We start from the raw sequence: 57344 nt of genomic DNA, 5'->3' as shown, positions 1-57344 counted from the left end.
AGCCGAACTTGAAACCGTGCCCTGAGAAACCGGCCAGCACGGTGATGGGTCCCTGTCGATCGATCACGAAGTTGTGATCAGGAGTGACGGTGTACAGGCACGTCGTGGGCGCTGGCTTCGAGGAATCGACCCCGGGGAGCCACGTTTCGGCATAGTCCTGCAGTCGTTGGACAGCTACCGGGTCGATACGCCGGTCTCGGACGTAGGCGTCTTTCACCACCGGGCCGACAGCATGAAAGCCCACCTTGACACCGTCGTCGCTACCGAGTCCATAGACCCCACCTTCGTCGGCAAACTCCCCACCCGGGTGGTGAATGAAGCTCGGCCATCCGAGCGGGTCAGGCGTCGGAAAGTGGACTGGCTGCTCTTGGGTGACCCGCAGGCTTGGCAGCCCATTCACAAGCGGATCGAGCGTCTGCGTTGCCCAACCGCCCACCGCGACAACCACCGCGTCGACGATCAGTGCCTCCTCATCGAGGGTAACTATTTGCACGCGTCCAATGTCGGTAACCGAGATCTGGGTTACCTGAACTCCGTGTCGGATCGACGCGCCGTGCAGCTCGGCTCCGCGCTGTAGCGCCACAACCGCACGGTCTGCGTGCAGGCGCCCAGCGTCGGCGTGGAATAGCGCCGCGGAGTCAATGCGCAGGCCGGGCCAACGTTCGGCCGCTTCGGCCGAGCCGATGAGTCGTACTTCAGCGCCAGCAGCCAGCAGGGCGTCGCGCAGCGGTTCGATGGCGGAGCCTGGCCCGTGGTCGAGGGCGCCGGTCAACGTCAAGACCGAGCTGTTGGTCTGCTCTTCGAGAGCACGCCACAGCGGCAGCGCCCGCTGGGCCAGCCCGATGTAGACGGCGTCGGGGTAGGCCAGCCGAAAGATTCGCGAACTCCCGTGGGAGCTACCCAAGTCGTGACCCGGTTGGTACTGCTCGAGCAGTGTCACGTCTGCGCCGCGGGCCGCGAGGTGCCAGGCGGCAGATGAGCCCATGACGCCACCGCCAACGACTGCTACCCGCAGAGTCATGAGCGATTGCCTTTCGATGGTTGGTTGGTGGGGGCGGCACGATCACCCCGCCCCCACCGTGCGCAGGAGCTTGCTGTCAGGAATTGGTGAGCGGCAATCCGGGTGGGTTCACCTGTGAGGTGGCGACTGCCTCGTTGGAAAGGCCCCAGGCGGCAAGCCATTTCGTGTACTGACCGTTCTTGATCAGATAGTTGATCGCATCGGCGATGGGCTGAGCCAGCCCACTGCCCTTCTTGGTAGTGGCAGCGATCAAACCTTGCAACGTCGCCCCGGCACCGGAGTACTTACCTGCACTACGAGTGGGGTTAGGGGTGTTGGCCGTCTGGGTGACGTGATAGGCGATCGAAGGATTGGGCGTGAAGTAGGCATCGATCTTTCCCGAGTCCAGCGCTAGGTAGGTCGTGTTCTGGTCCGGGTAGTACTTGACGTTCAGGGTCTTGCCTGCTGCCTTGAGCTGGCTTTGCCACTGCAGAAGAATCTTCTCCTGATTGGTACCCGAGCCAACGGCGACCGTCTTGCCCGCGAGGTTCTCGAAGTTGCCGTCGAAGTTCCACGAGCTGGACTTAAGCACTTCGAAGCCGAGGTTGTCCTGACGGTATGAGGCGAAGTCATATTTCGTCTTGCGCTGCTCGGTGTCGGTGATGTTGGAGAACCCGGCGTCAGTCTTGCCAGAATCGATGCCTACGAAGAGATTGTCCCAGGTCGCGTTGTCGAGCACTGGCTTCAATCCGAACACCGCTGAGACGAGGCGGCCGAGATCTGCCTCTGAACCGGTCAACGTCTTCTGGTCAGAACCTATGAAGCCAAGGGGCGGCGCGCCTGAAGGCAACAACCCGAGGCCGACGACGAACTGGCCGCTGCTGACGACAGCTGGCGGCAGCTCTGCCCTGATCGAGGCAACCGCGTCGACTTGCAAGTCGATCGGGGTTGCGGCGCCGTTGGAGAGCGCGCCCACTGCCACGGTCGTTCCCGTAGCTCCCCCTGCGGTAGCCGAGGACTTCGGGGTCGAGGCATTACCGCTGGCGCAGGCGCTCACGCCGGCACCAAGTGCGACGAGCGCGGTAGCGGTCGCGACGATCTGGACGAGTTTCGATCTTGGCCTGGACATACTTCTCCTTGGTGAGATTGCGGTGGCTATCGCCCTGCGCTGAGCGTCAGTGCGTTGAGTACGGCTGTGCGTTGAGTACGGCTGTGCGTTGAGTACGGCTGTGCGTTGAGTACGGCTGTGCGCTAAAGAACCTTGCTGAGGAATTCCCTGGTGCGGGCATGTTGGGGGTGGTCTAGTACTTCGTGCGGAGGACCCTGCTCGACAATGCGACCGGCATCGACAAACACCACCTGATCGGCCACCTCGCGGGCGAAGCCAATCTCGTGGGTGACGACGACCAAGGTGGTCCCGGTTGTCGCCAAGTCCTTGATGACGGCAAGGACCTCTCCGACGCGCTCAGGATCAAGCGCGGAAGTTGGCTCGTCGAACAGGATGACTCCCGGTCGGAGTGCGAGGGCGCGAGCGATCGCGACTCGCTGTTGCTGGCCACCGGACAACTGACGCGGAAAGGCTTCGGCCTTGTCCGCCAGCCCGACTCGGCCCAGCAATCCGCGAGCAGTCTCGAGAGCCTCGCCCTTCTGAGCGCGCTTGTTCGCAATCAGCGCGGCAGAGACGTTGTCCAACGCGCTGAGATGGGGGAACAGATTGAAGTTCTGGAAAACGAAGCCAATTCGCCCGCGCTGGCTGAGGATCGCACGTTCGCTGAGCTCCTTCAGCCGGGTGCCGTGCCTTCGCACTCCGATCAACTCGCCATTGATGCTGACGTACCCGATGTCCAGCTTCTCCAGGTGGTTGATAGCCCTGAGCAAGGTTGATTTCCCGGAGCCGGAAGGGCCCAGGATCACGGTGACTTTGCCCGCCGGAATCGTCAGGTCGATTCCATCCAGGACCCGATGGGTTCCATACCATTTGTGGGCATCGTGAATCTCCACCACCGATGGCTCGACGAAGGCCTCGACGGTGCTCGTCATCGTGCGGCGCCAATCTGGATACGGGCGCGGACATCGCTGATACTGCGTCGGATTCGCTGTATGGGCGTTGGAGGCATGGTTCGCAGCGCCCCCCGGGAGTAGTACCGCTCGACGTAGAACTGAGCGATCGAGACCAAACTCGTCAGGATCACGTACCAGACCGTCGCGACGAGCAGTAGCGGAACGATGTCGCCGGGGTAGGTGCTTCCCATGCTCTGCACTTCACCGAACAGATCGAGTAGCGACACATAGAAGACCAACGAGCTGCTTTTGATCAGCCCGATCAGTTGATTGACATAGGACGGGACGATGGCACGCAGCGCTTGAGGCAACACGATGCGGCCGAACTGGTAACCCTTCGGTAGCCCGAGAGCCGCAGCGGCCTCGTGCTGGCCTTGGTCCACCGACAGTATTCCGGCTCGAACAACCTCCGCCGCGTAGGCCGCCTCGCTGAGGCTCAAACCGATGACGGCGATCACCATGTCGCTCGCGAGGCTCGATTCGCGAAAGTTACCAAAGGCGGGACCAAAAGGTACGCCAACGCTCATCGTCTTGTACAGAGCCCCAAAGTTGTACAGGATCAACAGCACCACGATCAGCGGGATCGAGCGGAACAACCAGATATAGATCCAGCTGACTGCCCGGAGAATCGGGCTCTTTGACAATCGACCCAATGCAAGCAGGATCCCTCCGATCAAACCGAAGAGAGCGCTCCACGCAGTCACCTTCAGCGTGATCACCAGACCACGCAGAATGACCGGCCGAGCAAACCAGTACTGGAAGCGATCCCACTGATAGAACGGGTTCGTGATCAGGCCGTGTACGACTTGGGCAAGAACGACCAGCACGACGACGGTTGCAATCCACCGACCGGGATGTCGCAGCGGGATCACCCGTTGCGCCGACAGGGGCCGCAACGACGGACCCTCTGTCGGCGCAGCGGGATTGCCGTCCGCGCCGGAGAACTCGGTCGCGGCGGTGGCTTGACCACTCAGCCCAACCATCGGTTGCTGCCAGTGGCCGATGGTCGATTGCGTTGGCAACACCGGTGTCTCTGTCGTTGGCGCAGCTGGCTCGGTCACGGAAACTCCTACAATCAAAGGACATGCGGGCGCGCAAAGGCGGCCGGGACAAGACGAGAGGAACATCAATACGTCCGCGACGCGGCGTTCGATATCAGCGGCTCCGCAGCCGCCATGGACGATGGCTCCGAGCGTTTGATGAGCGGCGCAACTGGCTCGCCTATCAGGCCAGGACCAGAAGGCGGCGAAGACTATCTAGGAGCGACAGAGCGCGCTTGATACCCGCGCGAGATCCACGTGCCGACGTTCGATGAAGCAGCCGCTGCTACGCAAGTGCCGGGAGCCGGCGGCGAGCTTGTCGCTTGTCACGAGGTTCTCCTTGATCGTCGATCACGCTTGCCGAAGCACGATTGCTTCGACCTGGTCGTCACCCGGGGCACCCCACCGCGACGCGAGGGTTGCCAGCCAGCAAGCCGGGGCTATCCGCTGGCGTTCATGACCGTGGAACGAAACTATCATCCCTCATGGCCAAGGGAAAGACTCTATTGTCTACCTCACAGATAGGATTACTTCTATATGGTGAATGCGTTAGGTGGTTGCGCAAGGCGATGCCGGTAGCTGACTTTCATCGCCTGCAAGCCAGTTCGGCGAGGTTCGCGGGTCAGGAGACGGCCCGAGAGCGCCATCGACCAATTCGTAGGTCCACGAGGGTCCGTTCGCCGCGAGTGAGGCGAGTGCTTCCAAGAGCCGGTCGATGTCGGCGGTAGTAGTGCCCAGCCCGACGCTCGCGCGCACCGCACCGCGATCGGCCCCGAACCGTGTTAGTAACGGGTGCGCGCAGAATCGCCCATCCCGCACTCCGATGCCATGTTCGGCTGATAGATATTGAGCAATCAGCTCCGGTGAGAATCCGGGCAGGGTGAAGGTCACCATCCCGACCCGCTCTGCCTCGTCGCCCCAGAGGCGCAGACTACAAGCTCCCACCTCGGCCAGGCCATCGTCGAGCCGTCGGAGCAAAGCCGCTTCATGCTGTATCAGCGCAGCTTCAGACAAATCGCGTATCGCGCGGCATGCCGCGGCCAGCGCAACCGCACCGATCACGTTTGGCGTGCCCGCCTCATGCCGAGCCGGCGAGTCCGTCCAATCGGTGCTGTCGATCGTCACATGCCGCACCGCTCCCCCGCCGGCAAGATACGGCGCCGCCGCGTCGAGCCAATCCCTGCGCCCGATCAGCGCCCCTGACCCGAAGGGCGCGTAGAGCTTGTGCCCGGAGAAAGCGATGTAATCAACACCGACATCGGCGATGTCCACGCGACGATGCGGCACCAGTTGCGCGCCGTCGACGGCAATGCGTGCCCCGTGGCGGTGGGCTACGTCAGCCAACAGAGCGAGCGGGAGTAGCTCACCCGTGACATTCGAGGCGCCCGTCACGGCAAGCAACGCAGCAGGGGTCCGGGCAAGCTCTGCCTCCAAAGCCGTGACGGTCTCCGCAAGCGTGTTGCGCGCAAGCACCACCCGCCCGTCGCGAACCTGCCAGGGCAAGAGATTGGCATGGTGCTCGATATCTAGGTACACGACCGGACCAGGGGCCGCAGTCGCAAGCAGGTTCACTGCGTCCGTCGTGTTGCGGGTGAAGATCACAACATCTGCCTCGCGCGCGCCGACGAAATGGGCGACCGTCGTACGGGCGGATTCATAAGCTGCCGTACAAACCTGGGACGGATAACCGGCGCCGCGATGGACGCTTGAATACCAGGGCAGCAGTTCGTTCACCTGGTCAGCAACGACTTGCAAGGCAGGTGCGCTGGCCGCGTAGTCCAGATTTGCATAGCGCACCTGCCGACCGTCGACGAGCGGAACGACCTGCTCCGCGCCTACCAGCGTGCTAAGTGCTGCGTTGGCTGGAGCCAACTGATCTGTAACAGGATCCCCAAGAACTGTGGACATACGTGATAACTCCAGGCTCCTTCGGGTGGCGCTCATGACATCTGAACGGACTCTCGGATCTAGCTACGCTGATGCGACCGGGTCGTGACCGTTGCCTCGCTGGTCATCGGTGGCCTTTCACCGGCGCTCGTGTGGAATCTTCTCGCCCGCCTCGACGGCAACCGGCAGCTGATTCTCGGCCGGCGGAAGTGGGCAGGTGGCCAGATCGGTATAAGCGCAAGGGAGATTCGTTGCGCGGTTGAAGTCCAACCGCACCCGCCCGTCGGCGTCAGGAGGGTCAATGGCCAGCGCCCGGTTCGCGGCGTACGTCGTGACGCCTGACGTGGCATCGGTAAAGAGGACCAGCAGGCTCCCAGCTCCCTTTCCGTTGAACGCGGTGAGGCTCAGCGGCTGTCCCTCGAGCTCGAATTCGATCCGGCCCGGGGCGTCATAGACGTGTTGCAGGCCTTCGACGGCAGCTCCGACGGTCGTAGGGCGAGGCTCGTCGAACGGCAAGTAGCGGCCGGTAACTGCCCACCTCGGGTCTGGAGCGTAGGCAGGCGTATCGACGAAGCGGACGAGCAATGGGTTGCTCGGGTGCCGGGGCCGGATGATGTCGTGGCCGCCGCGCTTGGCGACCTCGATGACCACATCGCCGGAAACCGGGTACAAGCTGTCCCGCTCGGCGATCGGCCCGAAATTGTGTTCCCCGCGCAGCGTGGCGCCATTGAATTCGAGGGTTTCCCCTTCCGCCAACACGACACGGACACCGTCCTGGCCAGTCGACCACTCGCCTGGCGCATCATCAAATCGCTTCGGTTCGCTGACGAGCCAGCGCAGGCTGGTGATCGCCAAAAATCCGTGCGGGTCGGCGAGGACCTTCTGATGCGCGCTGTGCCATTCTCGCCAACTCTGCTCGAAGTTGGCATCATCGGTTTGATTTTCAGCCAGATCTTGGACGGTCATGTCATCTCCCTGTTGTTGTACGGGGTTGAACGGGGTTGTACGGGGTCGCGGCGGGCTGATTGCCTAATCTAGTCAGAGGCTGGGCGCCGGGTTGAGTTCCGACTTCGGGATACCCGAGCTCGTGAGCACCCGCCACTTGTCGAGGGTCTTCGGGTAGTCACCGTTGGCGAGGCCGAGAAAGCTCGCTGCGCTGCCTGCAGAGCGCCATGCCTTTTCTGGGAAAGGGCAATGGGCGCTCAGGAGAACCTAGGTGGTATCCAGGGCTAGCGGGGAAAGAAGGTCAGAGGCCCGGACACAGTGCGCTACTCACGCGGCGGAGATCCACGTGTCGACGAGCGACTCGCAGTCTGAAGCACCCGTACGGTGTTTCTTGATCCTTGCCGGGGCCGACGTTCATGTCTGTTCCGCCTAGATAATCTTCGGCCGGTCAGGGCCTCGCGCTTACACCGACGATTGTCGGTGTCTGGTCGTCACCTGGAGCACCCCACCGCGTGGAGGGTTGCCGGTCAGCAAGCCAGGGCTTGACGCTGACGCTCATAACCAGGTTGAACTGTAACCGTTCAACCTGGTCCCACACAATCCCTATGAATGTGATAGAGATTGCTCTCGTTAGCCGAACAATGGCCGCACGCCCTCAGCGAAGCTGTACGCCTCTTCCAGATGGGGATAGCCCGACAGGATGAATTCATCGATACCAGCCTGTTGATATTCCGCTATGCGCTCCGCAACCTGTTCATGGCTGCCAACTAGCGCCGTTCCAGCACCGCCTCGAACAAGACCAATCCCGGCCCATAGGTTAGGTCCTACCACCAGACGCTCCCGCGAACCGCCATGCAGCTCGAGCATCCGGGTTTGACCAACGGATTCCAGGGACCGAAGACGGCGTTGCCCTTCGGCGATCTCAGCGTCGCCGAGTCCGGCGATCAGCGCGTCGGCGTCACGCCAGGCCTGTTCAGGGGTGTCACGGCTAATGACGTGTATTCGCAAACCGAACCGCAGCGTGCGCCCGTGTTTGCCGGCGCGATCTACCACCTGCGCCACTTTCTCCGCCACCATCGCTGGTGGTTCTCCCCAGGTGAGATAGGTATCAGCGTGGCGGGCCGCCAGATCCAGCGCAGGGCCGGACGATCCGCCGAGATAGACCTTCGGTACCGGCTTTGGCGGCTCACGTAGCTGAGCGTCGTCCAGATCGTAATAGCCGCCGTGGTGGTCGAACCTCGAACCAGCCCAAGACTGCCTGACAACGTCCAGAAACTCCTCGGCGCGGGCGTAGCGGGCATCATGCTTGAGTGCATCGCCGAAGCTTCGTTGTTCGGCGTCACTGCTGCCGGCGACCACGTTGAGCAGCAGTCGGCCCGCAGACAGACGCTGGAAGGTGGCAGCCATCTGTGCCGCGAGCGCCGGTTCGATCAGCCCGGGCCGAAACGCGACCAGAAATTTCAACCGTGTGGTCTGTGAGATGAGCGCGGCCGTGACCACCCAGGCGTCCTCGCAATGCGCCCCGGTCGGCGTCAACACGGCTTCGTAGCCGAGGTCATCGGCGGCGCGAACAAGCTGGCTCAGGTAGTCAAGCGTTGCTGGACGCTCACCAGCGCCGCTGGCCTTGACGGCGCCCGTGGCGCCGATGCCCAGGCCGTGCACGGAGCCGCCCAGCCGACGGCCGTCGCCGCCGGTCGGAAGAAACCAATGGAACACCGGCGTCACCACGGCACACTCCTGTATTTCACACCGGCTCTAGCGGAATAGACGATATGAGTATTCCGTTCTGTCAGATCACCGGCTGGAAAAGCTATCTCGATCACATCTATAGGCATTGCATGAATCAGCCAGCACCAGTTACGCTCGATCCAGGTTATGAGTGTCAGCATCAAGCCCTGGCTTGCTGGCCGGCAACCCTCCTCCACCGGCGGGGTGCTCCAGGTGACGACCCGGCGGGCCCGTTCGCGGCTCGCAAGCGTGGACGTCGGCGCGGCGTGGCCGTTCGACAGGAAGAGGTGACGACAGATGCTGAGCCCGCGTCTTGGGTTGTTCTCCCGCCGTCACATCGACTTACAGCGCGTCTCTGCCGCACTATGTCCGGTCTCTCACTGACCGCCGCCGATCTACCCTTCGCCGCCATACCGTCGCGAGGCCGCGCATGCCCGCCCACTCACGAAGAGAGCTGATCTCGCTATGCCCGCACCTGTCTCCACCGCCCATCTCGCCGTCGCGCTCGACGGTGCCGGCTGGCACCCCGCCGCGTGGCGGGAACCCACGGCTCGCCCAGCCGAACTGCTCAATGCCCAATACTGGGCCGACCTGGCCGCTGAGGCCGAGAGCGGCCTGCTCGACTTCATCAGCATCGAGGATTCGCTCGGTCTGCAGACGGCACGCCATACCGAGCCAGACCGGCGCACCGATCAGGTTCGAGGCCGGCTCGACGCGGTGTTGATCGCGGCTCGGATCGCGCCACTGACACGCCACATCGGCCTGGTCCCTACCGCGATCGTCACTCACACCGAGCCATTTCACCTGTCAAAGGCCATCGCCACCCTGGACTACGTGAGTTCCGGTCGGGCCGGCGTCCAGGTCAAGGTCTCGGCGCGCGTCGATGAGGCAGCGCTGTTCGGGCGGCGGGACATCCCGGCGGTCACGCGGGACGAGCTGCAACAACCCGCAGCGCAGCATCTGATCGCGGAGCTCTTCGATGAGGCGCGCGATTACGTCGAAGTCCTGCGTCGCCTCTGGGACAGCTGGGAGGACGACGCCGAGATTCGTGACACCGCGACCGGACGGTTTGTAGATCGTGAGCGCTTGCACTACATCGATTTCACCGGGGAACGGTTCAGTGTGAAGGGTCCGTCGATTACGCCCCGTCCACCACAAGGGCAACCGATCGTCACCGCCCTCGCGCACCAGCGCCGTCCTTACGAGCTCGTCGCCACGTCGGCTGACATCGGCTACGTCACGCCCCGAGACGCGGCGCACGCGGCGGAGATAGTCAGCGAGGTCCGGTCGTTGCAAGAGACGGCTGGGCGGGCGGATGAGACGGTTCACATCTTCGGCGACCTGGTGGTCTTCCTCGACAACGACACGGACAGCGCGGTGAGCCGCCGAGAGCGCCTCGACGCGTTAGCCGGCGAGGAATACCGCAGTGACGCACACATCTTCACCGGGTCGGCGTCGCGACTGGCAGACCTGCTGCTGGATTGGCAGGCCGCCGGACTTTCGGGTTTTCGCCTCCGACCCGCGGTCTTGCCTGACGATCTGCAGTCGATCACCCGCTCGCTCGTGCCCGAACTACAACGCCGAGGGGCGTTCCGCACCGCCTATGAAGCCGACAGCCTGCGAGGCCTGCTTGGCCTGCCCCGGCCCGCCAACCGCTACGCCGCCGCCTGAACCGAAGGACATGACGATGAGCAAGCCCTTGAAGCAGATACATCTGGCCGCCCACTTCCCGGGCGTGAACAACACCACCGTCTGGAGCGATCCAGCAGCCGGTAGCCACATCGAGTTCAGCTCCTTCGCCCATCTTGCGCAGACCGCCGAACGGGCCAAGTTCGACTTCTTGTTCCTCGCCGAAGGCCTACGGCTCCGAGAGCAGAATGGCAAGATCTACGATCTGGATGTCGTCGGTCGACCCGATACGTTCACGGTGCTAGCAGCACTGGCCGCCGTTACCGACAGGCTCGGATTGGCCGGCACGATCAACTCCACCTTCAACGAGCCGTACGAGGTCGCGCGGCAATTCGCCAGCCTTGATCACCTGTCCGCGGGGCGCGCCGCCTGGAACGTCGTCACCTCCTGGGACGCGTTCACTGGCGAGAACTTCCGCCGCGGCGGCTTTCTCGCCCAGGATGACAGGTACTCCCGCGCCGAGCAGTTCATGCGGACCACCTGGGAGCTGTTCGACTCCTGGCGCGGTGACGAGATCCTCGCCGACAAGCAGAGCGGCCAGTTCATCAGCACTCCCGATGTGGGCACTTTCTCCCATCAGGACAAGCACTTCAACATCGCCGGTCAATTCAGTGTGCCCCGGAGCCCGCAAGGACGGCCGGTCATTTTTCAAGCTGGCGATTCCGAGCAAGGCCGAGAATTCGCAGCGTCGTCAGCCGACGCGATCTTCAGCAGACACGGCACATTCAACGACGGCCAGGCGTTCTTCACCGACGTCAAAAGGAGGCTGGCTCGTTACGGTCGCCAGCCGGAGCAACTGCTTATCCTGCCGGCCGCAACGTTCGCCCTTGGTGACACCGACAGCGAGGCGCACGAGCTTGCCCATGAAGTCCGGCTCCAGCAGGTCAGCGGACAGACCGCGATCAACTTCCTGGAGCAGCTCTGGAACCGCGACCTCTCCGGCTATGACCCGGACGGTCCGTTGCCCGACATCGACCCCGAACTCGGCGAGCCGAAGATCGCCCGCGGCACCGCCCGGGCCCGGCAGTTCACCGACCGCCTCGCGACCGCCGCTGAGTGGCGTGGCCTAGCCGAGGCCAAAAAGCTGTCGATACGAGAGCTGATGATCGAGCTCACCGGGCGGCAGGCGTTCATCGGCTCGCCGCAGACGATCGCTGATGAGATAAACCGCTTCGTGCAAGCCGATGCCAGCGACGGCTTCATCCTCGTCCCGCACATCACGCCCGGCGGACTCGACGCCTTCGCCGACACGGTTGTGCCACTCCTGCAGGAGAAGGGGGTCTTCCGCACCGAGTACGAAGGCACGACATTGCGCGAGCACCTCGGTCTCGGTCAGCCGGAGGAGATTCTCACGACCCAAGCCAGGGCCGCGTCGTGAAATTCCTGGCCATCACGCTCATCGTCCACGCTCCGGACCCAGTCACCGGAGTGCAGAAGCCGACCTACGATCGATTTCAGGAAGTCATCGACAACGCCGTCCTCGCCGAGGCGCTCGGCTTCGACGGTTTCGGGGTGGGCGAACGACACGAACGTCCTTTCATCTCGTCCTCCCCGCCGGTGGTGCTGAGCCACGTCGCGGCACTCACCAGCACGATTCGCCTGTTCACAGCGGTAACGACGTTGAGCCTGCTCGATCCGGTCCGTGCGTATGAGGACTACGCAACCCTTGACCACCTGTCCGGCGGCCGACTGGAGTTGATCATCGGCAAAGGAAACGGCGCCGCGCAGCGCGAGCTCTTCCACGTCACACCCGAGGACCAGTGGGACCGCAACGCCGAGAGCTACGAACTCTTTCGCCAGATCTGGCGGCACGACAAGGTCACGGCCACGCCGAAGTTCCGGCCGTCGCTCGATGCGGCTGAGGTCTGGCCGCGGCCGCTCCAAACTCCGATCAGGGTCTGGCATGGCAGCGCCACCAGCCGAGAATCAGTCGACCTCGCGGCCCGTTACGGAGACCCGCTGTTCTCAGCCAACGTCACAAACCCGATCGAGCCCTACGCCGAGCTGATTCGGTACTACCGCGAGCGATGGGTCCATTACGGCAACGATCCCGCTGACGCCATCGTCGGCGCCGGTACCGCAGGCTACTACGCGGCCCGCAATTCGCAGGACGCCATCAACACCTACCGCCCCGTCTTCGAAGGACAGTTAGCCTTTCAGAAGAAGCTCGGACTGGAGCCGGTGTTCCACACCCTCGAGGACTACATCGAACGCAGTTCGGCCCTGATCGGCAGCCCTCAGCAGGTCATCGACAAGGTCCACCGTTATCACGAACAATTCGGTCACTCGGTGCTGCACCTACACGCCGACGCCGGTGGCCTGACCAGCGATCAGCACCGGGAGGCGCTGGAACTCTTCCAGTCCGATATCGCCCCGGTTTTGCGCCGCGACATTCCCGATCCGCCGTGGGCGGCAAACGTTGCGCAAGCACAGCCCGCGACACGTCGCCCCGTTCCCGCCACCGTCTGAGAAGGACATTGAAGATGACCAACACTCCGCTCACTGTCCTCGACCTCGTCCCGATCTCGTCGGGTTCCAACGCCACCGAGGCGTTGCGCAACAGCATCGACCTGGCCCAGCAGACTGAACGACTTGGCTACACGCGCTACTGGTTCGCCGAGCACCACCTCAACCCTGGCGTCGCCGGGACTTCTCCCGCTGTCGTACTTGCCTTGACTGCCGCCGCGACTTCTACCATCCGTCTTGGTGCCGGCGCCGTCCAGTTGGGACACCGCACCGCGCTCTCCACGGTGGAGGAGTTCGGCTTGTTGGACGCGCTGCATCCGGGCCGCTTCGACCTGGGCCTGGGGCGTTCGGGTGGTCGGCCGACGGAATCGGCAAAGACCCCTGCGCTCGTCGGAGCCCCTGCCGTGGTGAACGGACACGCACCTAACGGGCTGCGCATCCCCGCGAAGTTCTCTTTCCAGCACCTGCTCGGTTCCCCGCGCTTCGCGCTGCAGAAAGCCCTTCTCACCCAGCCCAATGCCAAACCGCAGAACTACACCGAACAGGTTGAGGACATCCTCGCGTTGATCGCTGGCAGCTATCGTTCCGCCGACGGGGTCGAAGCCCACGTAATACCCGGCGAGCACGCCGACCTGCAGGTATGGATCCTCGGCAGCAGCGGCGGCGAGAGCGCACAAGTAGCCGGAAGTAATGGCCTTCGGTTTGCTGCCAATTACCACGTCAGCCCCGCGACGGTCCTGGAGGCGGCCGAAGGCTACCGGGCCGCGTTCGTCGCCTCAGACGAACTCGAACAACCCTACGTCAGCGTCTCTGCCGACGTTGTCGTGGCCGAGGACGAGGCGACTGCCCGGGAGCTTTCCACCGGGTATGGCCTATGGGTGCGCAGCATCCGAACTGCGGAGGGCGCGATTCAATTTCCTACGCCTGAGCAGGCCCGAGCGCACGCCTGGACGGACGAGGACCGAGCGCTCGTCGACGATCGAGTCGAAACCCAGTTCGTCGGTTCACCCAGCCAGGTCGCCGACAAACTCGAACAACTTCGTGACGCCACGGGCGCCGACGAGCTCATCATCACCACCATCACCCACGACCACGCCGATCGGGTACGCTCCTATGCCTTGCTCGCCGAAGAATGGTCGAGACGATGACGACCACCGTCCTCGTCGGCAACCCGAAGCCGCGCTCGCGAACCTTCGAGGCCGCCAACCTTGTCGCCGAGCGCCTCACCGGCACAACGCCAGACCTACGACTCGATCTCGCGGACTTCGGCGCTCAGCTGTTGGACTGGGCCGACCCGGCGGTCAACGACGCGATCGCCGCCGTCCTGGACAGTGACCTCGTCGTGGTTGCCAGTCCGACCTACAAGGCGACGTATACCGGTCTGCTGAAACTCTTCCTCGATCGCATCGGCGGCGGCGCGCTCGCCGGAGTCACCGCCGTACCTCTGATGCTCGGCGGCCACTGGCGACACTCGCTGGCGGCCGACCTGTTGCTCAAACCCGTCCTGGTCGAACTCGGCGCAACCTGCCCCACTCGGGGCCTGTTCCTCCTCGACTCCGACTACGCCGATTCCGACGAGCTCCAACAGTGGCTCGAGCACGCCGTCCCGCAGGTCAAGCGCAGCCTCGGATGACCAGCACTGTCGACCACGGTGAACTTCGTCGCGTCTACGGCACGTTTCCCACTGGGGTAACGGCAATCGCAGCCCTCGGCGCGAACCGCAAGCCGCTTGGGCTCGCGGCGAGTTCTTTCACTTCGGTGTCACTCGATCCGCCACTGGTGTCGGTTTGCGTCGCGCACACTTCGACGACGTGGCCCGCACTGCGTGATTGTCCTCGTCTCGGCGTGAGCGTTCTCGGGTCGCATCAGGAGCGCGCCGGTCGTCAGCTCAGCGCACGAGCCGAGGATCGATTTCTCGACCTTGACTGGCACCTTGGCGATGACGGGGCCGTCCTCATCACCGGGGCAAGTGCGTGGTTCGAGTGCAGCATCGAGCAGCACATCAGAGCCGGCGACCACGACATCGTGCTACTCAGGGTGCACAGCTTGCAGGCCGATCACGACGTCGCACCGTTGGTCTTTCATGCCAGCCAGTACCGCCGTCTCGATATCGTCGATGCCTGCCCGGTAGGCCAGAAGTGACCGCCATTGCGAAGTACGCCAGCGGAATCGATGCAGGCGCGTACGGCGAGCACCGACCCAACGTGTACAAACCACGGGTGCTCGAAGGCAGAATCACTGCGGACGGCTCGAGCGGTTATCGCGCAGAACCCGGGCGGTATCACCTCTACGCAGGTTGGTTCTGCCCCTGGTCACATCGCGCGACGATCCAGATCGCCTTGAACGGCCTCGCTGACATCATCACCGTCTCCTACGTCGACGGCCTCCGCGATGCCCGGGGCTGGGCATTTCGCGAACGAACCGGACCCGACCCCGTCAACGGTTTCACCCTTCTTCGCGATGCCTACGATGCGACGCTCCCGTACTACGATGGCCCGGTATCGGTACCGATCCTCTGGGATCGAGCTACCAACCAGATCGTCACCAATGACGCACGGGCGATCGTCCGGGACGTAGCCACCGAATTTCGGGCCTGGTCCAGACCTGATGTCGATACCTACCCGGCGGCCCTGCGCGACCGCATCGACGAACTCAGCCTTTCCATAGAGACCGCGATCACCCGCGGGCTCAGTTACGCCCTCTACGACAATACGAAAGCCGACGGCGTCAGAGCGGCGCTCGCCACGTTCGACGGGAGGTTGGCCCGCCGGCGATACTTGCTCGGCGACGATCTCACAGCCGCCGATATCCAGTTGTGGGTCGACCTCGTCCGCTACGACGCGGGCGTCAACGCCCACCGCAGGGTCGGACCTCGCATTACCAGCTACGTGAATCTGTGGAACTACGCCAGAGCTCTCTACGCGATGCCAGCGTTCCGGAGCACGACGAACTTCGCAGCATTCAAAGCGCCGCTAACTCCGTTGCTCGACTGGGATGGCTAGCGAACGAGCCCGGCCTCGTTCTGCTATTACCTATCTGCCTAGGTAGGCTTTACCTAATGCCCTAGGCAAGCTACAGTGCTGGAATGCTGGACTTCCGAATCGACTCGACGAGCGGGTTGCCGCCGTATTCCCAGCTTGTACAACAGGTGAAACAGGCATTACGGCTGGGCTGGCTACAGCCAGGTGACAAGTTGCCCACGGCCCACGAGGTTGCCGCGAACGTGGCGATCAATCCCAATACCGTACAGAAGGCCTACAAAGAGCTGGAATACGAAGGCCTGGTCGCCGGGCGCCCTGGGCAGGGCACCTTCGTTGAACGCAGCCTCAGCCAGTCCACACCCGCGACGATTCAGGCGCTGACCCGTCGACTCGAACGCTGGATTGCTGCGGCGCGGGCGGCCGGCTTGGACGAAGACGGGATCATGGATGTGGTCCGAGCCGCGATGCGGGATTTTGATATCGAGGCCAGCGCATGATCGTGAGCAGCGCATGATCGAGGAGAGCGAGGTCGCGATCGCAGCAGCTCGCGCAGGTCGCCGCTACGGAGCCTTCTGGGCACTGCGCGACTGCACCGTCGCCTTGCCAGCCGGGTCGATCACGGCAGTCGTTGGCCCGAACGGTGCGGGCAAGACCACGCTGCTGAACATGTTGGTCGGGTTGCTGCCGCCCTCGGAAGGCCAGCTGTCGGTCGACGGCGTACCGCCCAGCAGCAACCCGGATTTCCTCGCGCGAGTCGGTTTCCTCGCCCAGGATTGCCCGCTGTACAAGGAATTCTCGGTCCAGGACATGCTCCGGTTCGGCCGCGCGATGAACCCGTCCTGGGACGATGCCCTGGCACGGGAGCGAATCGCCGCAGCCGAAGTGCCGCTGAACCGCCGAGCGGGCAAGTTGTCCGGCGGGCAACGGGCACAGGTGGCGTTGGCATTGGCGGTCGCCAAGCGTCCACGCATCTTGTTGCTGGACGAACCGCTCGCTGCGCTCGATCCGCTGGCGCGGCGAGACTTCCTCAAAACGCTTCTGGACAGCGCCACGGCCACCGGCATGACGGTCGTGTTGTCCTCGCACCTGATCGGTGAGCTTGCCCGCGTCTGCGACCACCTCGTCGTCATCCGAGATGGTCAACTCCGCCTGGCTGGCGAACTCGATGAGCTGCTGGGCGAACACCATTGGGTTGCCGGGTCGCCGGACGCAACCAATCGGATGCCAGCCGGTGTCGAGGTCCTGAGTCGGTCGCCGCACGAACGGCACACCACGCTGCTGGTGCGCACCCGCGAAGCTTTACTGAATCCCGCTTTGACGACAAACGCGGTCGACTTGGAAGAGCTCGTGCTCGCTTACCTGGAACGGCCACCGGCGCCGGCGATTGCGGCGGCACGTTCGGAGGACGGTCGGCGATGATCTGGACGACATGGCGCCAGCACCGCGCCGAGGCAGCCGTTGGTGGCACAATCCTCGCGGCACTCGCTGCTGCCCTGCTGGTCGTGGGTTCGGTCGCCAGAGATCGGGCTCAGGCGCTCGGTTTGCCCGGTTGCGTCGGCGGTAACTTTACCTGCGGCGATGCCCTGGATCACCTCCACCGTGATTTCCACTCGATCCCGCCTTTCGTCGCCGCCCTTATCGCCGTCCCGCTGCTCGCCGGAATGTTCTGGGCCGCACCGTTGGTGTCGCGCGAATACGAAGCCGGCACCCATCGCCTGGCGTGGACGCAATCGGTGAGCCCGCTGCGTTGGATCACGATCAAGGTAACGCTGATTTTCACTGTCGCCGGCTTCGCCGCGCTCGTCCTCGGGTTGCTCGCAACCTGGACCCTCGATCCCCTCAACTCGGCCTTCGGTGGCCGCTACAACAGCACGTGGTATGACACCCAGGGCATCGTCCCGGTCGCCTGCATGCTGTTCGCGCTCTCCGTCGGGGTAGCCGCCAGCGCGTGGATCCGCCGCACGATCCCCGCGATGGCTGTCACGCTGGTTTTATATGCCGCCGCCCGCATCCCGATCCATTGGATCCGGTGGCACTTTGCACCACTGAGCACCCACACGATCACGGTTCCGATGGCCACTCTGTTGCAGAGCCCCACCGGCTCGCCCTGGGACTTAGCGAACTCAGCGGTGCCCAGCAGCGGATGGCTGCACAGCGTTGCCCTCACCGACTCTGCCGGTCACCCGATCGCCAACAACAAAGGCAGCTTCGATCTGCTGCGGGGTTACTGCCCCAACCTGCAGATCAACTCAACCCGGGACGGTGTTCTGAATCCCGATAGCTGTGCAGCCCAACTCCACAACCTCAGCATCCAGGCGACGGCGACCTACCAACCGACCGGGCACTTCTGGCTTATCCAGACAGTCGAAAGCGCGATCTTCCTCGGTCTCGCCGCGCTGCTCGTCACGGCCACCCTTCTCGCCGTAAAGCGCCACCGTGCCGCGTGAAGTATGGGCGGGCGCCGGCTACTCGCTGTCGGAGCGGTAGCCGAGGTTGGGCGATAGCCACCGCTCGGCCTCGGCGACCGGCCAACCCTTGCGCTTGGCGTACTCCTCGACCTGATCCCGGCCGATCTGCCCGACGACGAAGTACTGCGACTGCGGATGTGAGAAGTACAGGCCGCTGACCGACGCGCCAGGCCACATCGCCATGCTCGCTGTCAGCTCGATACCAACGTTGGCCTGCACGTCCAGCAATTCCCAGATCGTCTGCTTCTCGGTGTGTTCGGGGCAGGCCGGGTAGCCCGGCGCGGGACGGATGCCGACGTACTTCTCCTTGATCAGCGATTCGTTGTCGAGGTTCTCATCGGGCTGGTAAGCCCAGAACTCGGTACGCACCCGCTCATGCAAGCGCTCTGCGAAAGCCTCGGCCAGACGGTCGGCCAACGACTCGAGCAGGATCGCACTGTAGTCGTCAAGCGCCTGCTTGAATTCGGTGATCTTCTCGGTGATGCCCAAGCCGGCCGTCACTGCGAACGCGCCGACGTAGTCGTGCAGTCCGGTCTCCTTCGGTGCGACGAAATCGGCCAGCGAACGATGCGGCACGCCCGGGCGGTGCTCGGACTGCTGACGAATCTCGTGCAGTGTCATACGAACCTGCGAGCGGGTTTCGTCCGTGTAGATCTCGATATCATCGTCATCGATCATGCTCGCCGGGAAGAGCCCGAAGACGCCGGCCGCCTTGACCCATCGTTCGGCGATCATCTTGTCGAGCATTAACTGCGCGTCGTCCCACAGCTTGCGCGCGGCGTCGCCTGATGCCGGGTTGTTGAGGATGTCCGGGAATTTGCCCTTCATTTCCCAGGCATTGAAGAACGGTTGCCAGTCGATGTAGTCGCGAAGTTCGGCAAGCGGGTAGTCGTGAAAGGTCTTCACGAACTGCGTCGCCGAGGTCAGGGCGCGCTCGTCGTCGTGATGCACGTCCGGTGCCTGCTGGGCCAGCAGCCGCGGGCGCGGTGGGCGGTAGCCCGTCCAGTCGATCGGCGTGCGGTTGGCTCGTGCCGCTGCGATCGGCAGGATCACCTTCGCCTCGTTGCGCGCGGCGTAGCGTTCGCGCAACGAGTCGTAGTCGGTCGCGAGTTCGGCGAGCAAGGCCGGGCGCTGCTCGTCTGACAGCATCGCAGCGACAACCGGGACCGAGCGCGAAGCATCCTTCACCCAGATGACTGGGCCGTGGTATTTCTTGTCGACCTTGACGGCGGTGTGTGCGCGCGAGGTAGTAGCTCCGCCGATCAGCAACGGAATTTCGAATCCTTGTCGCTCCATTTCGGATGCGACATTCACCATCTCGTCCAGCGATGGCGTGATCAGCCCGGACAATCCGATCGCATCGGCGTTGTGCTCCTTGGCGGCATCCAGGATCTTCTGGGCCGGAACCATCACCCCAAGGTCGATGACATCGTAATTGTTGCACTGCAGTACCACCCCGACGATGTTCTTGCCGATGTCGTGCACATCGCCCTTGACCGTGGCCATGATGATCAATCCGTTGCTGCGGTCGGCGTCTTCTGGAGACTTGCTCGCCTCGATGAACGGAATCAGATGGGCGACCGCCTTCTTCATGACGCGCGCGGACTTCACCACCTGCGGCAGGAACATCTTGCCCGCGCCGAAGAGGTCGCCGACAACGTTCATGCCGGCCATCAGCGGGCCTTCGATGACTTCGATGGGCTGGCCGCCCCGGGCCTCGATAAGTAGCCGCAGTTCCTCTGCGTCGACTTCGGCGTAGTCGTCGATTCCCTTTACCAACGCATGCGTGATGCGCTCGGCGACTGGCAACTCCCGCCACTCGTTGTTGGCGGTCTCAGCTTTCTTGCCCTCGCCGGCAAACTCGGTGGCGATCTCCAGCAGCCGTTCTGCGGCGTCATCACGCCGGTTGAGGATGACGTCCTCGATCCGTTCACGCAACCGTTCGTCAACCTGGTCATAAACGACAAGCGCTCCCGCGTTCACGATGCCCATGTCCATGCCGGCGGCGATCGCGTGGTACAGGAACACGGCGTGGATTGCCTCGCGAACGGCATTGTTGCCGCGGAAGGAGAACGAGACGTTAGAGACGCCACCGGAGACCAGTGCGCCGGGCAGGTTCTGCTTGATCCAGCGAGTTCCCTCGATGAAATCGACGCCGTAGTTGGCGTGTTCTTCGATGCCGGTGGCCACCGCAAAGATGTTCGGGTCGAAGATGATGTCCTCGGGTGGGAAGCCGACCTCATCGACCAGGATCCGGTACGCCCTGGCACAGATGGCCTTTCGCCGTTCGAGGTTGTCGGCCTGCCCGTCCTCGTCGAAGGCCATCACCACGACGGCAGCACCATACTTGCGGCACAACCGCGCCTGATCGCGGAACTTCTGCTCGCCCTCTTTCATCGAGATCGAGTTGACTATGGGCTTGCCCTGAACGCAGCGCAGTCCTGCTTCGATGACCTCGAACTTCGAGGAGTCGACCATGATCGGGACGCGGCTGATGTCCGGCTCGCTGGCAATCAGCTTGATGAACCGATCCATCGCGGCGACGCCGTCGATCATGCCTTCGTCCATGTTGACGTCGATGACCTGAGCGCCGTTCTCGACCTGCTGGCGGGCGACCGACAACGCGGTGTTGTAATCGCCATCACGGATGAGGTTGCGGAACTTCGCCGACCCTGTGATGTTGGTGCGCTCACCGACGTTCACGAACAGCGAATCTGCGGTGATCGTCAATGGCTCGAGCCCGGACAGCCGGCAGGCCGCCTCGCGCTCGGCCGGGACGCGGGGCACGACACCGGCCACGCTGGCCGCCATGGCGGTGATGTGTTCGGGCGTGGTGCCACAGCAGCCACCGAGCAAGTTCAGCAGCCCGCTCTCGGCGAATTCCCGCACGATGCTGGCCGTCTGGTCAGGCGCTTCGTCGTACTCGCCGAACGCGTTCGGAAGGCCCGCGTTGGGGTAGCAGGATACGAAGCAGTCCGCGATCCGGGAAACCTCAGCCAGGTAAGGGCGCATCTCGGCCGCACCAAGCGCGCAGTTGAGGCCGATCAGCAAAGGTTTGGCGTGCCGTACCGAGTTCCAGAACGCCTCGGTCACTTGACCGGAGAGGGTACGACCCGAGGCATCCGTGATGGTTCCGGAGATCATGATCGGCCAGCGACGCCCGCGCTCCTCGAAAAGCGTTTCCAGCGCGAAGATCGCTGCTTTGGCATTGAGCGTGTCGAAGATCGTCTCGATCAAGAGCAGGTCGGCGCCACCGTCGACAAGGCCGTTGGCCTGCTCGAGGTAGGCATCGACCAGCTCGGTGTAGGTGATGTTGCGGGCGCCGGGATCGTTGACGTCCGGTGAGATCGAGGCAGTCCGGTTCGTGGGCCCGAGGGCGCCCGCAACGTAGCGCGGACGGCTTGGGTCCGCTGCGGTCACCGCATCACACGCGGCGCGGGCCAACCGGGCGGATTCGTAGTTGAGCTCGTACGCCAGTGCCTCCATGCCGTAATCGGCGAGTGAAATTTTCTGCGCGTTGAAAGTATTGGTCTCGACGAGATCCGATCCGGCGTCTAGGTAGGCGTGATGGATCGCCGTGATCGTGTCAGGCTGAGTGAGCGTCAAGAGATCGTTATTGCCCTTGAGGTCGCTATCCCAATCGGCAAAGCGCTCGCCGCGGTACTCTGCCTCGCTGAGCGTGTACCGCTGGATCATCGTCCCCATCGCACCATCGAGCACCAGAATGCGCGATTTCAGCGCGTCAGATAGAGCTTGCGTGGCATCGGGGCGCAGCGATATCTCAGGCACGACTCATCCTCGAGGGAATTTCGACTAGCTACAGGACAGAAGCCTCTATCATACGGGGCCTGGATGCCACGCATTTTCAGTTGCTTTACGGGGGCTTGAGATAGCGTCGGCGGCGTGGACATCGCCGATCGGGTCGCCATCGTGACCGGGGCGGGCAGTGGCTTGGGCCGCGTCATCGCTGGTCGCCTCAGCGACGCGGGCGCATTCGTCGTCGCCGCCGACCTCGACCCCACGCTGGCGGCCGACGCCAGCGCAGCAATGGCCCCCAGCGAGCCCGCTGTCTCAGACATAAGCACCGACCAGGGACGCGAGCACGTCCTGGCCGTTGCGATGCGCCACGGTGGCCCTCATATCTTGGTCAACAACGCTGGCGGATGGGGGCCTGCCGACCGGCAATTTCCGCAGGCGACAGCGCAGCAGTGGCGAGCGGTGCTGGAACTGAACCTCATAGCCCCCATGGACCTGACACAGCGCTGCCTGGATCCGATGACACGGCTGGGCGGCGGGGTCGTCGTCAATATCGCCTCGAGCGGGGGCCGTGGGTTCGACGCTTACTCGTCCCCGGAGTACGGCGCGGCGAAGGCGGGATTGATCCGCTTCACTTCATCGGTGACGGACTTGTCGAAAACTCACCACGTGCGTGTGAACTGCGTCGTGCCGGATTGGATCGGTCTTGACCGGGCGCACGCCCAGCTGGCGACCATGTCGGCCGCTCAGCGCGCCCGGACGCCGCCGCTGATCCCGCCCGATGACATCGCCTCAACCGTGCTCGAGCTGATACGCGACGACAAAGCCTGCGGCCAGGTCATCGTGCTCGACGGCGGCAGCCCCCCACGACGGCTGACCGATTAGGACTCGCTGGGTAGGACTCGCTGGGTAGCACTCGCTGCCTGCGACTCGGCGTTCGACGCTAGCGATACTGCGGCCCGTACCCGGGATGCGCCTCCAACCGCGCCGCTTCGGTGGCCTCATATGCTTCATGCCCGCCGTACATTGCGAGTCCGTAGATGACCAACATGCCGATGGCGATATACGTCAAAGACCAGACCGGGTAGAAGGGCATCCACCAGATCGCGCTGATCGCGAGCAGAGCAGCAGCAATGATTCCTACCCAGCGACCCATTTCAGAACCCGCGACGACCGCGACCGAGCTGGCGATCAAAATGACCGCGACTATCAGGTATATCCAGCCATAGACCTTGAGACTATGGCCGAAGACGGCCCCATCAAGGCTGGTGGTCCCGAGCGGTCCGTGGCTGCTGAACGTCCAAATCACGTCGAAGAATCGCATGACTCCGGCCAGCCCTAGCATCGTCGCGGCGAAGAATCGCCAACCGCCACCTTTCACCATCGCACGTCACCTTCCTCGCAGTCGATTCCACTGATCTGAGCGTCTGGATAGAAGCAATCGTCGCCTGTCAAGGCGAGCTCGCCATCACCCGCGTTGGATGAGCCAGCAATTGGCCCAAACACCTTCGTGTTCACCTGCCCGTTGATCATTGGACAGCTGCGCGTCAACTTTGTGGGCACTGCCCGGCCCTAAGCTCGGCTACCGCGGCGGTCACGCCGGTTTAACGGGCGACGGGGAGATTTCGTGACTTCAGCAGTTGGCAGGCGTACGGGCACATTCATTTCGCTTATCGCACTTGTCAGCGCCGTATGCGTGGCGATGCCGCGCATGGCACGGGCGGACACGCCGAGCACCGGGGTCGATCTGTCGCAATACAGCCTCGTCGGGCGCTACGACCTGCCGGAACCCACCCGCACGACTGCACCGGCAAACAGCCTGTTGGCACAGGAAGCATCTTCGGTCACCTATGACTGGGATACCGACTCGCTGTTCGTCGTCGGCGATGGCGGCACGTCTGTAGTTCAGGTGTCCAAGTCGGGACAGCTGATCGATTCGATGACCCTCGCGCCCGGTGGTAGCCCACAGGGCACGACTTTCTACGACACCGAAGCAATCACCTACGTCGGCGGTGGCAAGTTCGTCCTCGGCGAGGAGCGCGACCGTCAGGTCAACCTGTTCAGCTACGTCGCCGGTGGGATCCTCACCCGGGGCGACGTCCAGACCGTCAAACTCGGCACGACGATCGGCAATGTCGGCATCGAAGGCATCACCTATGACCCACAGACATCGACGGAAAGCTCACCGGGCTTCGTCGTTGTCAAGGAGACCACACCGGAGAGCATCTTCCAGACCAACATCGACTTTGCCGCGGGCACTGCGACAAACGGCTCGCCGACCACCGATGAGTCGACGAACCTGTTCGACCCCTCATTGGTCGGTACCACCGACTTCTCCGACGTTTTTGCCTTGTCGAACCTGCCTAATCTCACCGGCCCGGACTCGAGCCACCTACTGATCATCAGCCAGGAGTCCGGAAAGATCGTCAACGTGGACCGCACGGGCCACGTCGAGAGCTCGCTGACCATCAGTGACCCGACCAGCCCGATCTCGGTACCCGACGAGACGCAGGAAGGCGTCACGATGGACCGCGATGGCTACCTCTACACCGTGAGTGAAGCCGGCGGCGGCGACGCCTCCCACCCTCAACTGTGGGTGTACGGACCGCCGTCACTGCAGCCCAGCGTGCCGCGTATGACCGTATCGGAGGTGGCGCCCTGGGGTAGCGGTACTGCGACCTACGGCGCCGACTGGTTCGAGCTCACCAACACCGGAACGTCCGCGGTGGATCTGACCGGCTGGAAGATGGACGACAGCTCTGACGCATTCGCCAGCGCGGTCCCGTTGGCGGGGGTTACCTCGCTGCCTGCAGGCAAATCTGCAGTGTTCTTCGAAGACACCGGCGGCCTGGACGATGCGACCGTACAAGCGAACTTTGCTCAAGCATGGTACGGGTCCACGACCCTGCCGGCCGGCTTCCTGATCGGGCATTACGGTGGCTCGGGGGTCGGGCTGTCCAGCAGCGGTGACGCAGTCAACGTGTTCGACGCGGCCGGGGATCGGGTCACCGGTGTCAGCTTCGGCGCTTCCCCAGCAACCGCGCCGCTGGCCACCTTCGACAACCACGAGGGACTCAGCAGCAGTGGGACGTTCAAGGCTCCAGCGCTCGCTACGCTGAGCGCGGTCGGGGCGCATGGCTCGTTCCTGGCCGCCGACGGCGCAGAGATCGGTTCGCCGGGCGACGTGGTCACGTCGACGCCTCCGCCACCGCCCCCAACGTCAGTCATCGTCTCTGAAGTAGCACCGTGGGGCAGCGGCAATGGACCGTACGCAGCCGACTGGTTCGAAGTCACCAACACCGGAACGTCCGCCGTGGATCTCACCGGCTGGAAGATGGACGACAGTTCCGATTCCGTTGCCAGCGCGGTTGCGTTAGCCGGCGTGGCGTCACTGCCGGCGGGCAAGTCCGCGGTGTTCTTCGAGGACACCGGCGGCCTGGACGACGCAGCAGTGACCGCAAGCTTTGCCCAGGCGTGGTTCGGCTCACCCACACTGCCGGCCGGATTCTTGATCGGGCACTACGGCGGCTCGGGCGTCGGACTTTCAACCGGTGGCGACGCGGTAAACCTGTTCGACGCCACCGGTGCCCAGGTCACCGGGATCAGTTTCGGCGCTTCCCCGGCAACCGCGCCGTTCGCCTCCTTCGACAACACCGCGGGCCTCGGCTCCGCAACCCTGCCACTGCCCACGGTCTCCACACTGAGCGCGGTAGGAGTGAACGGTGCGTTCCTGGCTGCCGATGGCGCCGAGATCGGTTCGCCGGGTGCGAGCACGATCACGCCGCCGCCGCCAGCGTCGGTAGTCATTTCCGAGGTCGCCCCGTGGGGCAGCGGTAACAGCCCGTACGCCGCTGATTGGTTCGAAGTCACCAACACCGGTGCGTCCGCGCTAGATCTGACTGGCTGGAAGATGGATGACAGCTCTAACGCATTCGCCAGCGCCGTTGCATTGGCCGGGGTTACATCGCTACCTGCAGGTAAATCCGCGGTGTTCTTCGAAGACACCGGCGGCCTGGACGACGCGGCGGTCACCGCGAGCTTCGCCCAGGCCTGGTTCGGCTCACCCACACTGCCGGCCGGATTCCTGATCGGGCACTACGGCGGCTCGGGTGTCGGACTTTCAACAGGCGGTGATGCGGTAAACCTCTTCAGCGCTGCTGGCGACCGGATTACCGGAATCAGCTTCGGTGCGTCTCCAGCGACCGCACCATTCGCCTCCTTCGACAACACCGCCGGCCTCGGCTCGGCCACATCGTCGCCGGCGGTTGCTACCTTGAGCGCGGTAGGAGTCAACGGTGCGTTCCTGGCGGCCGATGGTGCTGAGATCGGGTCACCAGCCGGTGCCGCACCACCACCGCCGCCCGACAAGACCCCGCCGACCATCGTCGCGAGCGCGATCCCTGCTGCGAACGCGAACGGCTGGAACAACACGAACGTCACCGTGTCGTTCACCTGTACCGATGCGGGCTCCGGCGTCGACACGGCGGCCAGTACGCTCGCCGATGACGTGCTGAGCGCGACGGGGACGGCAACCGGTACCTGCGTCGATCACGCCGGTAACTCCGCGAATGCGAGTTACACGGCCACGATCGACACTGCCAAACCGACTGTCTCGTATTCGGGTAACGCCGGCTCCTATGGCATCCTCAGCACGGTCGCCATCACCTGCACCGCGGCGGACGAGCTCTCCGGAATCGCCACCTCGACCTGCTCGAACGTAACCGGCCCCGGTTGGACCTTCGGCGCGGGCGCACACCCGCTTTCTGCCAAGGCCACCGACAACGCCGACAATGTCGGCACCGGATCGGCGTCGTTCACGGTCACGGTCAAGCCGACCGACCTCAGCACGCTGACGACGCAGTTCGTCCGGGCGTCGGCCAAATACCAGTCCTCGAACGCTCTGACGCGGCTGCTCGTTGCTGCAACCGTCACGATCGCGACGAACGTCCTGCTCGACTTCACGCCGTCGGCAAAACCCGCAGCGAAGACGAAGTTGCTCACGGCGTATGCACAAGCGGTGCAGGGACTCGTGTCGTCCGGGTGGTTGAGCGTCGGCCAAGCGACCACGCTTACCGGTCTTTCCGGGGCCCTCTAGCCGTCACCGCCAGCGATGGCGGATTCGTCAACGGGCACGTGTTTCTTGCCGGCATGAGCTTCACGATCGAGCCGCTCGTGTAGGTGAGGGTAGTGCGCATCGAACGCGGGCCGTTCGGACCGGATCCGGGGCATCGAGGTGAAGTTGTGTCTCGGTGGCGGGCACGAGGTGGCCCATTCCAGCGAGTTGCCATGCCCCCATGGGTCATCCTGGGTAACGACCTCGCCGTATCTGTAAGAGTGATAGACGTTGTACAGGAAGGGCAACATCGAGGCTCCGAGTACGAACGAGCCGATGGTGGAAATGGTATTGAACGTGGTGAAGCCGTCACTCGGTAGGTAGTCGGCATAGCGCCGCGGCATGCCCTTGTTACCGAGCCAGTGCTGGATCAGAAATGTGGTGTGAAAACCAACAAATGTCAACCAGAAGTGCAGCCTGCCCAACCGCTCGTCCATGTAACGACCGGTGAACTTCGGGAACCAGAAGTACACGCCTGCGTAGGCAGCGAAGACGATCGTGCCGAACAGGACGTAGTGAAAGTGGGCTACGACGAAGTAGCTGTCCGTCACCTGGAAGTTCGACGGCGGCGAGGCCAGCAGCACCCCGGTGAGACCGCCGAACAGGAACGTGACCATGAAACCGATACAGAACAGCATTGCGGTCTCGAAGGTGATCGAACCGCGCCACATCGTGCCGATCCAGTTGAAGAACTTGATTCCGGTGGGCACGGCGATCAGGAACGTCAGCAGCGAGAAGAAGGGCAGCAGCACCGCACCGGTCGCGAACATGTGATGTGCCCAGACCGTCAAGGACAGCGCGCCGATCGCCAGCATCGCCATCACCATTCCCTTGTAGCCGAACAACGGCTTGCGAGAGAACACCGGGATGACTTCGGAGATGATGCCGAAGAAGGGTAACGCGACGATGTAGACCTCCGGATGCCCGAAGAACCAGAACAGGTGCTGGTAGAGGATCGCGCCGCCGTTGTCCGATGCAAAGACCTGCGCGCCGAGATGTCGATCGATCCACAAGACCAGCAGCGCCGAGGTCAGGATCGGGAAGGCCAGCAGAACCAGGATCATCGTGGTGAGGATCCCCCAGGTGAACATCGGCATTCGGAACAGCGTCATGCCCGGCGCTCGTAGGCACACGATCGTGGTCAGCATGTTTACGCCACCAAGAATCGTCCCGAGGCCCGAGATGGCGACGCCGAGGATCCAGAAGTCGGTGCCGGTTCCAGGTGAATTGATCTCGTCATTGAGGGGTAGATAGAAAGTCCAGCCGCCGTCCGCAGCACCACCAGGGGTCAGGAAGCCGGCACAGGCGAGCGTCGCACCGAACAAGTACAGCCAGTAGGAGAACGCGTTCAAGCGCGGGAATGCGACATCGGGTGCGCCGATCTGCAACGGGAGCACCAGATTCGAGAACGCAAAGACCAGAGGCGTGGCGAAGAACAACAACATGATGGTGCCGTGCATGGTGAAGAGTTGGTTGTACTGCTCCGGACTCAGGAACTGCATACCCGGGCGGGCCAGCTCGGCACGCATGATCAGCGCCAGCGCCCCGCCGAAGATGAAGAAGGCAAACGACGTCACCAGGTACATCCGCCCGATCAACTTGTGATCGGTCGTCCGCAACATCAGCAGGAACAGTGACCCCTTCGACGTACCTGTCGCCGGGAAGGGGTGCGCGCTGATGGGCACCGGTTCGAGATCGAGCGGGCTCGGCGCCGTACTCGACTCGAGAGTCCCGGTCACCGTCTGCCGCCCAGTAGATAGCAGGCCGAGTTGACGCGGTATGGGCTGGAGTGTTCAGTCACTGAACGACCTCCCCATCGATCCCACGGGGACTTACCGTCGCGGCCAGTATGCTCCGCGCCAGTGGCTAAGCCAAGACCGAGCTGAGAATCGCTAGAGCGCTCTCTACCCGCATTTAACGAGCCGATTGATCTCAGCTGGAACGGCGGCGCAGCGAACGAGTCGTGAGCGCCGGCGCGACGTAGCCCTGGTCCTCGACTGAGAACGTCTGCCCGGGCGGCACGACCGCGTCTATCGCGTCCAGTACCTCGTCACCCAACGATATTTCCGTCGCGCCGAGCTGCGATTCCAAGTGGGCCATGGTGCGCGGGCCGATGATCGGCGAAGTCACCGCCGGGTGTTGAAGGACGAACGCCAGAGCCAGGTGAATCAGCGTCAGGCCTGCCTCGTCGGCAACTTCGGCCAGCGCCTCCACGGCGTCCAACTTCGCAACGGTGCTCGGGTTCGACATGTCGTAGCGTCCAGGCGCCCGTGCTGCTTGGCTTGCCGTGGGAAGCTCCCGGCCCTTGCGGTAGGCCCCGCTGAGCCATCCCCCGGCCAATGGACTCCAGGCCAAGACCGCCAGGTCGTACTTCTCAGCGACGGGCAGCAGGTCGGCTTCGACTCCGCGTGCGAGAAGCGAGTAGGGCGGCTGCTCGCTCACGAACCGTCCGAGTGCCCGTCGCTCCGACACCCACTGCGCTTCGACCACCGCGTGCGGCGGGAACGTCGAGGAGCCGAATGCACGGATCTTTCCGGCGCGCTGTAGGTCGCTGAGGGCAGACAGCGTCTCCTCTATGTCGGTCTGACGGTCAGGCCGATGAACCTGGTAGAGGTCGATCCAGTCAGTATTCAGTCTGCGCAGGCTGCCCTCGACAGCCTGCATGATCCAACGCCTTGAGTTTCCGCGCTTGTTCGGGCTGCCGCCGCGCTCACCAATCGGTACGTCCATCTGCCCGCTGAACTTCGTGGCCAGAATGACCTCGTCTCGACGTCCGCCGGCCAACGCCTTTCCAACGATCACCTCGGATTCGCCCTGGGAGTAAACGTCAGCCGTATCGATGAAGTTGATACCGGCGTCCAGCGCCCGATGCACGATTGCGATCGATGCGGCGTGGTCGGGTTCACCCCACGCTCCAAGCATCATCGCCCCCAGGCATAGCGGGCTCACCCGCATACCCGTGCGTCCGAGGGTTCGATAGCGCATGCGGCTCAACGTAGGGCACGCGAGATGTGCCCTGCAAGCGTGCGGACCTGCGTATGGGCGTGCCGGCTCCCGCGCTCGGCCGGCGACCATTCAGAATGACCGACGAGATCGAGCGAGCTTGTCAACCTTTGCATTGGACGCTGCGTCTTACATGCGTGATGACGGTCAAGACCAGGCGCGAAGTGCAGGTCGACGAGCTCGGAGGAGGGCGTGTGGAAGTTACCGCCGGCAGTGGGGTCGACTTCGACACGCTGTATGCCACGCAGTGGCACAAGATGATGCGGCTTGCAATCTTGCTCGTCGACGACCGCGCGAGCGCCGAGGACGTCGTGCAAGACGCGTTCGTGGCGATGTACCGCAAGCCGCTGCGAAACCCAGACGCCGCCGTCGGCTATCTGAGGACCTCGGTCGTCAACGGGGCCCGTTCGGCGTTACGCAAGCGCATGACCACGCGCAAGCACGCCCTGCGCGAGGCGCTCCTGGAAGCCGACGGAATCGACGATTCACTCGCCGCGGCCGAGAACGCAGACGTCATCACCGGGCTACAGGGCCTCCCGCGACGCCAACGTGAGGTGCTGGTCCTGCGTTACTGGCTACGGCTGTCCGAGGCCGAGATCGCTCAAACACTCGGAGTTTCGACGGGCACCGTCAAGTCGACGGCCAGCCGCGGCCTCGATGCTCTGGAATCACTCTTGGGAGGTGTGCGATGAACGAGTTGCCGCAGCACCGTCGTATCGAAGATGACCTCGCCCGCGCTCTGAACGATGCGGCGGTCCGCGCAGTCCCCGAGACCGAGACGCCGCCGCCCTTCGTCGAGACTCGGAAACCTCAGGCGCACGTGCGTTGGATGCTTCCGCTGATGTCGGCCGCGGCAGTACTCGTCCTCGTCGGGGGCACGCTCGTCACCGCGCAGCTGGTCAGTGCCGATCGCTCGCACAGCCCCGACAAGTCACTGGCTAGTCCGACGGGTACGCCCAGCCCTACCGATCCGCCGACTTCGACCCCCACGACGAGTCCGACCGAGACCCCGAGTACGCCGTCGGCCACGAGCCATTCAACGACCACGCCGACCAAGAGCGATGCATCGACGAGCCCAGCGGTGCCGATCGTTACAACGAAGCTTCTGTCGACAGCCGCCGGCAGCTTCACGGTGCCGAGCACCTGGGCGGTCGCGGCCGGCGCTCCCTCGAGCACCGTGTGCATCACCAAGGACGCAGCGCCATACCAGGCTGTTGGGGGCGGCAACAACTGCGAATTGCTCGTCCGGTCATTCTCAGCCACCTCCGGTGACAGCACGCTGGCCGGCGGCATCGTCGACCCGGATCGCCCCGGCGGCTTCGGAGGCACCGACGTCTGTGGAAGTGCGGGCAATGCCGGGATCACCACCGACCAATCCGACGATGCCACCGTCGGCGCGGCGGCCGCCGAGCACAGGGTGTTCGCTGGCTCGTGCATCCAAGGCAGCCTCGAACAGTGGGTAGTGCCGACCGCTCCGGCCGTCGTGATCACCCGCTGGAACGGAGCAGCGGACACTGACGCGGCGGCGGCTTCCGCCGTGCGGTCCGGCCAGCTGGCAGGAAACCGTGGCAGCGTCCGGCTGGTCGACCGTGGCCGGGTTGTCTCTACCGAGGGCAGCGGGGGACGCTGGACGGTCAACATCGATCGAGTCGTGCTGGGCGCCGACGGACGCGTCGAGAACAACAACTCCGCGCTCTACACGTATTCGGAGGGTTACGTCGGCTACCCAACGGGACTGGTCAACATCCAGTACTACGCCAACGGGAAGTATCAGGACCTCTCCCCGGTCGGGTTGAGCTATCTGCTCGCCAAGACGGGCTTCTACGACACCCTGCCGCCGATCGAAAACATGATCGCCGACATCACGACCGACGGAAACGTGGTGACGCGCCTCGTCCTGCACCTGCCGTAGCTGTCAACAGCAACCGCCGTCAGAGAGCGTTGCGACGTTGCAGCCAGCCCATCGCCAACCAGCCGACAGGAACGGGGAGTACGAAGGTGGCCAGTCGAAACAGCAACACCGCGCTGACTGCCGCCGTGCCGGACATGCCGATGGCAGTCAGGCCGGTGGACATCGCAACCTCGACTGCCCCGAGACCGCCCGGCGTCGGGACGACCGAGCCGATGGCCGCGCCCGCGAGGTAGACGATGGCAACCTGGGCAAAACCCAGCTGAGCGTCGAGCGCCTGGGTGGCGGCCCACAGCGCGAAGATGTAGAAGCCGTTCAAGGCAACTGCGCCGCCAACGCTTTCGAGCAGCTTCATCGGGCTCGTGACCAGATTCAGCAGTCTTGGCAGGGCCTCGCGCAGGGGTCCTAGTATCCGGGCCAGCAACCAACGCCGCGGTACCGGGACGCTCAACGTAAGCAGCGCGACAGCGGCGATCGCGCCGAGGGCGAGGAACGCCCAGCCCGGTATCGGGAGGCTGTGATGGGCGGACGAGCCGGTCGCGGCTGCGAAGGCAATCAGCAGCAGGACGTGGGAAACAGCGTTCACGACCTGAGAAAGTCCGACGCTGGTCGCGGCACCTGTCGCGCTGATACCGGCTTTGCGCAGGTAGCGCAGGTTGATGGCCAGCCCGCCGACGGCCGGAGGGGTCAGCAGGCTGACGAAAGATGCGGCGAGCTGAGCCAGCACGGTGCGCCCGAAAATCAGCTTCTCCTGCACATAGCCAGTCAGGGAAATCGCGGCGGCGAGATAGGTAAGGGCCGAGGCCAACACGACGAGGACTGCCCAGTTCCAATGCGCGTCGGACAAGACGGCGGCGAGGTCCACCGAGCCGAACTGGGCGATCAACAGGTACCCCGCGATGATGACCGCAACCAGCGTCACGATCGTACGAGGACGGACCCGTTCGAGCTGCGCCAGCTCAGCCACCGCATCACTGGCGGGCTGCTGGATCTCCGCGCGCAGCTCGTCGAGAATGTCTTTGTTGCGGGCGACGATCTTTCGCGCGTCTCGAGTCAATGCGATCGTCTGCATCATCGGCAGGGTGGCCGCTAATTCCTCCTGGGTCAGAACGGTGCGCGCACTGTGAACAGCTCGTTCGGCTCCGACCAGGACAGCCATGGTGATCAGCAATTGCACGCGACCGATGCTGATCCGCAAGTCGCCAGCAAAGACAAACCCTTCGCTGATGATGGGCAAAAGCACCCGCCCCGTCGGGTCAAGCCGGACCTGTTCGGCGATCAGGCCGTGATGGGTTATGCGCTGGTGATGCAGTAACTCCACGCTTTCCCAGATCTCAGCCAGCTGTTCATCGCTCGGCTCGCCCAATGCTGCGCTTACCGGCTGGTCATAGACCAGCACGACGGTGTCGGGACCGCACGGCACGCCCGCGATCAATGCCGGAACCGGTGCGCCCGCCTGCCCAGCGGCCAAGGCGAGCAGGGATCGGTGTTCGGTAATCCGCTCCAGAGATACAGCCGGTGCCAACGCGATGTCCGAGCGGAGCCGGACCAGCCGGTAGAAGCGGTAGATGAGACCGGTAGCGATGAGATCCCTGTCGAATGCCTGCACCAGAACGTCGCGACCGGTGTCGGTGCGGCACCGGTACGTGCGATGGTCGGCTGGTTGTGCACCAATCCGTTCCATTCGCAACAGGCGTAACCCGCGCTTGACCAACTCGGTCGCGATGCTGACCGCATCGGGCGAGTCGTCGACGGTTCCGGCGAGCCAGCGCGTGCTGACTCCGACGGCAGCTCCGATCGTCGGGCTCATGATCAATGACAGCAGTGACGAATGGGTCCCGGTCAAGGCAGAAACGACGTACAGAGCCGTGGTGGCCACGAACAAGGCCTGCCAGCGGCCGGCGACGCCGATGATGGCCACGAATGCAAACAGCGCAGCCAGGTAGGCGTCCAGTGGACGAACCGTGTCCGAAACGTTCGTACGTACGAGCGAATCGTGCAAGGCGGGGAAAACCGCCGAGGACAGCAGATGATCCAGGCCTTCGACGACACCCAGAGCGACAACACCGGTCAGAAGCGCCTCGATCAGACGACGAGACTGCCCGCGGACCAGTTCGCGAACGATGAGCGCGATTGGCATTGCCAACGCCGCCGTCGCTCCCAGCACGCTGAATAGGCGGATGAAGACATGTGGGACCTCGGACAGCAAACGATTCACGTCCGAGTTCGCGCCTTGGTCGGTTTCCACCGCGACCGTGCCCAAACCAGCAAGGATCAACACCGCGCTGAGCAGAATGAGGGCGCGAACCAGATCCAGCGAACGGCGGACGCGGCCCGGGCGGGTATCCAGAACCTCGAGCTGCCCCAGCTCGCCGAGCTGTTCTCGGCGCGTCGAGGTCGCGTTCGCGCGCGCCGCACCTATCTCCACCGGGCCATTCTCCACCGGGCCATCTTCGCAGCTTCACACCGTCAGAACGATCACCGCCCGGCCTCAAACGCCCAGGCGGTGATCATTCTGTGCTTCGGAGCCTCAATACAACCGAGTCAGCGGTCCCCCGCCGCTCTCACCTTGGGACTCAGAAGTTTGGAGCTGTGCCGAGCTTGTGGGTGACGCCGAAGTAACGGTTCGCACTACCTCGGACGGTCACCGGGCCTGAGGTGAAGACGCCGTAGTAGTCCGGACCGATGAGGTTGCCAGTGATCGTGATGATCAGCGCTGAGGCGCTGCCGAGGTAGATCCCCGTCGTCTGCAGGTCATTCTCATCAGTGCGGAGGTTGTTCTTCCCAATCCTGTTGTAGGTCACCTGGTTCCCGGAGAAGTCAGTCCCCGGCGCGTGTGCGTGAACGACGACTCCACCATGGCCGTTTCCGCTGAATTCGTTGCCGGTAATGGTGTTTCCCTTGACGATGCCGGCGGGAATCGGGCTGGCAAGGATCACGCCACTACCCGCTGAGGCATCCGGCGCGGTAGCGGTGGCCAGGCCGTTGTCGTCGGCGGTGTTGAACTCCACGGTGTTGTAGCTGACGCCGACGCCGGTGTGGTCGGCAAGTGCGATGCCACAGCCGCCGAAGTTCTTGTTCGTGACGTTGAAGCTGACCGTGTTGTGGTTGGCCGGCAACCCGATGTCGTCGGCGAGGTTAATCCCGACGCCGTTGTCGTGCGCATAGTTGAATGACGCGGTCGAATACGAACTGGAGTTGATGTCAATACCGGAACCGAGGTTGCCGGTCACCTCGTTGTGGATGATTCGAACGTGATCAGCGGCTAGCGGCCCGTTCGGCCCGAAGGCAATGGTGACGATTCCGTCGGCGATCTGGTTGTTGTCCGGGTTGAGTGGGCTGGCGCCTGTGACCTTCATGCCAGTGACCGTCGACCACGATGCCGAGACCCCGATGCCATAGATGTCCCCAGTGGCATCGACCGTTGCACCGGGTCGTCCAGCGAGGGTGATTCGCTTGTCTACATTGATCATTCCCGGATACGTACCCTTGCAGACGACGACGGTACCGCCGACTGCGACACCCGCGATGGCGTCCTGAATCTTCGAGTAATCGGGATGATCACAGGAACTACTCCGCGCTTTCGCCTTACTGGCGGTTGGCGCAACGTACACCGTTCGAGACGTCGGATGTGCGCTGGCCGAAACGGCCGTCACAAGGAAGGTAGCTCCGAGACCTGCCGCGGTCAGAATCGCGAGCAGCGGGCGTGACAATCCTTTTTTCATCGTGCCCCCCATACAAATGAAGTGGGCTCGCCGTAGGTGAACGAGCCCTACGGCGGGCACGGTACCGCTCAGCTCATACAATGAGTGTGAGGAAGATGTGACGCGCACCACTCAGTCACGCATCACGTTCGCCGAGACCAGCGCTTGATTCCTCTTGGAATCGTTAGCTGTTGTGCTCGGTGATGATCGTTAGCTGTTGTCCTCGGTGATGAGATCGGCGGCGTGCCAGGCCATCGCCATGATCGGTCCGTTGAGGTTGCCTGCCACCATCTCCGGAAGGATCGAGACGTCGACGACCCGCAGACCGTCCACGCCGCGCACCCGAAGTCGGCTGTCGATGGCGTAGTCGTCGGTCGGCCCCATCGCGACCGCGCCGCACGCGTGGTAGCCCGGCCCGCCGTAGAGGATGCCCGAGCGCAAGATGCTCTCGTCGTCCTGCACGGCGAAGCCCGGCTGGATCTCGGTAAGCACCATGTCCGCGATCGGACTGTTCTGCACCAACTGGCGCATCTTCTTGAACATGTTGATCGAGATGGTCTTGTCGTGCTCAGTAGCGAGGTAGTTCGGTTGGATCTTCGCTTGCTGATGCGGATCGGTGGAGGCGATGTGCACCGATCCTTCGCTGGTCGGGCGCAGCGTGAAGCCGAGGATCGAAAGGCCAGGTCGGCGCTCCAGGCCGACGCTCGTCGGGCCCAAGCCAAGCGTCAGTGGGGTCATCAACACCTGTGCATCCGGCCGCGGGCTGTCATCGGAGCTGCGCATGAACCACAACATGTCGTAGGGCGGAGTAGCCAGCGGGCCTTTGCGGGTGGTGAGGTACTTGAACGTGCTGAGCGCTTGCGCCGGGCGGCTGGCGAGTTGCTTGTTGTAGCCGACGTTGGGCAGCAGGCGCATCTGGATGGGGAAGCACCGGTGCTCATGCATGCCCTCGCCAACCCGGGGAGCGTCCACCCGCACGTCGATCCCGAGTGGCTTGAGGACGTCCGCAGCGCCGATGCCGGACAGCTCCAACATCTGAGGCGTGGCAAGGCTGCCCATCGAAAGGATCACCTCGCGACGTGCGCGCACCACATCGCGGCCGCCCTCGCCGGTTTCGACCTCTACGCCCACGGCGCGGTCGCCTTCAAACACCAACCGGGTCGCCAGCGTCCCGGTCCGCACGGTCACGTTGGGGCGCTTCTGAGCCGGACGGAGGAACGCCTTGGCGGCGCTCTGTCGCAAGCCGTTCTTGATGGTGGCCGGCGACGAACCGATCCGTTCCTGATCGGAGGAGTTCAGATCATCCATCGGTGTCGCACCCAGCGGGACCGCCGCCTCGCACAGCGCGCCGGCGATCGGCTGGCTCAGTGGCGGAATGGAGATCCCGAGCGGCCCGCCTGCGCCACGCATGTCGGAGGCACCGAGCGAGTGGTCCTCCATCTTCTGGAAGATGGGGAGGATCGTGTCCCAACCCCAGCCGGGGTTTCCCAGCTCTTCGATGCGGTCGTAGTCAGCCTGGGCACCGCGGTTGTAGACCATCCCGTTGATCGAGGACGACCCACCCAGCACCTTGCCTCGCGTCCACGGTTCCACTTGACCGAACGGACCAAACGGCTCAGTCATGTACTTCCAGGCGAACTTGTCGGCAAACACCAGCCCTTTGGGCACGTGCAAGGCAGGATTGCGGTCCGAACCTCCCGCCTCCAGCACCAGGACCTGGACACCAGGGTTCTCACTCAATCGGTAGGCGAGCACGCAGCCCGCGGAACCGGCACCGACGATCACATAGTCGAACGTGTCCATCCTGACTCCTACTCCTGAAGATCCCGCCACTGTCCGCCCCGCCACTGTCAGTCCCGGCACTGTCCGCCCGACCGGTATGCCCGACCGGTATGCCCGTGATGCCCCCGCGGGCATCGTCAGCCAGTTGCCGTGCCGATCTTCGCCGTCTCGTGCCGAACGGTCACGGGTTCGGCCAGCCACTGCTGCTCGTCGCAGACGCGCTGCAGCGCCTCCAGCGTCTCGTCCAAGCCAGCACCGAGCTGCTTGCCGGGCGTGAAGGTCGCCGGCAGATGCTTCATGCCATTGATGATCCCGACGGTGTCGTAGTGCACGGCGCCCGAGGGCTCACAGACGAAGTCGGGCATGCGGTCCAGCACGGCCGTAATCATGGTCTTGAAGGTCATCCGCGCGACGTTGGACCCGATGCAGCGGTGGATACCCAAGCCGAAGCTGGCGTGCCGGTTGTTCGATCGGTCCAGCAGGATCTCGTTCGGATCAGGAAACACCTCTGGGTCGCGATTTGCCATCGCCCACGACAGCCAGAGCCGTTCGCCTTCTTTCAACTGCACACCGTCGATCTCAAAGTCCTGCGTGATCGTCCGGCCATCGCCAGGCGCCGGGGTGTAGAAGCGGAGGAACTCCTCGGTCGCGCTGTCCAACAGGCTTTCCCGTTCGAAGGAGAGCCGCTCGCGTTGATCGGGGTGCTCGGAGAGCCACTCCAAAGCGTGCGCAGTGAGAGCTGTCGTGGTGTCGAACCCGCCGCCGATGATGAGGCCGAGCTGGGCCGACAACTCGTCGTCGTCGGGCGTGCGGCCGTTGAGCGTGCAGTTGGCCAGCGCTTCAACCAGTCCGGGCCGCGGATTCTCCCGCACCTCGGGCAATGATTCGCGCAACCGACGGCGCATCTCCTCGCTGGCCGCCATCACTCTGGGCCGGTCGGGTGAGTCCGGTTTGGTGTAAACGCCCGCATGGGCGGGTTCGCAGTACACCGGCCAGTCCTTGAGCGGCAAGCCCATCATTGCAAGCGTCAGGACGGCCGGGACGATATTGGCCAGGTCATCGACGAAGTCGATGCGACCTGTCGCGATCTTCTCGTTCAGCGACGCGCGGGTGATCTCCTCGGCCACCGGCTTCCACCGCGCTACCGCCGCCGGAGACAGGTACGGGTTGAGCGTCTGCCGGTAATAGCGCTGGTCCGGTGGATCCATCTCGAGGAAGCTGCAAGCCATCCCCTCGACCCGCATCGTCGGGATGCTGATGCCCTGCAAACCGCGGTCGAGATCGCGGGCGTTGGAAACCTTGTCGGCGCTACGGGCAATGTCGAATACCTCTTTGTTCGCCGCAGCGAACCAGTGCCCGCCGTGCTCTGCGTTCCACGCCACCGGGCACTTGGCCTGCATATCGGCGGCAAACTCCTCGAACCGGGTCCGGTATTCCTCACCGTGCCGGTTGAAGGTGTACTCCCGGCCCGCGGTCCGTTCGTCCTCGCTCATTCAGGTCTCCCTCATGCCACATCAACGACAGGTGCGTCGGAGTCTCGGTGTTGGAAGAAGGCTAGCCGACTGTCGGCAGCAGTGCTAGGAAATTGAAGCAAGGTTCATCCATCAGTAGGATGTCCTGCAAAGGATACCGGGCGCCGAAGCCTGGATCGCTAGAGCGCGGCGGGCCGCACCCACGCGTCGACGACCGCGGACCGCCGTGCGGCCTCAATGATGGCCTGCACCTGATAGGCATCAGCGAAATCGGGACGAACGCGCCCGTGGCCCTGTGCGGCATCGATCATCTGCCGAAACAACACCGCCATCGCGAATTTAGGCAGCATTTGGTCGGCCTGGCCGCTGAGTCCGATCCCGTCGCGGCTGGTCAGCCGGCCTGGCACGGCCACTTCGACGAGCCCCTCGGACGAGCCGAGGCCCGCGTAGTACACCTTGGTCGCGTTGGTCGGCATGGTGCCCTGGCCTCGCAGCCGCAGGTGACCGCGGCTGCCGAAGGCATCGAGCGTGAAGCCGCTACCGTGCACCGGCACCCACGAGGCGGTGAACGTGCCTATCCCGCCGGACTCGAGGCGGAAGAGCATGGCCGCTGTGTCGGTTACCTCCGGGTCAGGTGTCAAGCCACCAGGTGCGTCCGTGAAGGCCCAGTCGCGGACGTATTGACGGTCCTGAGCGACGACCGACTCGATGTCACCGAACAGGCTGTAGACGACGTGCAACGCATGCGAGCCCAGGTTGCGAAGCGCGCTTGTCGCATGTGCGCCATTCTGAAACCAGTTGTAGGGAAAGTCCGAGCGGGGTTGATCGAACAGCGAGATCTCGTTGCTGCAGTTCACCATGTACACCTCGCCGATTCCACCGTCCGCCACGATCTCCTTGGCGAGCGCGATCGGCGGCAGATGTTCGGAGTAGGCGTCGACGGCGGTGATGGAGCCTGCCCCGGCAGCGGTGTCGCGCAACGTCCGGGCGTGCTCGATGGTGTCGGAGAAGGGAACGGCGTTGTATACATGCTTGCCTGCTGCCAAGGCGGCCAGACACATGTCGAAGCGCAGATCGGGCCGAGTGCCGACGTCCACGAGGTCGATCTCTGGATGCGCGATCAGGTCGCGGTAATCCCAGAATGCCATCGGGATGTCGTTCGCCTTCGCCGCGGCCTCAGCCGTGTCCTGGTGCGCCGTGCACACCCCAACAACTTCGACGTCCGGCAACGCTCGCCAAGCCGGTAGATGCGCCGCCATTCCCCAGTTACCGCTGATGATTCCTACTCGCACCGACTGTCCTCTCCCGGTTACCCCGTGTCGGCGCCCAGACGCCGACTACAGCGCGGCGTGGCTCGCGGCGGGCTCTTTCAAATCCACCCGTAAACGGGTCAACTTTGAAGACTTGATCCGCCAAGCCGAGCCCTGTTTCTCGTACGTCTCGTGGTAATGCCCATAGCCTCGCATTTCGTTGCCGTCGGGATAGCGAAGCAGATCTTCCATGGCCCAGATCCCGGTGGCAGTCGTGCCAGAAACCTCGATCTCGGGCATGTGACCGTGATGCACCGTGACGACATCTGCAAGCGTCGGCACGAGAAAGGTCATGAACTCGTCCGCCCCAGCGATCGTCGGGCCGCCGGCCTCGCTGGTGTCCATCACGACGTCGTCGGTGAATACCTGCCGCATCGCATCCCAGTTCTTCGTGTCCATCGCGCGAAAGTAACGGGCCTTGAGGACCTTGATTGCTTCGATGTCGTCCACAGCGTCTCTCCCATCAGCGCCGAGCTGAATCTCGTTAAGACCGCGGGTCATCCTAACCACGCAGGTCAGCACGACGGAAGAGGACGCATTCAATCTACAGTGGGAATAGCTGCAGTCCCGACGCCTGACCACCGCAGGGTCATGTCCGGCAATCTCTCCATGTTTTGCTGGCCGTCACTGGTTTCAAGGACGGTGAAACCGCGTCGCTCGTAGAACGCACGGGCATCGGTGTTCTGCTGAAAGACATGAAGCGTCACCCCGCCGGGGCGGTGCTTCTTGACCTCGTCCAGTAGTAGCGTGCCGATGCCCTCGCGGCGGACATCCGGACGAAGGTAGAGGTGTTCGAGCACATCCCCTTCGAGAGCTGCATAGCCCAGAATCTCTGAATCGCGCACCGCAACCCAGATGCGGCAGGTCCTCAGCAGAACGCTCTCCACCCACCAGCTGACCTGCTCGTGATTGCGCCGCTGCGGCGGCAGGTACGGCATGGTCGCCGCTCTCGAGTCCATGTGGACGCGTGCAATCACCGCCGCGTCTGTAGCGGCCGCGAGCCGAATCTGAATGCTGCTCACTCGATCACACCCATTCTTTCGCCGACCCTACCTAATTGACTTGCTCACACCGCCTTGGAAGAGCGCCGCCTGCTGGCATAACTTTGGTGTCATAGGCAGTGTCAACAGTTTGAATGCGCCTTCACTTCGCGCTCGGGAGGGATCGGCCGCTGTCGATAGCTCGGGCGGCGTGAGCACATCGAGGTAGGGGGAAATCTTGTCACGAGCCGTCGCCACGACCGCGGGGTCGAGCGCTTTGAGCGTCGGCGACACGACGAGGGACAATCGCCGATGGCTCGCCTTGGGGGTGATGTGCTTCACCATCCTCATCATCAGCTTGGATCAGACCGTCCTGAACGTCGCCCTTCCCACCTTGGTGGAGGAGCTTCGACCCAGCAGCGGTGGTCTGCAATGGATAGTCGACAGCTACACCCTGACGAACGCAGTTCTGTTGTTGTCGGGCGGAGCGCTCGGCGACCGTTATGGCCGGCGTCGGATGTTTCTCATCGGCGTGACCATCTTTGGTTGCGGTTCGTTGGCTTCGGCGCTAATCCATTCGACCGGGCCGCTCATCGCCTGCCGGGCATTGATGGGGCTGGGCGCCGCCCTCCTCATGCCGGCGACGTTGTCAATCATCGCCTCTGAGTTCACCGGATCTGACCGTGCGCGGGCCATCGGAATCTGGGCCGGCGTCGGCGGCATCGGAACTGCGGCCGGCCCGCTGGTCGGGGGATGGTTACTTTCGCATTTCTGGTGGGGAACGATCTTCCTGATCAACGTTCCTATCGCCGTGGTCACCTTCATCGGGGCGTTCGTGCTGGTTCGGGAGAGTCGGGGCGATTCCGTCCGTCACCTTGATCCGATAGGCGTCGTGCTTTCCGCGCTTGGGCTCACCGCGCTTACTTACGCCGTGATCGTCGCGCCGGCCGATGGCTGGCAATCCGATGTTGTCATCGGCTCGCTGCTCATATCGGCAGTGTTGCTGGGTAGCTTCTTCTGGTGGGACGGTCGGCGCCCGGAACCGCTGCTCGACGTCCGGCTCTTCAAGAACCGCACCTTTTCATCGGCCCTGGGATGCGTGACGGCCGTCTTCTTCGCGATGTTCGGAGTCAGCTACCTGCTCAGCCAATACATTCAATTCGTTCAGGGCGTGGACGTCTTCGGTGTGGGTTTGCGGTTCCTTCCGTTGGCAATCGGCACGTTGGTGAGCAGCAACATCGCAGCACGCCTCACAGCCTGGCTCGGACTCCGAGTCGTGATGGTGACCGGCATCTTGCTAGTCACGGCGGGCATCGGGACGTTCACGCAGGTCTCGGTGACCTCAGGTGTCTACCCAGTCGCAGCTGCGTTCGCCGCCATAGGTATCGGAATGGGACTGGTCATCGCGCCGGCGTCGAACGCGATCATCAACACCCTGCCGGCGGGCAAGGTCGGTACCGGATCAGGCCTGCGCAGCACGGTGCAACTACTCGGCGGTTCCTTTGGCGTGGCGGTGATTGCGAGCCTGGCCACCAGCCGTTACAGATCAGCGATGGATCACAGTTTCACCGGCCCCCTCGCCGACGTTCCGCGGGAGGTGCGTCCGGGGATCCGCGACCAGCTCGGGCAGGCCATCAGCTCGGCGCAACAATTGCCACCAGAGCTGGCCAAGACCGTCGTGGCCGAGGCCAAACAGTCGTTTATCAGCGGCATGCACCTGAGCGCCACCGTCGGGCTCGCGGTGATGTTGTGCGCGGCGATCGCGGCCGCCACCTGCATTCCGCGCCGCAGCGAAGCGGTGTCCGACGACGAAAGCGTCGAGGCCGCAACTTTCGTCTAGGCGGCGTTCGGTCAGCCCTGATCGGTGCGTCGACGGTTCGTCGGCCTGATTGGATTCATCGGCTCAGATGGCCAGCGCCGAGTACCGCTCCACAAGACCGGCGGAGCATCCAGCAGACGTGCCAGCGCGTAGGCCGTCGTCTCGTAGTTGACGCGCCAGCCCTTGAAGTTCTGCCAGGCCTGTTTGGTAGAAACCTCGATCGGATAGCCGATATCGCGCAGCATCAACACCGCATCCGAGAACTGCTCGTACGTCAGTTCGATCGGGTCATCGGGGTGCGGATCCTCGTTCGTCGGTAGCCGCATCGACATCGCGACCTGCCGGAGCGCGGTGAATCCCATCCGCAGGCAGAGGCGGGCGGCGATCTTGGGTTCGCTGTCGGGAGACAGCGACAGGTGCATGGCTGCGCTATCGAGAACGGCGAGCAGCGCCGTGACCCAATGTGAAAGCGGCCGGGGCGAACGTAGCCGCGCGAGCGTCAGGTAGGTGGTGTGTGACTCCGCCACCTCAGCCGACCAGCGTTCCCAGTGGTCGAACAGCTCACCCAGTTCTGGCCGAGAGTCCCCGCTGTAGATACCCCATCGTGTTCGAGCCAGGATCTCGGGCCCCCACGCGGGCACGCCTGCACGTGAAATCAGCAGCGTGACCTCTGTTTCGCGACGGTTGAACGCAGCGTAGAGCGTGGGCAGATAGCCGATCTGAAGGCCGACCACGACGAGTCCGGTGTAGGCCGCGATGTAGTCGACGACGGTGCTGCTGGAGTTGGTAGGTGCAGAGTAGCCAAGTGTGAACATCGATGAGCCGGCCTCACTGAATGCCCGCCAGGCATGACCGCTCACCGCTGGTAGCAGCACCAGCGCGTAGCCGAGCACTAGCAGCGAAATCCAGATTCCGAGCCGAAGCAGCAGGCCGGCCGGCGCTTGCCATGCCAGAATCCGGTCACGCCGAGTGAAGGACCGAACCGGCTTAGTACAGAAGAGAAAACACATGTCAACGGCGTTGTCGCTCACCCGCGAGATCATTGAATCGACTGCCCGTGGCACTACGAGAGTCCCGATGACGCTCAGTGTTGTGCTCAGCAGGACCACGATGCCCACGACGAAGCCGATCCAGCTGAGAATCACGGCGTGGACCCCCATGCGGGCACCAACCGCATCGAATCGATCACCGACCAAGAGTAGTTGCCTGCTAGCTTGGCCGATCGGTGCCCGTACCGTCGTCATCGGTTGGCGCCAACGAGACCGGTGTGGTCCGGGTCAACTGAATCACTCCTAGGCCAAGCAACAGCAACAAACCGACGAGTCCCAGGCCGGCCAGCGGCCCACTGCGAATGTGTTCGTCGTAGACCAGGACGCCTACCGCGATGCTCAACAGCGGGTCGACGGTCGAAATCGCTGGGAGACTGGCGGTCAACGGTCCGGCCTGGAAGGCCAATTGGTTGAGCATGAGTCCGGACGCTCCCACTGCGATGACCGCGTATAGCTGCCAGCTCTCGGCGACAGCAATCGGTCCGTGCACCGCGACATTTGTCAGCGACTTCAACAGAGTCGCCGAGGCGGCGTAGGCGATTCCGACTGCGATGCCGAGTAAAGCCGCTTGCGAGCCACCGGATCGGCGTCGTCCGAGCAGCACGCAGAAGACGGCCAGTGACGCGCCGACGGTGGCGGCAAAGACCGCTGGGGACCGGTCGGCCCCCGGCCCGGCTCCGGAGTGCGCGGTTGTCCCAGCCAACGCCAGAAAGCCGGCCAGCGATGCGGTGACGAGCAATGCCCAGAGCAGAGTGCGCGGGTCGGCACGGTGGTGGCCACCTCGGCGAATGAGCAAGGCGAAGATCAAGCTGCTCAGTAACAAGGGCTGGACGACGGCAAGCGCTCCGAAGTGCAGCGCGAGCACCTGTAGCAAGAGGCCAACCACGTCGGCGCCGATACCGCCTAACCACAACCGGTGCGCCAGGGTGGCTCGAACGAACCGTCCCAGAGTCCGAGGCTGTAAGCCTTGCACTTCCGACAGCTGAGTCGCACTCGCGTGCTTGAGCGAAGTTGAGACCGCAAACGCCAGCGCTGCACCCAGACTGAGGATTGCGACCAGCCAGCCGCCGGTCATGCGTGCCGAGAACCTATCGAGCCGCGCACAAAGATCGTCTGATCAGCGAACCGCAAACAACACCAGGCTGGCCCCTCCCGCAACGAGGCAATAGATGCCGAACGGGACAAGTGATCGGTTTGCGAAGTAACGGGTGAGATAACGTACGGAAAGGTAGGCCCCGATACCCGACAGCAACGATCCGAACAGCACCTGCCCGCGAATTCCCGCTCCAAGTGGACCTGAGAGATCGCCCAACTTCAGCACTCCGGCGGCCAGAATCACCGGCGTGGCAAGAAGAAACGAGAAGCGGGCCGCGTCCTCTCGCGACAGGCCGCGAAGCATACCGGCCACCATGGTGATTCCGGATCGCGATATACCTGGTGCGAGCGCCAGGATCTGGGCAGAGCCGATGAGTACGGCCTGCGGAACAGGCACTTTCGCGATGCGCTTGTCCGATTCCGGGCCGGTGATCCGCTCGTCGACGTAATCGGAATCGAGCGTCGAGTCGGTCGCGGAGTGGGCCGAATCGGTACGCCGTCTCAGCCACTCGGCGCCGATCAGGGCCAGGCCGTTGATCATGAGGAAGATCGCCGTCAATGTAGGTTTGGCAAGCGTTGTACGGAACCAGTGCTCCCCGACCAGACCAACGAGACCGACCGGAATCGTGGCAAGGATCAGCAGCCAGGCGAGGCGTTGGTCAGCTGTGACGACCTCTCGCCGCCCGATGCTGGTGAGCAGCCCGCGGATGATCCGCAACCAGTCCCGCCAGAAGTAGATGATCAGCGCGATCGCAGTCGCAACGTGCAGGCCGACGATGAACGCCAGGTAGGGCGACTCGGGAGTGGTCACGTCGAGGTCGCGAGCCCACGATCCGCCCACCCACGCCGGAATGAGCACGCTGTGGCCGAGGCTGGAGATCGGAAACAACTCGGCCACGCCCTGCATGCCGCCCACGACGCCTGCTTCCAGCCAACTGAGGTGGCTCACAGCGCACTCCTATCTGAACGAGAACGCCGTAGTTCAAGAGCAACCGGAATCAGCGAGAGGATCACGATGAGCGCAATGATCGGCAACAGATACCGGTCGATACTCGGAATGCGGGATCCGAGCAGGTAGCCCGCCACCGTCACACCCGCCGACCAGAGAACACCTCCGATCACCTGCCAGGTGAAGAACGTGCGTGCTGGCACGCCGAGCGCGCCGACGAGCGGGTTCATCACGGTACGCACGATGGGAATGAAGCGGGCCAGCACGATCGCCTTCGGGTAGCCATAGCGCTCCAACGACGCCCGGCCACGTACCACCGCCTGTTGCAACCGGACGTTGTTCCGACGCTCGATGAGCGCAGGCCCGGTCTGGCGACCAAGCACATACCCGACCTGCGCACCAGCAATCGCGCCGGCCACCGCGGCGGCCAATACTGCGGGCAACGACAGATGCAGGGAGTCATTGGCCTTCGTGGTGCACAACAAGCCGGCGGTGAACAGCAGCGAATCACCGGGCAGGAAGATCCCAATAAGCAGACCGGTCTCGGCAAAGAGCACCACAAAGATTCCGAGCGTGCCAAAACTCGAGAGCAAGCTGTGTGGATCGAGCACGTTCAGCGCAACGTCACGCGCAGCTGCCACCGCGCGACTTCCAGCAGAATTGTCCGGATCAAAGAGGTTCACCGCGAGGGTTTGCGATCCCGACAGCATTGCTCGCTCGCTTCCTCCGCCACGACGGATGTTTCTCGACGGGAAATTCGTGGGAAAATAGAACTGAATCGTGTTGACTACTACGATGATGATAGTAGCCGGTTAATGCTGAGAGGACGGCCATGCCGCGAAAAGAGTCACGTGCTCGGGGCTCGCTCGAAGCCGAGGTCATGAGCTGCCTCGCTGCGGCCGGAAAACCCCTCACGGCTGCGCAAGTCCAGGCCGAGCTCGGCGGTGAGCTCGCCTACACGACGATCATGACCACGCTCGCGAGGCTGCACACCAAGCATGCCCTCGACCGAACTTTGATCGGTCGCGCCTACCAGTACTCACTGCGGGGTGGTACTGACGGGGCAAGATCAAACATGACCGCGCACCAGATGCTCAAACTTCTCGACGACGAGTCCGACCGCGCAGGTGTACTCACCCGGTTCATCGCAGAGTTGAGCCCCGAAGACGGAAAGCTGCTGACCCAGCTTCTCGACCAGCCGACGCAACCCGCGCCACGCCGAGGGCGGACGACGAAGTGATCGCGCTCGGCGTGATTCCGATCCTGTTCGCACTCGGGCTGTTCCTGTTCGCTCATCAGCTTGCCGGTCAGCTACGGCCCGCAGCGGCCGTCCCCCTACTCACCGGCCTCGCCCTGAGCGTGGCACTCTGCACCGGGTTGGTGCTGTCCGCGATAGCCGTCCTGGTGTGCGCCCAATGGGGACCACTACCGGCGCTCGGGCAATGGTCAGCCTCAACGCTGCGCTCGAGTAGTGGGCTGCCTGCCCCGGTCGGCATCAGCGCGCTTGCCATCGTGGTGATCTGCCTTGCCACAGCCGCCGTGCACGCGATCCGTTCGTTGCGTGCGCTGCGCGGCACGGCCAAGGCGACCAAGTTGCTACAGCCCGTCACGGGCAATCTCGTGCTCATCGATGACGAAGTCCCTACGGCGTATTCGGTTGGCGCGTTCCGCGGCCGAATTGTCGTTTCGACGTCGATGTTGAGTGCGCTCACCGGCCCCGAACGCCGGGTGCTGCTCTCCCACGAGGCCGCGCACCTTCGCCACCATCATCACCTGTATCTGCAGTTGGCACGGCTGGCCGCGGTCGCCAACCCACTGTTGCGCCCTACCGCCAACGCCATCGCCGGCGCGGTCGAGCGTTGGGCTGATGAGGACGCCGCGGCCGAGGTTGGTGACCGAAAGCTGGTCGCCTGTGCACTCGCTCGAGCGGCTCTGGCACGTGCCGCCCACCCGACCGCCCGGCACGTGCTGGCGGTCGCCGACGATCACGTGGTCGAACGAGTTCAACAGCTGCTGATACCCGCTTTCGATCAAAAACGAATGCCAATCGCGGCCGTAATGGCGGCGGGCGTGCTCACCTGGGTGGCAACGGGAGGCGTAGCACTGTGGGCGAACGGAATCATCCAGCTCGCAGAACGCGCCTATCTTCGCTCCTGAGCTGAGAAGTCACGACCGCCGGGTCACGCGCCAAAGGCTGAGCGCCAACAGGACGACAACCGCGACAGGTAATACCCACCACGCCGGAACACCAGCGAGTGACACTCCATAGGTGAGCAGCAAGGCGGCCACAACGCCAATGGCGATTCGCCAGTCATCGCCGATCAGAAAGTCGTACCAGAACAGACCGAATGCGCGGAGCCGAGAGTTCACGCCGGCACCCCTTCCAGCCCGGCCGCCGCCGGCAAGCGGTGTTGGCGACGCAGCAAGAACACCAAACCAAGCGCTACGCCGGCGATTACGGGGATCAAAACCAATAGCGCGGCGTCCGATCCCGGCCAGGTCGCGTGTGCACCCTCCGCGCCCCAGAACGTCCCAAAGCTCGTCAGCATGACGCCGACGGCGAACTTGAGGGTATTCTCAGGCACGCGCGACAGCGGGCCGCGAACCACGATTCCGGCGGTGGTGACTACCACGACCGCCACGGCGGCGGCGAACGTAGCGAGCGGAATATCGTGCTGGTTACTGCCGAAAGTAAGGACGATGAAGACGACCTCGAGGCCCTCGAGCACGACGCCCTTGAAAGACAAGGTAAACGCGTACCAATCGCCGACACCCCGCCTATCGCCCTCGGGGGCCGCCCGCGCCGCTCGCACTTCGTTGGCAAAGATGCCAGCTTCATCATGTAGCGCCTTGTAACCACTGGCGCGCAAGATCGCCTTACGCAGCCACTGCATTCCGAAGATCAGCAGGATCGCTCCGACAACGAGACGTAAGCCACCGAGCGGGATTGCTGACACCGCTGGGCCGAGCACGGCAACGATGACGGCGAGCATGCCGAGCCCGGCACCCACACCAAGCAGCGCCGACCGCCAATCACGCGTGGTCCCTGCGGCGAGAACGATCGTCGTGGCCTCGACTGCTTCAACCAGGCAGGCAAGAAAGACTGCGACGAACAAGGCCCCGCTGCTCATCGCCGACCAGCAGACAAGTCAGTCTCCCGCGGGACTGGCAACCGGATCGCCGATGAGGCCAGCCGCCCGGGCGGGCTGGATATCGATCTTGGTCACCGCAACGTAGGCCACCAGAAGCGCGATCACGACGGTCGCCACGATCGTCACCATCCCGTCGCCATAGTCCAGCCCGCCACCGACCGAGTGTTCCTTGCCGAGCCAGTCAGCGAAGGACGCTCCGAGCGGGCGTGTAACGACATAGGCGAACCAGAACGCGAAGATCGGATTGAGATTGAACCGCCACCACCCGATGGCCGGAACAGCCATGACGACCGCAAAGAGGAGTCCCGATGCGAAGAAACCGAGATTCATCGAGACCGCGGTCAAATCCCCAGCAGCAGTGCCTAGCGCAAAGGTTGCCAGGACGGTGACCCAGTAATACGTTTCGCGGCGTCTGGTGGTGATGCTGTGGATGGAGAGCGTGCCCTCGCTGCGATACCAGAGGTAAAACACCACCGCGACGGCTACCGAGTAGAAGATCGTCGTAACGACATAGGGCACGCCGAGTCCCACATGAAGGCCGTCGGCGGCCATGGTGCCGAACACCGCCACCATCATCACCGCAAACCAATAGACGGCGGCCTGATAACGCGTAGTTCGGAATTGGAGCCACATCGCGAACACGAAGCCCAGCACACCGACTGCTCCGGCCAGTACCAGATTCTTGTTGCCCAAGTAGTCCGACGCTGCCTCGCCCATACCGGTGGTCAGCACCTTGATAACCCAGAAGAACGCGGTGATCTCGGGTACTTTCGCGGCCACTGGTTCACGCCTGGAACGCGGCGCGTCGACCGAGGCCCGCATGGCACCCCCCAAGAACCTCACCTTGCGCTGACAACTACCAGGTCGATAGTAGGGCATGAAGTGGCCTGAAACCTGTGAACGCGTCGTGGGCCGAGGCCGACCCGCACTGGCCTCGCAGACCGCGGCGCAGTTAGATGGGGCTCGTGGCCGTCCAAGATTGGTTCCTGAGCCGGAACGAGCGGGGCAACCTGGCGACCGAACTCACCTGGACGCGAGGCAACGAGGTGGAGCCGCTCGTTCACGGGTCGGCGTATTTTCCGCGGCTGTTGCGCTCCATCGCGGCGATGGCCAGTGGGGACCTGTTGCTGTTCACCGATTGGCGTGGCGATCCCGATGAGCGGTTGGCTGGCCCGGGCACCGAGGTGTCACGAGTCTTCGCCGACGCCGCACGGCGCGGAGTGATCGTCAAGGGGCTGCTCTGGCGATCACATTTGGATCGTTTCGCCTTCAGCGAGCAGCAGAATCGACATCTCGGCGAGGAGATCGAAGCCGCCGGTGGGGAGTGCCTGCTGGATATGCGGGTGCGGCCGGGGGGATCACACCACCAGAAATTCGTGGTGCTCCGCCATCCAGGTCGCCCAGAACAGGACATCGCCTTCGTCGGCGGTATCGATCTGTGCCACAGCCGCAACGACGGCCCGGACCACCACGGTGATCGGCAACGCCAACCGATGGCCGAGGCCTACGGATCGCGGCCACCCTGGCACGACATCCAATTGGCGATCCAAGGACCCGCCGTCGCCGACGTGGAAACGTGTTTTCGGGAGCGCTGGGAGGATCCGTCCCCGCTCACCCGCAACCCCCTTGACCGTCTCAGCGAGTTCGTCCGACGAGACGACCACGTCGCGGACCCGCTGCCGCCACGGCTCCCCCCGCCGCCCGCCCGCGGCACCAAGAGTGTCCAACTCCTACGGACGTATCCGAAACGCCGGCGTGGTTACCCCTTTGCCCCGAACGGAGAACGAAGCGTGGCCAGGGCGTACAGCAAGGTCATCAGCCGCGCGCAGAGTCTCATCTACGTCGAAGACCAATACTTCTGGTCGAAAGACATCGTCAGCTGCTTCGCCGACGCTTTGCGCGCCAGCCCGACGCTGCACCTGATCGCGGTGATCCCGCATCATCCCGACCAGGATGGCCGCCTCTCCGAGCCACCGAATCTGGTGGGGCGCCAGCAAGCGCTGGATGAAGTCCGCGCAGCCGGCGGCGACCGGGTTGCCTTCTATGGCATCGAGAACCACGCCGGCGTACCGGTATACGTGCACGCCAAGGTTTGTGTCGTCGATGATGTCTGGGCCTCGGTCGGATCCGACAACGTCAACCGGCGATCGTGGACCCACGACTCTGAGCTCTCGTGTGCGGTCGTCGACGACGAGGCCGACGATCGGGTCCCAACCGTGATCGACAACTGTGGCGACGGCGCTCGTAGGTTCGCACGCGATTTGCGACTCATGCTGGCCCGCGAGCACCTCGACCGTCCGGACGGCGACGATTCGGATCTGCTGGAACCCGCCGCTGTATTCGACGCGTTCGCACAGAGTGCGGCGCGCCTGCAGCGCTGGCACGACGAGGGCCAGATCGGCCAACGACCCACGGGCCGTGTGCGACCGTACGCCACTCCGGCCCTGTCTCGGCGAACCCTCGCCTGGGCGACGCCGCTCTACCGAATCGTCTACGACCCCGACGGACGGCCCGCACGTCTGCGGCGATCGCACGGGTTCTGAGTGAGCCAGACGTCACAGCCCGGAGGCAATGGCTAGACAGCGAAGATCAAGCGCTCTTACCGTACCCAGGTGAGTCTCCGCGACGTCCTCTCAGTCACCCCAGCAACCGAGGGCACCTTCAGGTCCCAGCCCGCGGGCACCGGGTTTCAGTTCGGCGGCCTCACCCTGGGCTGCGCACTTCGAGCAGCGGCTGAGACGGTAGGACCGGAGATGGTTCCGAAGTCGCTTCATGCTTACTTTCTTCGCCCCGGTGAGTGGGGAGCCGAAACGGATCTCGAAGTTGAGCGACTGAGCGACGGCAGGGCGTTCGCCGCCCGTGTCGTCACAGTGAAACAGGCCGGACGCACGCTCGCGGTCATGACGGCGTCGTTTCACACGCCCGGATCGAGCTTGGATTGGCAGGCGAGCAAGCCGGTCGACATCGCCGAACCGGAGAGTCTCGAGCCGGTTCCGATCACGCTCCCGCTGGAGAATCTGATCGAGGTACGCCCGTTGAATGCGAAGGCGGCGGCGCAGCCAACGACCGGACTGCATCAACCGACGGAAAGCTTGCACCCGTATTGGGCCCGAGCGCTGGGCGACCTTGGCACGGATCCAAAAACACACTATTCAGCTCTGACGTTCATCTCCGACTATCTGGTCATCCTGTTCGTCCAGGCAGCTGGAGTGGAGCTTGACAAGTTCTCCGTGCGGACGCTGGACCAAAGCGTTTGGTTCCACCGGCCGACGAACGCCGAGGACTGGATGCTCTTTTCCACCGATCCGGTTTCCGTTGCCAACGGAAGGGGTTTGACCAACGGTGCAGTGCACGATCGGGAAGGAAGGCTCGTCGCCTCATTCACTCAAGAGACGATCGTCATCGCCTGAGTCACGCGAGGGTCAGAATTCCATTCTTCAGCGCAGCTGCTGTGAGATGCCGATAACCCACCGAATCGAAAGCGACCACGAGCTCGTGCTCATCGCGCGATAGCAACGTGCCCATCCCCCAGAGTCGATGACGCACCCGCACCGCGTGGTCATCGAGAGCTGCGACACGCGTCGAATGGGGATGCTCGTGCGTCGATGCCCGGTCGTTGTCACATTTTTCGCAGGGCGGATCGTAGTGTTCGCCGAAGTAGCCGAGAAGCTCAGCCCGTCGGCAGTGCACGGACTCCGCATACCGGCGCGCTGCGTCTATACGGCTGGCGATGATGGACTGTCGACGATTGCCTGCCGCCGACACCCGGTCGCCGGCATCGCTGGGCAGTCGCCGCGGCCGCGAGACCGCGTCATTGCCGTCGGGCTCGAGCACGCCCAGTTCCAGAAGTTCATCGACGACCCGCTCGACGGTCCGTCGATTAAGCTTGGTCGACTCGACCAGCTGTTTCACCGTGACTCGACGCTCAGCCGCCTCAAGAGCATCAACGACCGCATGTACGGCGCTGGCCGGGATTCGAGATCGGGCTGCGAGCAGGCGCGGAATCCGGACCGTTCGCGGGTCATACACCAGCACCGCGTGCGCCGGCTGGCCATCGCGTCCGGCTCGTCCGATCTCCTGGTAGTACTCATCCAGACTTCCCGGCACGCCTGCGTGGATGACCGTACGCACGTCCGGCTTGTCGATACCCATCCCAAACGCGCTGGTCGCGACGACGACGTCCAGCTTCCCGCTGAAAAACTGATCCTGGATCTCGCTCCGCTGCGCCGCGGGCATGCCCCCGTGATACGGCGCCGCCCGCAACGCGTCGAGTTTCAATCGGTCAGCCACGCTCTCACACCGCGCGTGGGTCAGCGCATACACCAGCGCAGGCGTGTCGTGTTCGAGCACTACCTCCACTGTTCGATCGTCAATCGCTTGCGCCTCGGAGAGATTGTTGCGGGTGCGGCGTACCGCGAGGTCGATGTTCGGCCGGTCGAAATCCGCGACGACCACCTCTGGCTCGCGCATCTGCAATTGCCTGGTGATGTCTGCCTGCACCGGTGGTGCCGCAGTCGCGGTCAGCGCGAGCACGGGCGGCCGCCCGATCGCGGCGATGGTATCGGGAAGGCTCAAATACTCGGGGCGGAAGTCATGGCCCCACTCGCTGACCAGATGAGCCTCATCGACCACCACGAGCGTCACCGGTCGGGCACTGCCGAGGAGTCGCTGGTGTGTCTCGGCGTTGACCAGTTGTTCGGGGCCAACCATCAAGAAATCCAGGTCGTCGGAGCGCAGTGCGCTGAGGGCACCGGCGCGCTGCGCACTCCGCTGCGTCGAATTGAGCAGGACCGCCCGGACCGGTGAGCCATCGCCACGACGCAGCGCCGTCAACGCCCGTAGTTGGTCACGCTGCAAGGCGATCAGTGGCGACACCACAACGGTCAAGCCGCCGAGAGCAAGGCCGGCAACCTGGTAGATGGCGCTCTTGCCGCTACCCGTCGGCAGCACCGCGAGCGTGTCCCTCCCGGAGTGGACGGTACTGGCCGCTCGCAGCTGCGAAGGGCGCAGCTCGAATCCGAACACGTTTCGAGCGAGGTCGGAGAGGACCGCGGTGTCAGCACTCGGTTCGGCCATTTGGTGACTCTACTTCGCTCGGCGGGCAACGATTGCGTACAGCGGGTCACCTCGATAGTTGCCCCCTGCGAAACGGCCCGGCGGTGTTCGCAGGGACAGCTCGGGTTCGTCGAATCCCCCGGCCAGCCGGATGTATTCGCCGACAGTCGCGCACCTTCCGGCGTCGTCTGTGGCCAGCCAGCCGCGAATGGCTTTGGTCGGAAAGCAACGGTTGGAGAACGTGATCACCAGCGGCGAACCCGGTCGCAATACCCGGGCTGCCTCGCTCAGCACATCGACTGGACGTGTCAGGTAGTCGATGGAGACGCAGCACACAACACCGTCGAAGCTGGCATCACCAAACGGCAATACGGGATCTAGGTTCAGATCCTGAACCACCTGCTCGGTAGCCATCGGATTGGCAGCCAGCTCAGCGGCGTTCATGCCGAGCACCACCAGTTCCGCCGGGGCAACCCGCAGGTGCGAAACCCAGGACGACATGAGGTCCAGAACCCGGACCGGACGTGGAGCCGTACCGTCCAGACCCAAATCCTCGTAGAGCTGGCCGACCGCGGCGATCGCCTCGTCATCGATGTGCGTGACGAACCGTGGCGGCCCGTAGAACCGGGAGTCCGCCGCAGCGTCGACGCGGTCGAAGAACCCCGGGGGGAATGCGGCAGAAACTTCAGGCCTCAGCACCACCCCAGCTTGCCGCATTGCTCGCTGCCAGCGCGCAACCGCGGGGGTCGGGGCTAGCGCTCGCGGCCGATTCGGGGCTACGGTCCGGACACGCATTATCGAGAAGGGAGCATTACGTGGCTGCCAAGTTCGAGGTGTATCAGGACAGTAAAGGCGAGTACCGCTGGCGTTTGAAGTCCGCCAACGGGCAGGTCATTGCTACCGGCGGAGAGGGCTACACCTCCAAGAGCGGGTGTGAGAACGGAATCGCCGCAGTTCAACGAGATGCGCCTCTGGCGGCGGTGGAACAGGTCTGACTGCAGCAACGCACTGCCGAGTAACTGGCGTGCTCTAGATTGCAGGCATGCGAGCAACCGAACTGACCGCTGTCCGTGAGATCGAACTGCGCGAGGTCGAGGACCCCAGAATTCACTTCGCCACCGACGCCGTCGTCAAGGTCACGGCGACCTGCATCTGCGGCTCTGACCTGCACCCGTACCGCGGCCACGCGCCAACAGCCTTCCCGAAGCGCGCGGGCCATGAGTTCGTCGGAGTGGTGACCGACGCGGGCTCCGAAGTTTCCTCGGTCGCTGTCGGCGACCTCGTGATAGCGCCTTTCGCAATCAGTGACGGGACGTGTGTTCATTGCCGAAACGGGATCACCACCTCGTGCGTGCACGGCTCCTTCTGGGGCGCTCCCGATAGACAGGGCGTGCTCGCCGACGGCGCCCAGGCCGAGCAGGTCAGGGTGCCGCTCGCAAACGGCACCCTGGTGCGTGTCGATTCGGCGGCGTCAGACGATCTCTTGCCGGACTTGCTCGCCCTTTCCGATGTGATGGGAACGGGTCATCACGCGGCGGTGTCGGCCGGGGTGACCGAAGGATCGACCGTCGTCGTCGTCGGCGACGGCGCCGTCGGACTCTGCGCAGTGCTGGCCGCGCAGCGGTTGGGGGCGAGTCGGATCATCGCCATGTCGCGACATGCGAGCCGTCAAGAGGTCGCGGTGAAGTTCGGCGCGACCGACGTCGTCGCCGAGCGCGGCGCCGACGGGATCGCGCGGGTACTGGACCTGCTCGACGGGGTAGGCGCCGATTGCACGCTCGAGTGTGTGGGCTCGCAGGATTCGCTCGACCAGGCGATCGCCGTCACCCGCCCGGGTGGGCGTCTCGGCTGTGTCGGCGCGCCGTTTTTCCAGGTGCCCGTCGGTCAGCTCTTCAGCCGCAACATCGGCCTGCGGGGCGGTGTCGCGCCGGTCCGGGCCTACCTGCCGAGCCTGCTCGCCGACGTCCTGGCCGGTTCGATCCGTCCGGGACTCGTTTTCGACCTGCAGCTCCCGCTGGCTGACGTTGCGCAGGGGTACCGGGAAATGGACGAACGCAGTGCGATCAAGGTGTTGTTACGACCCTGACAACGTCTCGACCGTGATCACTTGTTCGACGGCAGAATCCCGCCGTTGACCTCAATGACCTGGCCGGTGACGAACCCGGCGCCCTCGGAGACCAAGAAGCGGGTCAGAGCAGCGGTGTCTTCTGGCTTTCCCGGGCGGCCCGCGGCGATGCGGGACACGATCCGGTTGTGCAGCTCGACCGGAAAGGGATTCGTCCCGTTCAGCTCGGTGTCGGGAACATAGCCGGGAAGGATCACATTGGCCGTAACGCCAGCGCCCGCATGCTCTCCGCTAAGGGCGAGCACCCAGCCGTTGAGCGCCGCTTTGGCAGCACCATAGGCCGCACCGCCGCCGCCCGTTCGGGAGGTCATCGAGCCGATAAGGACAATCCGTCCGCCGGGGCGCCGCAGCGCGGGCAGTAAACCCTCAGTGAGAAGGACTGCAGAGAGCACATTCTGCTCGTACATTGCACGCCACGCGCGGGCCACCTCGGCCAAGGTGGAACTGGCCTCCCGCCAGCCTCCGCCGGCGTTGTTGACGATCGCGTCGATGGTGCCGTAGTCGGCACGAAGTCCGTCGGTGAGTGCCTGGACCGCATCGACGTCAGCCAGGTCTGCAGATCTCCAGACCACTCGGTCGACATCGAGATCAGCGTTCAGCTGCTTGGCGGTCTCTTGCAAGACCTGCGCGCGGCGCCCGACGATAACGACCTCGAAACCATCTGCTGCGAGGCCGGCCGCGATAGCCCTGCCGATACCGGTACCCCCACCAGAAACTATTGCAACGCGCGTCATCTGCATCCTTCTGCTAGCGGCGAGCGGCTGTTTTCGGCGCCGCCGTCGCCGATCGGTTACGTGCCGCGGGCA

53 protein-coding genes and 3 riboswitches (2 of these 56 only partly in view) are annotated in these 57344 nt (G+C 63.8%); of the genes, 22 read left to right on the top strand and 31 right to left on the bottom strand.

What is annotated here, in order from left to right:
- The 9 genes from ACSMXN_RS03265 to ACSMXN_RS03225 form a co-directional block, all read right to left on the bottom strand.
- A protein-coding gene (locus ACSMXN_RS03265) for an FAD-dependent oxidoreductase (protein ID WP_022914820.1) crosses the window boundary here: on the bottom strand, positions 1-1021 show its 5' portion. It extends 77 nt beyond the left edge of the window; only the first 1021 of its 1098 coding nucleotides appear in the window; its start codon is at positions 1019-1021; its stop codon lies beyond the left edge, outside the window.
- Positions 1022-1097: 76 nt separating this feature from the next.
- On the bottom strand, positions 1098-2129 hold the full coding sequence (locus ACSMXN_RS03260) for a transporter substrate-binding domain-containing protein (RefSeq protein ID WP_022914821.1): 1032 nt from the start codon (positions 2127-2129) through the stop codon (positions 1098-1100).
- Positions 2130-2251: 122 nt separating this feature from the next.
- A complete protein-coding gene (locus tag ACSMXN_RS03255; RefSeq protein WP_022914822.1) occupies positions 2252-3040 on the bottom strand; it encodes an amino acid ABC transporter ATP-binding protein in 789 nt (262 codons plus the stop codon).
- Positions 3037-4044, bottom strand: a complete 1008-nt coding sequence (locus ACSMXN_RS03250; RefSeq protein ID WP_155958504.1) for an amino acid ABC transporter permease — start codon at positions 4042-4044, stop codon at positions 3037-3039. Before ACSMXN_RS03250 ends, ACSMXN_RS03255 begins: the two co-directional genes overlap by 4 nt.
- 273 nt (positions 4045-4317) lie before the next feature.
- Positions 4318-4431 carry a putative leader peptide gene (locus ACSMXN_RS03245; RefSeq protein WP_455407684.1) on the bottom strand — a complete coding sequence of 38 codons (114 nt, stop codon included), beginning with the start codon at positions 4429-4431 and terminating at the stop codon, positions 4318-4320.
- A gap of 18 nt (positions 4432-4449) precedes the next feature.
- Positions 4450-4563, bottom strand: a riboswitch (SAM riboswitch).
- An 87-nt stretch (positions 4564-4650) separates the two neighbouring features.
- Positions 4651-6009 carry an aminotransferase class V-fold PLP-dependent enzyme gene (locus ACSMXN_RS03240; protein ID WP_022914824.1) on the bottom strand — a complete coding sequence of 453 codons (1359 nt, stop codon included), beginning with the start codon at positions 6007-6009 and terminating at the stop codon, positions 4651-4653.
- A gap of 117 nt (positions 6010-6126) precedes the next feature.
- Positions 6127-6954 carry a DUF1684 domain-containing protein gene (locus tag ACSMXN_RS03235; protein ID WP_022914825.1) on the bottom strand — a complete coding sequence of 276 codons (828 nt, stop codon included), beginning with the start codon at positions 6952-6954 and terminating at the stop codon, positions 6127-6129.
- 280 nt (positions 6955-7234) lie between these two features.
- A complete protein-coding gene (locus tag ACSMXN_RS03230) occupies positions 7235-7351 on the bottom strand; it encodes a putative leader peptide (protein ID WP_455407683.1) in 117 nt (38 codons plus the stop codon).
- A gap of 35 nt (positions 7352-7386) precedes the next feature.
- Positions 7387-7496: riboswitch (SAM riboswitch) on the bottom strand.
- 67 nt (positions 7497-7563) lie between these two features.
- Complete coding sequence (locus ACSMXN_RS03225; RefSeq protein ID WP_027139815.1) at positions 7564-8658, bottom strand: LLM class flavin-dependent oxidoreductase; 1095 nt, start codon at positions 8656-8658, stop codon at positions 7564-7566.
- 146 nt (positions 8659-8804) lie between these two features.
- Positions 8805-8917, top strand: a riboswitch (SAM riboswitch).
- Positions 8918-8958: 41 nt separating this feature from the next.
- On the opposite strand from ACSMXN_RS03225, the gene ACSMXN_RS03220 reads away from it, so the two are divergent.
- From ACSMXN_RS03220 to ACSMXN_RS03170, 11 genes are all read left to right on the top strand, one after another.
- Complete coding sequence (locus ACSMXN_RS03220) at positions 8959-9045, top strand: putative leader peptide (RefSeq protein ID WP_455407763.1); 87 nt, start codon at positions 8959-8961, stop codon at positions 9043-9045.
- An 81-nt stretch (positions 9046-9126) separates the two neighbouring features.
- Positions 9127-10332, top strand: a complete 1206-nt coding sequence (locus ACSMXN_RS03215; protein WP_022914827.1) for an LLM class flavin-dependent oxidoreductase — start codon at positions 9127-9129, stop codon at positions 10330-10332.
- 16 nt (positions 10333-10348) lie between these two features.
- Positions 10349-11728: an NtaA/DmoA family FMN-dependent monooxygenase gene (locus ACSMXN_RS03210; protein WP_027139816.1), complete on the top strand. Its 1380-nt coding sequence runs from the start codon at positions 10349-10351 to the stop codon at positions 11726-11728.
- Entirely contained in the window at positions 11725-12819 is a 1095-nt protein-coding gene (locus ACSMXN_RS03205; protein ID WP_022914829.1) for an LLM class flavin-dependent oxidoreductase, read from the top strand. The genes ACSMXN_RS03210 and ACSMXN_RS03205 overlap by 4 nt, the downstream gene beginning before the upstream one ends.
- A 14-nt stretch (positions 12820-12833) precedes the next feature.
- A complete protein-coding gene (locus ACSMXN_RS03200) occupies positions 12834-13964 on the top strand; it encodes an LLM class flavin-dependent oxidoreductase (RefSeq protein ID WP_022914830.1) in 1131 nt (376 codons plus the stop codon).
- Positions 13961-14449, top strand: a complete 489-nt coding sequence (locus ACSMXN_RS03195) for an NAD(P)H-dependent oxidoreductase (protein ID WP_027139817.1) — start codon at positions 13961-13963, stop codon at positions 14447-14449. The genes ACSMXN_RS03200 and ACSMXN_RS03195 overlap by 4 nt, the downstream gene beginning before the upstream one ends.
- Complete coding sequence (locus ACSMXN_RS03190) at positions 14446-14958, top strand: flavin reductase family protein (RefSeq protein WP_022914832.1); 513 nt, start codon at positions 14446-14448, stop codon at positions 14956-14958. Before ACSMXN_RS03195 ends, ACSMXN_RS03190 begins: the two co-directional genes overlap by 4 nt.
- Positions 14955-15818, top strand: coding sequence for a glutathione S-transferase C-terminal domain-containing protein (locus ACSMXN_RS03185; RefSeq protein ID WP_022914833.1), 864 nt, complete (start codon positions 14955-14957; stop codon positions 15816-15818). Before ACSMXN_RS03190 ends, ACSMXN_RS03185 begins: the two co-directional genes overlap by 4 nt.
- Before the next feature lie 83 nt (positions 15819-15901).
- On the top strand, positions 15902-16294 hold the full coding sequence (locus ACSMXN_RS03180; RefSeq protein ID WP_022914834.1) for a GntR family transcriptional regulator: 393 nt from the start codon (positions 15902-15904) through the stop codon (positions 16292-16294).
- A 13-nt stretch (positions 16295-16307) separates the two neighbouring features.
- Entirely contained in the window at positions 16308-17216 is a 909-nt protein-coding gene (locus tag ACSMXN_RS03175; RefSeq protein WP_022914835.1) for an ABC transporter ATP-binding protein, read from the top strand.
- Positions 17213-18244 (top strand): ABC transporter permease, encoded by a 1032-nt coding sequence (locus tag ACSMXN_RS03170; protein WP_022914836.1) that lies wholly within the window; start codon positions 17213-17215, stop codon positions 18242-18244. The genes ACSMXN_RS03175 and ACSMXN_RS03170 overlap by 4 nt, the downstream gene beginning before the upstream one ends.
- A gap of 18 nt (positions 18245-18262) precedes the next feature.
- On the opposite strand, the gene metH is transcribed toward ACSMXN_RS03170, so the two are convergent.
- Complete coding sequence (gene metH / locus ACSMXN_RS03165) at positions 18263-21970, bottom strand: methionine synthase (protein ID WP_455407762.1); 3708 nt, start codon at positions 21968-21970, stop codon at positions 18263-18265.
- Positions 21971-22168: 198 nt separating this feature from the next.
- Between metH and ACSMXN_RS03160 the strand changes: the two genes are divergently transcribed.
- A complete protein-coding gene (locus ACSMXN_RS03160) occupies positions 22169-22906 on the top strand; it encodes an SDR family oxidoreductase (protein ID WP_022914838.1) in 738 nt (245 codons plus the stop codon).
- Between the two features lie 58 nt (positions 22907-22964).
- On the opposite strand, the gene ACSMXN_RS03155 is transcribed toward ACSMXN_RS03160, so the two are convergent.
- Positions 22965-23405, bottom strand: a complete 441-nt coding sequence (locus tag ACSMXN_RS03155) for a DUF7144 family membrane protein (protein ID WP_022914839.1) — start codon at positions 23403-23405, stop codon at positions 22965-22967.
- A gap of 243 nt (positions 23406-23648) precedes the next feature.
- On the opposite strand from ACSMXN_RS03155, the gene ACSMXN_RS03150 reads away from it, so the two are divergent.
- Positions 23649-27116 carry a lamin tail domain-containing protein gene (locus ACSMXN_RS03150; RefSeq protein ID WP_155958503.1) on the top strand — a complete coding sequence of 1156 codons (3468 nt, stop codon included), beginning with the start codon at positions 23649-23651 and terminating at the stop codon, positions 27114-27116.
- Here ACSMXN_RS03150 and ctaD read toward each other — a convergent pair.
- Both ctaD and ACSMXN_RS03140 read right to left on the bottom strand, forming a co-directional pair.
- Positions 27113-28819, bottom strand: a complete 1707-nt coding sequence (ctaD, locus tag ACSMXN_RS03145) for an aa3-type cytochrome oxidase subunit I (protein WP_027139820.1) — start codon at positions 28817-28819, stop codon at positions 27113-27115. The genes ACSMXN_RS03150 and ctaD overlap by 4 nt on opposite strands.
- 247 nt (positions 28820-29066) lie before the next feature.
- Positions 29067-30119: an aldo/keto reductase gene (locus ACSMXN_RS03140; protein WP_022914843.1), complete on the bottom strand. Its 1053-nt coding sequence runs from the start codon at positions 30117-30119 to the stop codon at positions 29067-29069.
- A 212-nt stretch (positions 30120-30331) separates the two neighbouring features.
- Here ACSMXN_RS03140 and ACSMXN_RS03135 point away from each other — a divergent pair, with 212 nt between their 5' ends.
- Positions 30332-30829, top strand: a complete 498-nt coding sequence (locus ACSMXN_RS03135; protein ID WP_196811398.1) for a SigE family RNA polymerase sigma factor — start codon at positions 30332-30334, stop codon at positions 30827-30829.
- Entirely contained in the window at positions 30826-32049 is a 1224-nt protein-coding gene (locus ACSMXN_RS03130; protein ID WP_022914845.1) for a hypothetical protein, read from the top strand. The genes ACSMXN_RS03135 and ACSMXN_RS03130 overlap by 4 nt, the downstream gene beginning before the upstream one ends.
- Before the next feature lie 19 nt (positions 32050-32068).
- On the opposite strand, the gene ACSMXN_RS03125 is transcribed toward ACSMXN_RS03130, so the two are convergent.
- From ACSMXN_RS03125 to ACSMXN_RS03095, 7 genes are all read right to left on the bottom strand, one after another.
- Positions 32069-34489 carry a lysylphosphatidylglycerol synthase transmembrane domain-containing protein gene (locus ACSMXN_RS03125; protein WP_022914846.1) on the bottom strand — a complete coding sequence of 807 codons (2421 nt, stop codon included), beginning with the start codon at positions 34487-34489 and terminating at the stop codon, positions 32069-32071.
- A 133-nt stretch (positions 34490-34622) separates the two neighbouring features.
- Complete coding sequence (locus ACSMXN_RS03120) at positions 34623-35771, bottom strand: right-handed parallel beta-helix repeat-containing protein (RefSeq protein WP_196811399.1); 1149 nt, start codon at positions 35769-35771, stop codon at positions 34623-34625.
- Positions 35772-35960: 189 nt separating this feature from the next.
- The gene (locus tag ACSMXN_RS03115) at positions 35961-37553 is read right to left on the bottom strand and encodes a GMC family oxidoreductase N-terminal domain-containing protein (protein ID WP_022914848.1); all 1593 of its coding nucleotides are present in this window, start codon (positions 37551-37553) and stop codon (positions 35961-35963) included.
- A gap of 116 nt (positions 37554-37669) precedes the next feature.
- Positions 37670-39025 (bottom strand): cytochrome P450, encoded by a 1356-nt coding sequence (locus ACSMXN_RS03110; protein WP_022914849.1) that lies wholly within the window; start codon positions 39023-39025, stop codon positions 37670-37672.
- Between the two features lie 158 nt (positions 39026-39183).
- Complete coding sequence (locus ACSMXN_RS03105; protein ID WP_022914850.1) at positions 39184-40296, bottom strand: Gfo/Idh/MocA family protein; 1113 nt, start codon at positions 40294-40296, stop codon at positions 39184-39186.
- A 45-nt stretch (positions 40297-40341) separates the two neighbouring features.
- The gene (locus ACSMXN_RS03100) at positions 40342-40764 is read right to left on the bottom strand and encodes a nuclear transport factor 2 family protein (protein WP_035944453.1); all 423 of its coding nucleotides are present in this window, start codon (positions 40762-40764) and stop codon (positions 40342-40344) included.
- A gap of 89 nt (positions 40765-40853) precedes the next feature.
- Positions 40854-41273: an N-acetyltransferase family protein gene (locus tag ACSMXN_RS03095; protein WP_455407761.1), complete on the bottom strand. Its 420-nt coding sequence runs from the start codon at positions 41271-41273 to the stop codon at positions 40854-40856.
- Between the two features lie 259 nt (positions 41274-41532).
- Here ACSMXN_RS03095 and ACSMXN_RS03090 point away from each other — a divergent pair, with 259 nt between their 5' ends.
- Positions 41533-43134: an MFS transporter gene (locus ACSMXN_RS03090; RefSeq protein WP_022914853.1), complete on the top strand. Its 1602-nt coding sequence runs from the start codon at positions 41533-41535 to the stop codon at positions 43132-43134.
- An 11-nt stretch (positions 43135-43145) separates the two neighbouring features.
- Here the strand turns inward: ACSMXN_RS03090 and ACSMXN_RS03085 are convergent, their stop codons facing one another.
- From ACSMXN_RS03085 to ACSMXN_RS03070, 4 genes are read right to left on the bottom strand one after another with little or no spacing between them, the layout of a single operon-like run.
- Positions 43146-44357, bottom strand: a complete 1212-nt coding sequence (locus ACSMXN_RS03085) for a hypothetical protein (RefSeq protein ID WP_022914854.1) — start codon at positions 44355-44357, stop codon at positions 43146-43148.
- Positions 44323-45237, bottom strand: a complete 915-nt coding sequence (locus ACSMXN_RS03080) for a DMT family transporter (RefSeq protein WP_022914855.1) — start codon at positions 45235-45237, stop codon at positions 44323-44325. The genes ACSMXN_RS03085 and ACSMXN_RS03080 overlap by 35 nt, the downstream gene beginning before the upstream one ends.
- 42 nt (positions 45238-45279) lie before the next feature.
- On the bottom strand, positions 45280-46164 hold the full coding sequence (locus ACSMXN_RS03075; protein WP_051149003.1) for an undecaprenyl-diphosphate phosphatase: 885 nt from the start codon (positions 46162-46164) through the stop codon (positions 45280-45282).
- A gap of 38 nt (positions 46165-46202) precedes the next feature.
- Positions 46203-46823 (bottom strand): DedA family protein, encoded by a 621-nt coding sequence (locus ACSMXN_RS03070; RefSeq protein WP_035944458.1) that lies wholly within the window; start codon positions 46821-46823, stop codon positions 46203-46205.
- Between the two features lie 215 nt (positions 46824-47038).
- On the opposite strand from ACSMXN_RS03070, the gene ACSMXN_RS03065 reads away from it, so the two are divergent.
- Together ACSMXN_RS03065 and ACSMXN_RS03060 are read left to right on the top strand one after the other, a co-directional pair.
- Complete coding sequence (locus ACSMXN_RS03065; protein WP_022914858.1) at positions 47039-47446, top strand: BlaI/MecI/CopY family transcriptional regulator; 408 nt, start codon at positions 47039-47041, stop codon at positions 47444-47446.
- A complete protein-coding gene (locus ACSMXN_RS03060) occupies positions 47443-48363 on the top strand; it encodes a M48 family metalloprotease (protein WP_022914859.1) in 921 nt (306 codons plus the stop codon). The genes ACSMXN_RS03065 and ACSMXN_RS03060 overlap by 4 nt, the downstream gene beginning before the upstream one ends.
- Positions 48364-48372: 9 nt before the next feature.
- Here ACSMXN_RS03060 and ACSMXN_RS03055 read toward each other — a convergent pair whose 3' ends face one another.
- From ACSMXN_RS03055 to ACSMXN_RS03045, 3 genes are read right to left on the bottom strand one after another with little or no spacing between them, the layout of a single operon-like run.
- Positions 48373-48576 (bottom strand): hypothetical protein, encoded by a 204-nt coding sequence (locus tag ACSMXN_RS03055; protein ID WP_027139826.1) that lies wholly within the window; start codon positions 48574-48576, stop codon positions 48373-48375.
- Positions 48573-49337 (bottom strand): TMEM165/GDT1 family protein, encoded by a 765-nt coding sequence (locus ACSMXN_RS03050; protein ID WP_027139827.1) that lies wholly within the window; start codon positions 49335-49337, stop codon positions 48573-48575. The genes ACSMXN_RS03055 and ACSMXN_RS03050 overlap by 4 nt, the downstream gene beginning before the upstream one ends.
- An 18-nt stretch (positions 49338-49355) precedes the next feature.
- Positions 49356-50180 carry a hypothetical protein gene (locus tag ACSMXN_RS03045; RefSeq protein ID WP_051149004.1) on the bottom strand — a complete coding sequence of 275 codons (825 nt, stop codon included), beginning with the start codon at positions 50178-50180 and terminating at the stop codon, positions 49356-49358.
- 134 nt (positions 50181-50314) lie between these two features.
- On the opposite strand from ACSMXN_RS03045, the gene ACSMXN_RS03040 reads away from it, so the two are divergent.
- Together ACSMXN_RS03040 and ACSMXN_RS03035 are read left to right on the top strand one after the other, a co-directional pair.
- On the top strand, positions 50315-51901 hold the full coding sequence (locus tag ACSMXN_RS03040) for a phospholipase D family protein (protein WP_022914861.1): 1587 nt from the start codon (positions 50315-50317) through the stop codon (positions 51899-51901).
- A 69-nt stretch (positions 51902-51970) separates the two neighbouring features.
- Positions 51971-52768: an acyl-CoA thioesterase domain-containing protein gene (locus tag ACSMXN_RS03035; RefSeq protein ID WP_022914862.1), complete on the top strand. Its 798-nt coding sequence runs from the start codon at positions 51971-51973 to the stop codon at positions 52766-52768.
- A 1-nt stretch (position 52769) separates the two neighbouring features.
- Here ACSMXN_RS03035 and ACSMXN_RS03030 read toward each other — a convergent pair whose 3' ends face one another.
- Positions 52770-54434, bottom strand: coding sequence for a RecQ family ATP-dependent DNA helicase (locus ACSMXN_RS03030; RefSeq protein ID WP_022914863.1), 1665 nt, complete (start codon positions 54432-54434; stop codon positions 52770-52772).
- 9 nt (positions 54435-54443) lie between these two features.
- Positions 54444-55112, bottom strand: coding sequence for a methyltransferase domain-containing protein (locus tag ACSMXN_RS03025; RefSeq protein WP_196811400.1), 669 nt, complete (start codon positions 55110-55112; stop codon positions 54444-54446).
- 116 nt (positions 55113-55228) lie between these two features.
- Between ACSMXN_RS03025 and ACSMXN_RS03020 the strand changes: the two genes are divergently transcribed.
- Both ACSMXN_RS03020 and ACSMXN_RS03015 read left to right on the top strand, forming a co-directional pair.
- Entirely contained in the window at positions 55229-55408 is a 180-nt protein-coding gene (locus ACSMXN_RS03020; protein ID WP_022914865.1) for a DUF1508 domain-containing protein, read from the top strand.
- A gap of 47 nt (positions 55409-55455) precedes the next feature.
- Complete coding sequence (locus tag ACSMXN_RS03015) at positions 55456-56499, top strand: zinc-binding dehydrogenase (RefSeq protein WP_022914866.1); 1044 nt, start codon at positions 55456-55458, stop codon at positions 56497-56499.
- A 17-nt stretch (positions 56500-56516) separates the two neighbouring features.
- Here the strand turns inward: ACSMXN_RS03015 and ACSMXN_RS03010 are convergent, their stop codons facing one another.
- Positions 56517-57272 carry an SDR family oxidoreductase gene (locus ACSMXN_RS03010; protein WP_027139830.1) on the bottom strand — a complete coding sequence of 252 codons (756 nt, stop codon included), beginning with the start codon at positions 57270-57272 and terminating at the stop codon, positions 56517-56519.
- A gap of 13 nt (positions 57273-57285) precedes the next feature.
- Positions 57286-57344, bottom strand: partial view of a TetR/AcrR family transcriptional regulator gene (locus ACSMXN_RS03005; RefSeq protein ID WP_022914868.1) — the final stretch only. 631 nt of this gene lie beyond the right edge of the window; 59 of the gene's 690 nt are visible here — the last part of the coding sequence; the start codon falls outside the window, past its right edge; it ends in the stop codon at positions 57286-57288.

Source organism: Parajatrophihabitans canadensis (assembly GCF_053764775.1).
This window is presented reverse-complemented; position numbering and strand designations above follow the sequence as displayed.

What these genes read in the sequence shown, in the direction of transcription:
- ACSMXN_RS03110 (WP_022914849.1), bottom strand. Translation starts at nt 39,025, where the DNA reads ATGAGCGAGGACGAACGGACCGCGGGCCGGGAGTACACCTTCAACCGG.
- ACSMXN_RS03155 (WP_022914839.1), bottom strand. Translation starts at nt 23,405, where the DNA reads ATGGTGAAAGGTGGCGGTTGGCGATTCTTCGCCGCGACGATGCTAGGG.
- ACSMXN_RS03130 (WP_022914845.1), top strand. Translation starts at nt 30,826, where the DNA reads ATGAACGAGTTGCCGCAGCACCGTCGTATCGAAGATGACCTCGCCCGC.
- ACSMXN_RS03050 (WP_027139827.1), bottom strand. Translation starts at nt 49,337, where the DNA reads ATGAGCAGCGGGGCCTTGTTCGTCGCAGTCTTTCTTGCCTGCCTGGTT.
- ACSMXN_RS03045 (WP_051149004.1), bottom strand. Translation starts at nt 50,180, where the DNA reads ATGCGGGCCTCGGTCGACGCGCCGCGTTCCAGGCGTGAACCAGTGGCC.
- ACSMXN_RS03065 (WP_022914858.1), top strand. Translation starts at nt 47,039, where the DNA reads ATGCCGCGAAAAGAGTCACGTGCTCGGGGCTCGCTCGAAGCCGAGGTC.
- ACSMXN_RS03260 (WP_022914821.1), bottom strand. Translation starts at nt 2,129, where the DNA reads ATGTCCAGGCCAAGATCGAAACTCGTCCAGATCGTCGCGACCGCTACC.
- ACSMXN_RS03235 (WP_022914825.1), bottom strand. Translation starts at nt 6,954, where the DNA reads ATGACCGTCCAAGATCTGGCTGAAAATCAAACCGATGATGCCAACTTC.
- ACSMXN_RS03175 (WP_022914835.1), top strand. Translation starts at nt 16,308, where the DNA reads ATGATCGAGGAGAGCGAGGTCGCGATCGCAGCAGCTCGCGCAGGTCGC.
- ACSMXN_RS03195 (WP_027139817.1), top strand. Translation starts at nt 13,961, where the DNA reads ATGACGACCACCGTCCTCGTCGGCAACCCGAAGCCGCGCTCGCGAACC.
- ACSMXN_RS03040 (WP_022914861.1), top strand. Translation starts at nt 50,315, where the DNA reads ATGGGGCTCGTGGCCGTCCAAGATTGGTTCCTGAGCCGGAACGAGCGG.
- ACSMXN_RS03250 (WP_155958504.1), bottom strand. Translation starts at nt 4,044, where the DNA reads ATGGTTGGGCTGAGTGGTCAAGCCACCGCCGCGACCGAGTTCTCCGGC.
- ACSMXN_RS03120 (WP_196811399.1), bottom strand. Translation starts at nt 35,771, where the DNA reads ATGAAAAAAGGATTGTCACGCCCGCTGCTCGCGATTCTGACCGCGGCA.
- ACSMXN_RS03010 (WP_027139830.1), bottom strand. Translation starts at nt 57,272, where the DNA reads ATGACGCGCGTTGCAATAGTTTCTGGTGGGGGTACCGGTATCGGCAGG.
- ACSMXN_RS03170 (WP_022914836.1), top strand. Translation starts at nt 17,213, where the DNA reads ATGATCTGGACGACATGGCGCCAGCACCGCGCCGAGGCAGCCGTTGGT.
- ACSMXN_RS03180 (WP_022914834.1), top strand. Translation starts at nt 15,902, where the DNA reads ATGCTGGACTTCCGAATCGACTCGACGAGCGGGTTGCCGCCGTATTCC.
- ACSMXN_RS03085 (WP_022914854.1), bottom strand. Translation starts at nt 44,357, where the DNA reads ATGACGACGGTACGGGCACCGATCGGCCAAGCTAGCAGGCAACTACTC.
- ACSMXN_RS03015 (WP_022914866.1), top strand. Translation starts at nt 55,456, where the DNA reads ATGCGAGCAACCGAACTGACCGCTGTCCGTGAGATCGAACTGCGCGAG.
- ACSMXN_RS03200 (WP_022914830.1), top strand. Translation starts at nt 12,834, where the DNA reads ATGACCAACACTCCGCTCACTGTCCTCGACCTCGTCCCGATCTCGTCG.
- ACSMXN_RS03240 (WP_022914824.1), bottom strand. Translation starts at nt 6,009, where the DNA reads ATGTCCACAGTTCTTGGGGATCCTGTTACAGATCAGTTGGCTCCAGCC.
- ACSMXN_RS03075 (WP_051149003.1), bottom strand. Translation starts at nt 46,164, where the DNA reads ATGCAGGGCGTGGCCGAGTTGTTTCCGATCTCCAGCCTCGGCCACAGC.
- ACSMXN_RS03215 (WP_022914827.1), top strand. Translation starts at nt 9,127, where the DNA reads ATGCCCGCACCTGTCTCCACCGCCCATCTCGCCGTCGCGCTCGACGGT.
- ACSMXN_RS03080 (WP_022914855.1), bottom strand. Translation starts at nt 45,237, where the DNA reads ATGACCGGCGGCTGGCTGGTCGCAATCCTCAGTCTGGGTGCAGCGCTG.
- ACSMXN_RS03210 (WP_027139816.1), top strand. Translation starts at nt 10,349, where the DNA reads ATGAGCAAGCCCTTGAAGCAGATACATCTGGCCGCCCACTTCCCGGGC.
- ACSMXN_RS03255 (WP_022914822.1), bottom strand. Translation starts at nt 3,040, where the DNA reads ATGACGAGCACCGTCGAGGCCTTCGTCGAGCCATCGGTGGTGGAGATT.
- ACSMXN_RS03230 (WP_455407683.1), bottom strand. Translation starts at nt 7,351, where the DNA reads ATGAACGTCGGCCCCGGCAAGGATCAAGAAACACCGTACGGGTGCTTC.
- ACSMXN_RS03115 (WP_022914848.1), bottom strand. Translation starts at nt 37,553, where the DNA reads ATGGACACGTTCGACTATGTGATCGTCGGTGCCGGTTCCGCGGGCTGC.
- ACSMXN_RS03190 (WP_022914832.1), top strand. Translation starts at nt 14,446, where the DNA reads ATGACCAGCACTGTCGACCACGGTGAACTTCGTCGCGTCTACGGCACG.
- ACSMXN_RS03095 (WP_455407761.1), bottom strand. Translation starts at nt 41,273, where the DNA reads ATGGACTCGAGAGCGGCGACCATGCCGTACCTGCCGCCGCAGCGGCGC.
- ACSMXN_RS03220 (WP_455407763.1), top strand. Translation starts at nt 8,959, where the DNA reads ATGCTGAGCCCGCGTCTTGGGTTGTTCTCCCGCCGTCACATCGACTTA.
- ACSMXN_RS03140 (WP_022914843.1), bottom strand. Translation starts at nt 30,119, where the DNA reads ATGCGCTATCGAACCCTCGGACGCACGGGTATGCGGGTGAGCCCGCTA.
- ACSMXN_RS03030 (WP_022914863.1), bottom strand. Translation starts at nt 54,434, where the DNA reads ATGGCCGAACCGAGTGCTGACACCGCGGTCCTCTCCGACCTCGCTCGA.
- metH (WP_455407762.1), bottom strand. Translation starts at nt 21,970, where the DNA reads ATGGGGACGATGATCCAGCGGTACACGCTCAGCGAGGCAGAGTACCGC.